The organism is Reyranella sp. CPCC 100927 (assembly GCF_007859315.1).
Classification (GTDB): Bacteria; Pseudomonadota; Alphaproteobacteria; order Reyranellales; family Reyranellaceae; genus Vineibacter.
The window spans coordinates 1-56,274 of the sequence record NZ_VOHA01000010.1 but is presented as its reverse complement, the minus strand read 5'-3'; the positions used below and the strand labels follow the sequence as shown (position 1 = coordinate 56,274).

The following is a 56,274-nucleotide window of genomic DNA, read 5'->3' as shown; positions in this document are numbered from 1 at the left end:
TCCAGACCGGCCGGCCGACGCGGGCGGCGGGATCGTGGCCCTTGTAGACGAAGCGTTCCAGCGCCAGCACGCCGCCGTGCAGGGCGCCCCACAGCACGAACTTCCAGGCCGCACCGTGCCAGATGCCGCCCAGCACCATGGTGAGGATCAGGTTGCGGTAGGTCTTGAATTCGCCGTGCCGGTTGCCGCCCAGCGGGATGTAGAGGTAGTCGCGCAGCCAGCTCGACAGCGACATGTGCCAGCGGCGCCAGAAATCCTGCAGCGATTCGGCACGGTAGGGCTGGTTGAAGTTGCGCTGGAAGCGGTAGCCCAGCAGGGCGGCGACGCCGATGGCAATGTCGCTGTAGGCACTGAAGTCGCAGTAGATCTGGATCGCGTAGCCGTAGACGGCGAACAGCAGATCGACGGCGCCGTAATTGGAGGGCGCCAGGAAAACCGGATCGACCAGCTGTACCGCCAGATAGTTGGCGACGATCGCCTTCTTCAGCACGCCCCAGACGATCAGCATCACACCCAGGCCGACAAAGACCCGGTTGGGATTGGGTGGCGTTTCAAGCTGCGGCAGGAAGCTGGCGGCGCGCACGATCGGGCCGGCCACCAGATGCGGGAAGAAGGAGATGAAGAACATCACGTCGACCAGCGGACGGCTGCGGTCGAGATGGCGGCGATGCAGGTCGACGATATAGGAGATGCCCTGGAAGGTGAAGAACGAGATGCCGATCGGCAGCACGATCTCGAGATAGGGCAGCTCGCGTTCCATCGAGAGCGAGCGCAGCAGGTCATCGAGCGACTCGATGAACCAGCCGTAGTACTTGAAGAAGCCCAGCAGCAGCAGGTTGGCCGTCACCGCCAGGCGGACGGTCCACAAGCCGGCGGAGGTGCCGCGCCAGCGGTCGATCAGCCGGCCGGCGCCGTAATTCAGCAGCACGCTGCCGAACAGCAGGAAGGCCAGCTTCCAGTTCCAGAAGGCGTAGAAGAAATAGCTGGCGGCGATGATCGCGAGCTTGTGCAGCAGGTGCTGGCGCAGCAGCGCCAGCCCCCAGGCCATGGGCCAGACCACCAGATAGAACAGCAGGAAGTTCAGCGTCGGGAAGATCATGCCGAAGCGCTCTGGCCTTCATTGCAAGGGCTAGCGATTGCGATAGCCGCGCATCAGGGTTTCGAACAGCGAGTCGGCCGACTGCCAATAGCCGTCCTGCCGCATGTGCACGCGGTCGCGATGGGCCAGCTCCTGGCGCGTCCATCGATCGGCGCCGCAGGTGCCGCCCTGGACCGACGACCAGTCCCAGAAGTAGACGTTCATCTGACGTGCCACCTGCTGCTGTGCGCGCCGCACGTAGTCGACGGCGGCCGGCGTATGCCAGCGGCAGAGCGCGCGATCGCCACCGGCCAGGCGATGGGAATAGTCGGCGGCTTCGGAGCGACTGAGCGGTGCGCACGGACGTTCGCCCTTGATGCGACCGCAATAGGACGGCAGGCGATTGGCATCGGGTGGGCCGACGATCACGATTGACGCCCCCGGTGCCGCCTGGCGCAGCGCCTGCACACGGCTGCGGAACTCGGCAGCGTAGTCCCCCAGCCGTTCCTGCGGGGCGAAGCCTTCGTTGGTGCCGAACGCGAGAATGATCAGGGCTGGGCGCAGATTGCGCATCTGCTCGGCCACGAAGTGGAAGTTCCAGCGGTCGAGCAGCTTGACCTGGGCGCCGCTGAAGCCGTGGCTGGTCAGCACGACGCCGGGACCGCGGCGGTAGACGGCCCAGTCGGCGATGTCCACGGTGCCGTTGCCGCGCGGCCGCAGTTCGACGTAGGCGGAACCGGGTGCATCGAAGCTGCGGCGATGCAGATCGTAGATGCTGCCCTTGGTGTCGATCACGCCGGCGCTGCGGCCGTCGATGAACACATCGAGCGCGCCACCGCCGGGCTGGCGCATGACCTCGACCTCGATCCGGTCGAAGACGCGGCCTTCGCTGGCGTTGAGGGTCATAGTGTCGGTCGGCGTGCGGCCGCGCACGACGAAACCTGACAGGCCATAGATGCCGGCATCGCCGTTGGCGCTGCTGTTGCTGCTCAGCACCTCCCATCGGCCGGACTGGCTGACCTCCACCTGATACGGGCGGTAGTAGGGAAAGGGCGAGCCGGGCGGCAGCATGCCACGACCGCCGTCGCCGAAGCGCTGCTGGAACAGCTCGCGCAGGCGGCCGCTGAAATGATCACTGGCAGTGTGAGAATCGCCGATCTGCACGATTGTCACACGGCCTGTGCGACGACCCTGCAGGTCGGCTAGCGCCTTGTGGAAATTGGCCAATTGGCCGGGATTGGGCGGGTTGGCGGCGACTTGCGGGTCGTTCGAGGCACCGTCTTCGGCGGCGGTCTGGCCGATGCACGCAGCCGTCACAAGGCCGAGGATGCCGGCGACCACGAGGGCGGCGGCGGAGCGGAGAGGGGGCATGGCAACTCTTGTGACTCGTTTCGTAGGCCGGGAGGGGGGACCCCCGGCAGCCCCATTATCGCGGCAGAAGACGGAATTTGGGAGAGGCTTCGCGTAGGAGGTTGAGGACGGATTCGGCGATCAGTTCGTAACCCGGCGGTGTGAAATGCACGCCATCGTTGTCGCGCATCAGCCGAACCTTGCCGTTGAGGTCCTTGAAATGGGCGGCATATGCACCTTCGGCATCGGCTGTCAGTGACCAGGTATCCACCGTGCGCACCCAGGGCCGATCGGCCGCCGCTTTCGTCACCAGTTCGTTGATCAGCCGTGCGTCGCGCGCCGCGGCCTCGTCGCGCATGATCGGCAACAGGATCCAGACCACCGGCACGTCGCGGGTCTTGAGGTAGTCCATGAAGGCGGCCGTGCGATCGCCGTAAAACGTGCGCCACGGCGGCGTGCCGAACAGCGCCTTGGACTTGCCGTCGACGAAGAAGCTGCGGCGGTCGTTGGCGCCAATCATCATGATCACGGCATCGGCCGGCGTCGGCGTGAACCCTTCATCGATCTGGCCCAGCAGGCCCTCGGTGGTGAAACCGGTCGAGTTTTTGGCGTTGCGCCGGATGACGTAGCGTTTGTCCCGTACCAGCTTGCGGTAGATCGCGCCCCAGATGCCGTCGGCCAGCGAATCGCCGGTGACCGCCACCGCCACCTTGTCCGGCACCGGTGGCGGCTCCGGCGCCGGCGGCTTGACGCGCGGCAGCAAGGTCGACGGGAACAGGGGAACGGCGGCGCGCGCCTGCAGGATATCGCCAGCCGGGATCGCCTGCTGCGCCCACGCTGCCATACTCGACCACAGATACAAGACAGCCAGCAGAAGGGGGATGCGGATCTTCATTGGAATTGGTTGCAGGACGACGTCACGCTACATGACATGTGTGAAAGAGTACTTCATTTTCCTGCGCTCTCAAGTAAAAACACGGGCTGTTTCTTTCCAATGTTCGTATTGTTCTTGCAGTTTCCGACGCGGTACGGTGCAGATCCGGTGCCAAGGGGACCCTATCGACGGCGGCCCCTGTCGTCGAGACGGGTGCGACATCAATGTTCACCGGCTATACGACCTGTGAATGACAAACGACCGTAACCCCCGAGGCAAGGCCGCGGCCAAGGTTCGCGCCGATGTGGCCCTGGTCGAGCGCGGCCTGGCCGAGACACGCGCCGCCGCGCAGCGACTGGTGATGGCCGGGCTGGTCTTCGCCGGCGAGCGGCGAATCGACAAGCCGGGCACGCCGGTCTCGGCCGATGTGTCCCTTGAGGTCCGCGGCCAGCCGCATCCCTACGTATCGCGTGGCGGACTGAAGCTGGCGCGCGGGCTGGCGGCGTTCACCATCCCGGTTGCCGGTCGCGTCGGGCTCGATGTCGGTGCCTCGACCGGTGGCTTCACCGACGTGCTGCTGCAGGGCGGTGCGACCAAGGTCTACGCGGTCGATGTCGGGCACGGGCAGCTCGCCTGGAAACTGCGCCAGGATCCGCGCGTGGTCGTCCTGGAGCGCACCAACATCCGCGACGTAACCGAAGCCGAGATCCCCGACAGGGTGGACCTGATCGTGAGTGACGTGAGCTTCATCGGATTGCGCACGGCCTTGCCGGCGGCCATGGCGCGGGCCGCACCCAGCGCGCATCTCGTGGCCCTGATCAAGCCGCAGTTCGAGGTCGGCAAGGGCCGCGTCGGCAAGGGCGGCATCGTGCGTGACCCTGATCTGCACGTCGAGGTCTGTGCCACCATCGGCGACTGGTTGGCGGTCCAGCCCGGCTGGCGCGTGCTGGGCATCACCGACAGCCCCATCGAGGGCGCTGATGGCAACCGCGAGTTCCTGATCGCGGGCCTCTTCGAGGGATGATGTCACCCCGCGGCCCTCAGCGCCACAGCGGCGGCAGGGGTGGCAGGCGCATGGCGTCGGCCCGCCAATAAAGACCGAGCGCGCCCAGCTGCTGCGTCAATGCCCGCGCGGTCGCGTTGGCACTGGTCGTCACGCGCGGCGGCTTGCCGCCGCTGAACACCAGGTCGAGCAGGCGTTCGAGCGGTTCCTTTTCGACCGGGTAGCGCCGGATGCGTACGTCGCGGTCGGCGTCGATGCCGGCCTTGGTTTTGGCCAGCGCAATGGCCCGGCTCAGGCCACCGATTTCGTCGATCAAGCCGGCGGCCTTGGCTTGTGCACCGGTGAAGACCCGGCCGCGCGCGGCGCCGTCGAGCCGGGTGGGGTCGAGCTTGCGTGCGGCGCTGACCTTGGCCGTGAAGTCGCTGTAGATGCGGTCGAGCTGGCGGTCCAGCAGTGCCTGCTGCTGCGGCGTGAAGGTATGCAGCGGCGAACTCATGGTCGCGTTCGGCCCCGTGGTCAGCGTCTCGACCTTGATCCCCAGCGTGTCGAGCAGGTCGGTCACGACAGGCTTGATCGAGAAGACGCCGATTGATCCGGTGATGCTGCCGGGCTGGGCGACGATGACGTCGGCAGGCAGGGCCGCGAAATAGCCGCCGGATGCGGCGACGTCTCCCACCGAGACGATCAACGGCCGGCCGCTGGCCTTGGCGCGCTCCAGGGCGCGGCGCAGCGTATCGGACGCGACATACGAGCCGCCCGGCGAATCGATACGCACGACCAGGGCCTTCACATCGCCATCGCGCGCGGCAGCCTCGATCAGCTGCACCGTCCGGTCGACGGCGAGGACGGAGTCGCCCTGCAACGGGCTATCGTCGGGATCGCCCGAAACGATGGTGCCGGTGGCGACGATCAGGGCGATCGTGTCGCCGGCCGGCGGTTCGCTCTTGTCGAGCGCGGCATAGTCCTCGATCGGGAAGACGTCGGCGCGTTCACCTGCCTGCAGCAGCACTTCCACCCGCGCCTCGTCGCGGTACAGGATCTTGTCCACCAGCTTGGCCTGCAGCGCCTCCTGGGCCGAGAGCGGCGCGCGGTCGATCAGGCTGCGAACGTCGGCGGCCGAGATATTCCGCGCCTTGGCGATATCGGCGCTCACCAGTTCGTGCAGCCCGTCAAGCAGCTGCTGCATGTTTTCACGGAACGGCGCCGACATGCCGGCCTGCGTGAAGCTGTCGGGGGCCGTCTTGTATTCCATGCGGCGGCCGCCTTCCGTCCGTACCCCGAGTTTGTCCAGCGCGCCTTTCAGGAACGGCACCTGCGCGGCCAGGCCGACGACACCGAAATCACCGCTGGGCTGCAGCCAGACCTTTTCGAACGCGGTGGCGAGATAGTAATTCTGCAAGCCACCGCGGCCTTCGTCGAAGCTCTCGGTGTGGGCGATGGCGAACTTGCCCGCGGCACGGAACGCGGCGATGGCATCGCGCAGTTCCTGTACCGAGGCGAACCCCGGCGAGTCATCGCCCAGGGTCGCGATCAGGCCGACAACACGGGGATCCTTGGCGGCGCGCTGCAACAGCGCGACGGTTTGCGACAAGGTTGGCTTTTGCGGCGCCAGCAGCGTGAGGTCAAGGCCGCCGCCGGTCGCAATCTCCTGGGGCAGCTGACGCCAGTCGACCTCCAGCACGATGCGCTCCGGCGGCGTCGGTCGTCCCTGGCCGGCCATGGAAAACACCAGCACAGCGCCGCCGACGCCCAGGAGCGTGAAAAAGCCGATCACGGCCAGCAGTCCAACCACGATTCGCCGCATACGCTATCTCCTTACTCTGCCCGTGAGCGCGGGCGTCCCGCCCGCGCTCACGGGAAACGTGTTCCAGTACCGATCGTTGCTGACATACCCCTAGCGCCGCTCGGCGCGTGGATCGAGCGCGTCCTGCAGCCCGTCCCCGAGGAAATTGAAGGCGATCACGGCAAGGAAGATCAGCAGGCCGGGCCATAGCGCCAGCAAGGGCACATTCCAGATGAAATCCTGGGCGCCGGTCAGCATGTTGCCCCAGCTCGCGTGCGGCGGCTGGATGCCCAGTCCGAGGAAACTGAGAACCGATTCGAACAGCACGATGTTGCCGACCGACAGCGTCGTTGCCACCACGATCGGCGAGGCGGCGTTGGGCAGAATATGCCGCAGCATCACGCGCAGAGGCGATGCACCCAGCGCCGTGGCGGCGCGCACGAAATCGCGCGCTTTCAGCGACAGCGTCTCCGCCCGTACCAGCCGTGCCACCGTCGTCCAGCCGGTCAGCGCCACGATGATGATGATGCGGTACAGCGACAGCTGGTCGGATTGCGCAAACGACTCGGACGCCCCCAGCTTGCGCACATCGATGGCTGCCAGCACGATCAGCAGCGGCAGCAGCGGCAGGGCGATGAAACTGTCGGTCAGCCGCATCAGAAGGGAATCGAGGCGGCCGCCGACGAAGCCCGCCAGCACGCCGACGACGGCACCGATGACAGCGGACAGCAGGGCGGCAACCAGCGCCACCAGCAAGGAGACGCGTCCACCGTCGAGCAGGCGTTGGAAGACATCGCGGCCGATATCGTCAGTGCCGAGCCAATAACGCGCCGATGGCGGCTCGAGGCGGGCGAGCAGATCGGTCGCATTGGGGTCGATGTCGCGCCAGCGCGCGATCCAGGGCCCCGCCAGCGCCAGCGCGGCCAGCGCCACCAGCAGGAACAGCGACACCAGTGCCAGGCGGTGGCTGCGGAAGCGGTGCCATGCCCGACCGGCGGGCGTGCGGACGCCGAGCGGATGACCGGTGTCGCGTGCGTCGGCGGTCATCTGTCACCCTGCAACCGCACGCGCGGGTCGAGCCAGGCGTAGCCGAGATCGGCCAGCAGGCTGCCGGCCAGGGTCGCGGCGGTGGCGATCAGCAGGCCGACCAGGGCGAGATTGTAGTCGTTGCCCATGATGGCATCGTAGATCGCCTTGCCCATGCCCGGCCGCCCGAACATGGTTTCGGTGATCAGGGCGCCGGAGAACAGGCCGCCGAACGACAGGGCGAGCACGGTGAATGTCGGCGCCAGTGCGCCGCGCAAGGCGTGCCGGCGCACCACGTCGCGTTCGGACAGGCCCTTGGCCCGGGCCGTGCGGATATGGTCCTGGCGCAGCACCTCGATCGTGGCGGCGCGCACGAAGCGGGTGTAGTGGCCGACATTGGTGAGCACGAGCACGGCCAGCGGCATCGCCAGATGGCGCACGCGATCGACCAGCCCCTCGCCGACGCCACTGGCCGGCAGCCAGCCCAGCAAAACCGAGAAGGCCATGATCAGCAACAACGCCAGCCAGAACGGCGGCACCGAAATGCCGGCGAAGCACAGCAGATTCACACCGTAGTCGATCGTCGAGCGCGGCCGGCGCGCGGCCAGCATGCCGACCGGCAGGGCGATCGCGGCGGAGATCAGCAGCGCCAGTCCCATCAGCAGCAGGGTGTCAGCCAGTCGCGGCAGCAGCACGTCGAGCACCGGGCGCGAAAAGGAGCGCGAGTAGCCGAGATCGCCACCCAGCGCCGACCCGAGCCAGCTCAGGTAGCGTGCCGCGATGGGCCGATCGAGGCCGTACAGCGCCCGCAGCCGCGCCGCGTCCTCGGTGGTCATCTTGGGGTCGCCGGCGATCATCAGATCGACGGGGTCGCCCGGCATCAGGCCGATGAGGACGAACACCACGGCGCTCATCAGCAGCAGCACAGCCAGCATTTCGGCAAGCCGGCCAACGAGATAGCGCGTCATGCCGGCACGATGGGCTGCCCGTCGGGACGGGACCGCCGACGTGTCGCGATTCGCTTGCGGAAATTGCGCAAAGTGCGCGAACCTCTATTTGCAGCGTTATCGATGTGATCGGCTGCTGCGAAATGCGGTTGCGGAAATTGCGCAATGTGCGTGATGGGGCGTGGTGACCGTCATAGCTGGCCTCCCGGAATCGCGCTGGCATGACGCCAACGGATGAAGCTTACCCTGTTGTTTTGGAAGACGCTGGCGCATGCGCACCAGCACGCGATGACTCTATGTCATTCTCGTTAAGAGAACAAGACTTTCCTTCGAGTACAGCCTTGTCCAGTTTTCACTGAAGACTAGAGTTTGCTGTTTTTACAGGTAGAATACTGATAATTTGGTACCTGGAGCCTATCGTGGCACTCAGCATTAAAGACCCCGAGACCGAGCGATTGGCCCGGACGCTGGCCGAACGAACCGGCGAGACGATCACCGTCGCAACGCGGCGTGCGCTGGAGGAGAAACTGCGTCGGTTGGGTACCGCTGCTCACAGGGCCGCGCTGCTGGAAGATCTGGCCGCCAGTCGGCGACGCTGGAGCCGTCTTTCCGTCCTCGATGGCCGCAGCGCCGACGACATTATCGGCTACGACGATCGTGGGTTGCCGGGCTGATGGTCATCGACACCTCGGCCATCGTGGCCATCGCTCTGGACGAGCCGGAAGCGCCGTCCTTTGAGCAGCGTATCGCCGACGATCCGATCCGCCTGATGTCGGCTGCGACGGTGCTGGAGGCTGCCATGGTGATCGAGACCCGCCTGGGCGAGGCCGGCGGCAGCGAACTGGACCTCTGGCTCTATAAAGTGGGCGTCGAGATTGTGCCGGTCGGCGCCGAGCACGCGGATCATGCGCGTCGTGCCTGGCGCCGCTTCGGCAAGGGGCGTCACCCGGCAGGGCTGAACCACGGTGATTGTTTTTCCTATGCCCTTGCGGCGCTGACGGGCGAGCCCTTGCTCTTCAAAGGCAGCGACTTCGCGCAGACCGATATCGTGGCGGCGTGAAAAAGCTTCGGCCTGTCGGCGAGCTGCCGGCTCGCTGCGGTGGGGGAACAGCGAGGATGATCGTGGTGCGCTCACGGTGAAGGCGCTGCCGCCAGCAGACGTTCCATGTCGCTCTGGATCTCGGAAATCAACGCCGCCAGTTCGGGTTGGTCGCCATACATGTCGAACTCGCGGGTCGCGATGAGACCCATCGAGAAGGGGCCGGGTCGCTCTTCGCGCGGCTGGTCCGTCAGATAAGCAACGCACCACCGCAGTTGCCGCGCGATGCTGCGCGCCGGCGGCCAGTCGTGGGCGGCCATGGGCTCGATCTGACGCAGCGCGTGCTGCACTTTTTCCAGCAGGGGAGCCTTCATGATCCGGTACGGCACATCCAACGACCAGGCGTCACCATGGCGCACGGGATGGCGTTCGCCAACCTGCCCAGGCCGTCACTGACGCGGCAGGGATTTTACCCCGTCATAGCTGTAATAGCGGGGTGGTGCCGTACCTCTCAGCTTACGGGTCGAGGTGCGATAGGCCACGCGCAACGTTTTAGCGTCCGCGACGCTGACCGGCGTGCCCGGCGGCAGGTCCCACATGCGCAATGCCACGGCATAGGCTTCGCGATGCATCGTGGCCTTGCGCTGCGTCAGCCACAAAGGTTCCGGGTCGGGTGGCCGTCCGGCAAGGCGATCGAGATAGATGCTGTAGAGGCAGCCGGCGACATAGGCCATGGCCTCGTCAGTGACGGCCAGCGGCCGGTGTTTGCGCCCAGCATACATCAACGTTCGGCCATGGGTGTCGCGCAAGGCATGGACCGCCTCGTGCACGATGGCAACCCGTTCGAAGAGATCGGGCCCCGCACCCCAATCGGCTCGCGAGAATGAGAACGCATCCTCCGCGGAGTAGCTGGCTGCCGCCTTGTCCGGCTGTGCTTCGACGATGACGTCGATGCGTCCATTTTCGACCAGCGTCGCCACACGTCGGAAGCCGGCACCATCGATGTGCAACCCGCCATACCAGTAGTCCATCCGCTGACATGCCGGTGACCGCAGGATGTCGGCAACCCGCCGACCCAACGCCAACTTCCACGACGGGCGGTTATCCATGGCGACGCCACCTTCATCAACGTGAGGTGACACCATAGGTCAGAAGACATCATGTCGCTATCGTAGCGAGAGCGCCCCAGAAGAAGGCCGCCTGCAATGTCATACTGTCCCGATGTTCACGCAGGCTGGTGGGAACAGCACCGTGATTTATTACAAGGCGAAGTATTTAGTTGTGGTTTCCATTTTGACTCACTTTTCACGCGCAATCGATTCTCGGTAGTGCTTGCGTATCGCTTGTGTCGTGGGGAGATATAATCAAGTAAATGACATTGGCATCGTCAGTTGGGGATTCCTTATCCAGTCTTCCAGTCGATACCGGCTCGCCAGCGTTGGCTCTTGCCGTGCGCGGCATGGGGCGTGCCGTCGACATCGGTCAGCTGGGACACCAGCTCGGCCGGCCTGACCGTCCGCTCAACGGTTCGGAGTTGCGACGGGCGGGTTCCGACCGGGGAATCTGATGCTCCGGAAACATCTTCGATCCGACAAACCTGCTTCAAACGGTGCTGCCTGGGGCTTCGATCGTTCCCTTCAAAACGCTCTGAGGCTGGGACCGTGGCAACAATCCGGAGCCGCGCGTCCAGGCAAGGAATCTTTCGCACATTGAAGACAGGCAAATTTTTCGAAAGGGAGTGGCTTGATGAACAGACTTGTGTGCGGGCTGCTGGTAGGGGCGCTGGCGCTCCTGGTGGGTGCGTGTGGAACGCCGTCGATCGACTACAGTCGCCCGAACGCCGGGATCAATTCGATCGCGATTCTCACGCCTGCGTCGCCCGATTCCACACGTGCCGTCGTCGCAAGAAGTCCCGGAGCATTTTTCGGGCTCGTGGGCGCCTTGATCGATGTCAGTGTATCCAATAGCCGCGGCGCAAAGCTGGACGCGATCTTTGCCAGCCAGGGTTTCGCCACCCTCGCCGGCATGCAAGACAACCTCGCCAAGGCAATCGAACGCAATGGATATTCGGTCAGCCTGGTCAATCAGCCGAGCACCCGGATGGGCTTCCTGGATAGTCCGCCCATCAACGTTTCAGACGCCGATGCATATCTCGATACCATTCTGCCGGTTCACGGCTATGCGACCGGAGGGATAGGAGGCGATGGATTGTGGCGTCCGAATATTTTCCTCAGGGTGCGACTCGTCCGGACACGTGACAACGCTGTTTTGATGCAGCGGGCGATCGCGGTCGATCGCCTTCCCGATGGAATCAGGCTCGAGCCGAATCCGGCCTACCAGTTCAGTGATTTCGAAGCGGCAGATCCTGCGGCGGTGACGCAGGGCATGCGCGACATCGTCGAACGTGCGGCTTCGACTGTGGCTGGGTTATTGCGTTAGGAAGCCGCCGCAGCTGGTCCTTCCAACAGCGGTGGAAGGGCCAGCTGCGGCGATGGGCCTGGTGCGCCTCTATCCCCGATAGTACCGCCGCGTGCGGCGTTCGGCTTCCTTGGCCGCTTCCTCCGGCGTTGCCTTGCCCGAGGCGACCGAGGCGCACATCTGCACCAGTACGTACTCGGCGGCCACCGCGCCGGCGGCCTGGGTGATCGGGCCCTGGAAGCCGCTCCAGTAGCGCGCATCCATGGACTGGCGGAACAGGGTGAGCTGCGGGTCGCTGTCCCACACCTTGCTGCTGTCGTAGGCCTTCAGCGGATGCGACCAGTAGCCGAGGCAACCCGACAGCCAGGGATCGTACTGCTCGGCCTCCATCATGAACTGAAGATAGGCCTTGGCCGCGTTGGGGAATTTCGAGTGCTTGAACACCATGGCGTTCAGCACCAGGGGCGACCACGGCGGCGATTGGGCGACGCCGCGCATGACCGGCGCGTGTACGGTATCGTCGGCGATCGGCCGGGTGGCGGGATCGTTCTTCAGCGCGAAGTAGAGCGACACGCCGTTGAACGTCAGCCACACTTCGTTGGCGGCATAGGCGCGGTTGTTGCTGGGATCGCCCCAGCTCATCGTGCCGGCGACGAACGTGGGAAAGAGTTCGGCCAGGTACTTCAGCGCCGCGATCGTCTCCTTGCTGTTGATCGTGACCTTGCCCGCCGCGTCGACAAGCGTGGCCCCGTGCGACCACAGCAGCCAGTTGGCGAAGCCGTTGCCGTCGCCGACCGCGTTGCCCAGCGCGAAGCCCGCCGGCCTGTTGATCTTCTTGAGCGCCTGGCACAGCTTCAGGAAGCCGGCATGGTCGTCGGGGACACTGTCGTAGCCGGCCTCCTTGAGCGCCGAGCGGCGGTAGACCGTGGGGCCGACGCCGCCGCCCATCGGCAGGCCGATCCAGTTGTTGCTGTTGGCCTTCTTGCCGTATTTCTCGCCCAGGAACTTCCAGCCGCCGTACTTGGCGCCGAGATACTCGGCCACGTCGGTAAGCTCGATCAGCTTGTCGGCATAGACATGCGGGTCCTCGCCGAAGCCGACCACGAGGTCCGGGCCGGCGCCGGTGTTGGCCGAAACAGCGGTCTGCTGACGGATGTCCTCCCAGCCCACGAGATCGACCTGCACGGCGACACCGGTCTCCTTGGTGAACTTCGCCGAATTGGCGCGAAAGATGGTCTCGTCGGGTTCGACGAAACGCTGCGGGCGCAGCATGCGCAGGCTGGCGCCTTTCTCCAGCGTCCGTTTCGGCTCGGCGGCCGGACTGGTCGGGATCTGCGCCGATGCGCTGCCGGTTGCCGCCAGAGCCGCAGCGCCGGCTCCCAATCGAAGACTGTTGCGACGCGTGATGATGTAGACCATGGGCGCTTCCTCCTTGTGTTGCTTTGGATGAATCGCTCTACGCCACCGGTTCGATGTCAGGGCCGGGCCGGGCGGGCGCGATGCCATCGTGGCACGCGCCTGCCATCGCTTTATCTCCGGCTATTCCTGCGTCAGACGAACACAACTGGCGGCCGCTACCGGCATCGACCGGGGCCTGTGGCTGGATGTGGGAAGAGTTTAGCACAGCACGGCGACGCGAGCCGCAGTCGACGGAACGACCACTGCGATCGAGGTGAAAGCCCCTCGCGTAAGCGCGCGCGTGGCCTGTCGGCCAGTTGCGAGTTCATCTCACTTGATGTGAGACAATCACAGGGCGTAATGTTGCTGAAAGTAAAATGAGAATCACGAAAGGGAGGTTTCTGCCGGCGCCGGCTGACAGGGGTATTCAACGCCCGCTGTCGGCGAGCAGGTGCTGGGCAGGCTGGCGGCGTACAGAACGCCAAGCGAGGGGGAATGCCGCTGTGGGGGAACCGGAGCGGACCCAAAGGGGAGCCCGCGCGAGAGCGGCGGGGCGGCCGCGGCAGGTCGCACGCTGAGCGCTTTCAGGCGGCCGGCCAGGGCGCGCGCGGTCTGCTTGTCGAGCGCAAGTACATCACCCTTCTGCGCGCAGACCTGCATCGGTCGACGGATCTCGTCATAGGCCTTGAGCTGGAGGAGGCGATCGCGCGTGTCGCGCCGGCGATGGAAGCCATGCGCGTCGCCGTTCACACGCATCGCGGCATCATTCATCGCGAACTCGGTGATGGCATCTTTGCCGTCTTTGGTGCGCCGGTTGCCGACGATATGCATGGCGTCATGGCCTGCCTCGCAGCGCTTGATCTCCTGCGACGCATTAAAGCCCTTGATGACGCCGGCATTGGTATTCGGATCGGCCTGCACGCCGGTCAGGTGGTTGCCGGACCGCGGCAAGTCGACTTCAGCAGCAGCTACGAGTTCGATGGGCTGCCGCTGATCGTGGCCGAGCGCCTGCAGACGATCGCTGAGCCCGGTCAAGCCCTGGCGTCTGCGGCGTGCCGCGCCGTGGCCGAAGGTTACGTCCGGTTTGGGCCGGCAATGCTGCGGCCGCTGAAGGGGTTCCCGCAGCCCGTGACGGTGCATGCCGTCGAGGGTGTCGGCGACCTGTCGAAGTGGCGAGTCAGTTCGGCACGCGTGCGTACCCGGTTCGTCGGCAGGGCCGCCGAAAGCGCCCAGATTCTGGCACTTGCGGAAGCGGCTGAGATCAAAGGGGCCGGTGGTTGTGCTGCCATTCTGGGCGAGGCCGGCGTCGGCAAGTCGCGCCTGGCCCACGAGTGCGTGGACACCCTGCGGGCTCGCGGCTGGCAGGTGATCGTCGCGGAGTGCAGCTCGATCTTGGGGCATACCCCGTTTGCTCTTGCGAAGGCGGTGCTCGCGGATATCGCGGCGGCGCTCGGTACGGAGGCGATGGCGGACGTGCAAAAGGTCCTTCCTGCGGCTCAGTCGGCGGCGATCGACGTGGTGGTGCGGGGTGTCGATGGGGCCAATGTGCCGGATTGGGCCAGCTTGACACCACGGCTGCGTGGCAGGGCGATCGTTGCGGCTGCGCGAGCCATCGTTTCTCACTGGGTCGGAGATCGCCCCACCATCATTCTCCTTGAAGATCTGCAGTGGGCGGACGAGGCAAGTGCTGCGACGGCCGAGGTCATCCTGGCGCTTACGCAGCAGCAGCGACTTGTGGTGCTGGCAACGGCCCGCACCGGCGGCCTGCCTGTATGGCTCGAGCGACGCGCGGCGCGGATCATGCCCTTGCGTGCGCTCGAGCGCGACGCGGGAATGGCGATGCTCGACCAAATGCTTGGTTCGACATCGCGGCTGGAGACGCTGAAGCAGCGAATCCTCGATCACACCGGCGGCATGCCGCTGTTCGTTCAGGAGGTTTGTCGAGATCTTGTCGAGACCGGCACGTTGCGTGGCCAATGGGGAGCGTTCGATCTTGCAGCCGACGCGGCCACTCTCGGCGTGCCGCTCACGCTGCAAGGCGTGATTGCGAGCCGTATCGATCGTTTGTCGCGGACGGAGAAACGGCTGCTACAGGCAGCCGCTGCGGTTGGCCCGCGTGTATCCGATCGGCTGCTGCAGTCGGTTGCAGCGTTGCACGAAAAAATATTCGGACAGGCATTGGCAGCGCTGCTGGCCGCAGCCCTGCTGGTACCGGCGCCTGCGGCCACCATGGCCGAGCAGGGAACTCACTTCTTCCCGCACGAACTCATCCGGCAGGTGGCATACGACGCCGTCGTCAGCAGCGAAAGGGATGCACTGCATGGCCGCATCCTCGCGGCTCTGGAAACGGCAACCGACGCAGAGATCAGTCTTGAGCATCTCGGCGCGCTTGCGCATCACGCCATGATGGCACGCCACTGGTCGCGCGCCGCCGACTACGCCACGGCGATCGCACGGCAGTGCTTCGGGCAGGCGGCGCTGCCGGATGCGATGCGTCATTACGAGTCTGCAATGAAGGCGGTGGATCGGCTGGACCCTTCGCCGGTGCGCGAGGCGCGCGCCATCGATCTGCGGCTCGAGGCGCGCCTGGCGCATGCCAATCACGGCAAGGTGACGCGCTGGCTGGATCTCGCCCGTGAGGCCGAGGCGCGTGCAGCGGCAATCGGCGATGACCTGCGCCGTGTGGCGGCGCTGGCGGTACGTGCGGCAGCCTTGAACTTCTGCGGCGCGCCCATGGAGGCGCTGGAGGTCGGTGCGCACGCGGCGGCCGAGGCTGCGCGCACAGGCAATCCCGGTTGGCTCGCCTATGCCGAGTACGGACTGGGTCAGGCCGGCTATATCGCCGGCCGTTACCGGGAGGCGGTGGACAATTTCAGCCGCGCGCAGCGTCGCTTTACGATGGACGGCGCCACACCGCCGATGGGCGGCAGTGCGGTGCAGGCTGGTCTTCTCTGTCACATGATGGCGTGCCTATGCTTCATTGCGCTCGGCGACGAGGCTGCTGCTGCTGCCGAACAGTGCGTTGCGGACGAGATGGCATCGCAGGAAGACCGCCCTCTGGCGGCCATTGCCGCAGCTTTCAGTCGCGGCGCCCTGTTGGTTCATCAAGGCCAAATACAGGACGGGGAGAAGGCGCTCGCGGATGCGCTGGTCCTTGCACGACGGCATGAGGTGAACCTTTTTGTGCCGATCATTGCCAGTCATCAAGGATTGGCGCTGTTGCTGTTGGGACGGGCGGAGGAGGCACAAGAGACACTCGATCTCGCTTGCACGGAGGCGGCGACATACGAGCATCGATCCGCCGGCCTGCGGGCCACGATCTATCGCGCCATGATTGACATGGCCAAGCCCGACGGACGGGCAAGTGCCCTCGAAGCCGTTCAAGTCGTATCGCGGATCGCACGACAACAGGGCTTCGACCCGCTCGAACTGGAGGCGCAGCTGGTCGAAGCAGCATTGCTCGGTGCAGCGGGCGACGAGGCCGGCCGTCTCCGAGGTGACGTAGTCGCGGAGGAAATAGGGCTGCGGCTCGGGGCAATGGGAACATTGTGCGACACGCGTCGGCACATTGCACAGTTGCTGAAGACGTAGCCCGAGGGAGCGCAACGAGTTTGACTAAACGGGGAGGCAAGCATGTCGAAAGAAGGCACGTTCGATTTCCGCCCAACGGCAGCACTGTACAATGACTATTCTGACAATTTTTCAGGCATCTATTTCGCTGCGGACAAAGTGGTCGGCTCCGTCGACCGGATCAAAGCAAGAGGTGCCCCTCGTCAATGGGGCCTCTATCAGAAGTATGCAGCGATCGATCCCGCGAACCCGAAGGAATGGGACAAAGGCGGTGACGAGAAAAAGGGTGCCAAGCGATACAAGAATTGGGAAGCTGCGGTCGCGGAAGCGCGCGAAGGACTGGCAAAAATGCCAGCCCCCGGCAAAGTCGGCCCTGATCCCGATCATCCGGCGATCCTTGCCGCTAACATGCTCGAGCACCTCGACAAAGCGGTAGAGATCGCGCTGTTCAACAAACGCCAGCGTGGCAAGAACGGCGATGCCGGGACGGGTATCGAGATACAGGTCGCCGTCATACCGCACAAAACTCCCGATCGCCGCCACCAGGTGATGACCGAGTGGGTCCCTTATGCTGAACCCATCGACGATGCCGAGCGCAGTCACAAACGGCTTCAGATCGTTATGGCCTGCCCAAATGGCGGCTGGATTGGCAATGCCATCTGGCACCACCCCGACCAGACGAAGTTCACGCACTATGTGGCCACCTACGTCGTGCCCGATGACCCCGTCAATTACGGACAAATCCTCTTCATATTTAATGGTCTCGAAAGCCTCCCGGATCCCGGCCAGCGGAGCATTCAACCGGGCATCCTGCAGCCTGTCCTGCAGTGGACACCATCTGAAGGGTGGGCGATTCGAAGCTGGTACGTTCCCGCAAACTACCGGCCGCCATTTGAGGCGATGCCTGCCAACGCCGAGTATCGCGCATTCACGGACCCTGGGAACCCGGCGTGGACTGAGGCGATCCCGGTTAGCCCGAAGGATCAACTGCAGAGCATTATCACCTGGGATATGGCCAGAAAGGAGTACGTAGCGAGATTCAGAGTAAGGGACCGGTATCTTGCTGAGCTTCGGGCGGCCGACATCCTTCCGTTGACTCATCCTGTGGCCGTGATCGAGGCCTACAGCCAGCACGGCCCTCAGTACGCCGTGCCTGCAGACGGGCTTGTCGGCATCGACATGGCCGGCATTGTGCTTCAACTCGAGGGTGCAACCGATCCAGCAAAGTCATACTGGGACATCGGGACAGATGACCCGGATCCGAATAACCCGGGCAACATCAAGTATGGAACGAACCGCCTGCAGCGCTACAAGATTACGCCGAAGTACAGCGCCGAGAGTTCCGAACTCAAATTCCGGGTGAAGAAGAACACTGCAGTCACGAGTTGATCCGGCCAAATACGAATCACTCTGCCCGATGGAACGCGGATTGCCGTGGATCACGATGTCGACGCTGCGGCTATAGGCACGACCTGAATCGTCATGTTCGGCGCAGCGTTCGGGCTTTCAATATCGAGCGCTGTGGTCCTCTGTCGGATTGAAATCACCCGCGCGCGAGTCGCTTCTCCAACCCGGCTTTCACGGTGGGCCAGTCCGTGTCGACGATGCTGAAATAGACCGAATCGCGCACATAGCCGTCGGCCATGATCATGTGGCGGCGGAAGATGCCTTCCTGGACGGCACCCAGTCGGGCGATGGCGTCGCGGCTGCGCTGGTTGCGGGCGTCGGTCTTGTACTCGACGCGATGCCACTTCAGCGTCTCGAAGACGTGGCGCATCAGCAGCAGCTTGCATTCGGGGTTGACGGCGCTGGCCCACACCGCGTGTGCATACCAGGTGCTGCCGATCTCCAGCCGCTTGTGGCGCGCCTCGATGCCCAGGTAGCGCGTGCTGCCCACGACGCTGTCGTCTCGCAGCAGGTGCACGATGAACGGCCGTTCGTGGCCGCCGCCGGCCTGGCGCAGCGCGTTGTCGAACCAGGGATCGAACGCCGGCCCCAGTGCCGAGGCCGTGAACGTCCATATCCGCGAATCCTGCGCCACCGGCCGCAGGGCCTCGCGATGCCTCTCTTCCAGAGGCGCGAGGCGGACGTGGCGGCCGGTCAGGGTGATGGGGTCGATGGACATGTCGAACGCCGGAACAGGTACGGGGACAATGCGTCGTCTATATCACGCGGGAATGCTCGCCGGCAGTACTGCCGGGACCCTCCCGCGGCTCCGCGGCACGGGCGGAGAGGGTTTCACTCCCAGCGCCAGTCCTCGACCCACAGGGTCGATACGTACTGGTGGCCCGTGGGTCTGACGCCCTTCAGGGCCTTGGGCAGCACGAAGACATCCGAGCGGAAGTAGAGCGGGATCACGGGCAGGTCCTCGGTGTAGATGCGCTGCATCTCGCCGAACAGCGCCTTGCGCTTGTCGACGTCGAGCTCGACCTCCATGGCATCGATCGTGCGGTCCATGTCGGTGCTCTTGTAGCCGCCACTGTTCTGGCCGCTCCAGCCGTTGGCTTCGCTGGGAATCTCCTGGGAATGCAGGGTCGTGCGCGGCACGCTCTGCGGCGTGGAAACCCAGGCATACATCGCCATGCCGCTGTAGCCGCGCTTTTGCACGGTTTCGCCAAAGAACACCCGCGGCGGCTCCACCTTGAGACGGACGTCAACGCCGATCTGCTTCCACTGGCTCTGCAGCACCTGCTGGATCTGCTCGCGGCTGCGGTTGCCCGCCGTCGTGGCGAGCTCAAACGACAGCTTCTCGCCTTTGGCGTTGTGCCGGATGCCGCCGCGGATGTCGGAGAAGCCGGCTTCGTCGAGCAGCTTGCGCGCGGCCGCGGCATCGTATGCGTAGTGTCGGGCACCTGGGCTGTACATCGGGTCGAGCGGGTTGACGTTGCTGTGCGCCACCGGCTGCTTGCCCTCGAACAGCCGGGTCGAGATCGCGTCGCGGTCGATGCTCTGCATCAGGGCCAGGCGCACCCGCCGGTCGGCCAGGATGGGATTGTCCATCCGGATGTCGATGTGCTCGTAGACCAGGCCGGGTTTGTAGACGACGTTGAAGCGGTCCTTGTGGCGCTTCTCGAAAGACAGGGCCTGATCGATCGTCAGCCCCAGTTCGCCGATCACATAGTCGATCGAGCCCGACAGCACGTTGGCTTCCAGCGCTGCCGTGTTCTCGATGATGCGAAACACGATGCGCTTGAAGTGGGGGGCCTTGCCGCTCCAGGCCGGGTTGCGCTCCAACTCCACCGACGCGCCGGGCACGGTCTTGGTGATGCGGTACGGGCCCAGCCACAGCGCCGGATTCGTTGTGTCGGTCTCGAACTTGGACTTGTTGCGATACTCGGCCGGGTTGGCCTCGAACACGGGCCGCTCGATGTGCGCCGGCAGGAGCCGGAAGTCGCCGGTGGCGTTGTAGTCGAACGTCACGCGATCGTGGTGGAAGGTGAAGGTGCGGTCGTCCTTGATGTCGAGCTTGCGGATACGGCGATAGCCCTCGGCCGCCGCGATGCCCGACTGCGGGTGCTTGCCGACCTCCATCGTGAAGGCGACATCCTTGGTCGTGACCGGCGTGCCGTCGCCCCATTTGAGGTCGGGCCGCAAGGTGTAGGTGACGGCGATCCCCTTCTTGCCCGGTTCGTACTCCTCGACCTTGGCGCCGCCGTTCTCGATGGTGGGCATTTCCGTGCACTGGAGGCAGACCAGTTTCCAGTCCGGATCCCAGGCCGTGATCGGCCGGTGGGTCATGCCACCGACCAGAGTCTTGGCCAGCATCGCGCCGATGTTGGGATTGAACGACGATGGGTACTGCGTCATGCCGATGACGAGTTCGTCCTTGGCGGCAGCGGGCCGTGCCAGGGCGGCGACACCCAGCGCCAGGATGGCGGCGATTCGGAAGATGACGGTCACACGAGCTCCCCGGCGCGATCAGGATTGTGCATCGTAGCGCCGGAATTGCTGGTGCCAAAACACGGAAACGTCAGGGGCAGGGCTCTTCCGCAGCGTCGCTGCGACGGAAGACGAAGGACGTTCTACCGCTCGCCGTTGGCCGTCATCGGCGGCCTGACCGTGCCGTGCACGGGGTTGCGGCCGCCATGCGCCGCCGACCAGCGGTCGGGCTCGGTCAGGAAGGCCCGGGTCTCGGACAGACCTTTTTCATCGAACAGCTTGTAGCGCTCGGCGGCATCGAGGACGTCCCACCAGGTGGCGAGCGCATGCAGCTTGACGCCCATGGCAGCCAGGATATCGACGCTTTGCTGAAAGATCCCGTAATGGAAGATGACGAACGTGTCGGTGACCTTGGCATCGGCCTTGCGCAGAGCGTCGATGAACATCACCTTGCTGCCGCCGTCGGTCGCCAGGTCTTCGACCAGCAGCACGCGCTCACCGGCTTTCAGTTCACCTTCGATCTGCGCCATGCGGCCGAAGCCCTTGGGTTGCTTGCGCACGTAGATCATCGGCTTCTTGGCGGTGGCGGCAATGAAAGCGGCGAAGGGAATGCCGGCCGTCTCGCCGCCGGCGACGACATCGATCTTCGACCAGCCGATCGCATCGCCGATTGCCTTGTGGGCATGCGCCATGATGCGGGCGCGCGCCTCGGGGAAGGAGATGATCTTGCGGCAGTCGATGTAGACGGGGCTGGCGCGGCCTGATGTGAAAATGAAAGGGTTCTCGGGCCGGCAGTGAACCGCCTTGATGTCCAGCAGTAATCGGGCAGTTTCGCGCGCGGCTGTGTTGGTGCCGCTCTTGGCGCTGGCTTGCGGTGCCGAACGCTTGGCTGCCGCCGGGCCCGTGGTGCGCGCCGGCTTGGCGGTTGGCTTGCCAGGGGCCGGTTTTTTCACCGAACCTGCTTTGCCTTTTGTCTTTGCTTTCGACGCCATCACGCTGTTCCCCGCCGTCTTCCCCCGGATCGGCGCACGTTATCTACCGTCCGGCGCGGATGGTAGCAAGTCGCGTGCCGCAACGAGGGTGGGACAGCAAGTGCATATTTGAATTTAAGTATTATAGATAATTCATTGAAATAAAATGAACTTTTAGATTCATTTAATCCTAAAATTAAGATGTCATTGAAGTGCCCGGTTTGCGCGCGACAGAAGCCGGAATGGCCTATGGGCTGGCATTCCGCGGATGCAGCCTCGACTATGGCCGGTGGCGGCTCGCAGGATGAGGACGGCGCGTGGACGATTTTCTTCTCAAGAAAGTGGACGACCTCCTCGCCACGCGCGTGCACCTGGGGGTGACTGGCTTACGCCGGGCGGGCAAGACCGTTTTCATCACGTCGCTGGTCCATAACTTGTTGCGTGCGGATGCAGTGGCCGCACGCAGCCCGTTGCGCAATTTTGAGCTCTTCGACGAGGGCCGATTGGTGGCCGCAGTGCTGCGCAACGACATCCATGCCACGGTGCCGCAGTTCCCCTACACCCAGGCGATTGATGCACTGACAGGGCAGAAGCCCGAGTGGCCGACGCCGACGGACGGCATCTCGCGCCTGCGCCTTGATATCAACTACCGGCGCGGCAGCGGGGTCGTCGGCACGGTCGCCCGCTGGCTCGGTCTCACCGACGCGACCCTGCAGCTCGATATCGTCGACTACCCCGGCGAATGGCTGGTCGACCTGCCCATGCTCGAGCAGAGTTTCGAGGCATGGTCGGCGGCCATGATCCGCCAGGCACAGGCGGGATCGCGCGGTGACCTGGCGCGCGACTGGCTGGCTTTTGTATCGGACCGGCGCCCCGACCAGCCGCACGATGAGGAGTGGGCGGGGCGCGCGGCGGCGCTTTATGCCGATTATCTGCAACGGTGTGCGGACAAGGGGCTCCGTTTCCTGCAGCCGGGACGGCTTCTGACGCCAGCCGAGTTGCGGGGCGCTCCGGTGCTCCGCTTCTGCCCGCTGCCCCAGCTCGCGACGGCGCCGGCCTCCGGCAGTCTGCAGGCGGCATTTGCCGGGAAATTTCGCGACTACCAGGACAACGTCATCCGCGCGTTCTATCGGCAGCACCTGGCGGGGATCGACCGCCAGATCGTGCTGGTCGATGTGCTGACCGCGCTCAATGACGGCGCCGAGGTGTTCGACGACATGAGCGTGGCGCTGGCGGCGATCCTGCAAAACTTCGATCATGGCAAGGCCGGGCCGATGCGCTGGCTGACCGGGCACAAGATCGACCGGGTGCTGTTCGCCGCCACCAAGGCCGACCATGTGGTGCGCGGCGATCGGCTCCATCTGGAGAACCTGACCCGACGCATGCTGAACGTGCTCGACGAAAGCAACCGCATCAAGGCGGCCGCGGGCATATCGGTGGGCGTGCTGGCCGCCGTGCGCTGTACCACCGATGTGGTTCGCCGCGACACCGGCCGCGAGGTGCTGCAGGGCGAGGCCCGCGCCGATGATGCCACGGCTGCCTTCGATCCCGGCGCGGTGCCGCTCGACTATCCGCCGCCCTGGAACGCCTTCAGGTATCGCTTCTGGGATTTCCAGCCACGCCCCGATCCTGGATGGCGGTACGGTGGCTTTCCGAACATCGGCTTGCCCGACGCGCTCAACTATCTGCTCGGGGACTATCTCGCATGAACACCCCTCGTGTCGTGACGGACGCACCCGGGCCGGTAGCACCCGATCTGATCGTCCCGATCGAAGACGCACCGGCATCAAGTCGGACGAGCGTGGTTCCCGGACGGGTCGATGCGCCGATCGAACCGGTGGACACGGCCGAGGTGGTGGTGGCCGCGCCGGCGCGCACGTCGTACTGGGGCGTGGCTGCCTGGTCGCTGGCTGCGATGGTCGCGGGATTTTCCGTCTACAGCCTGGTGGACGGTCTCGTCGACATCTGGCAGCGCGACTGGATCGGCGGCGCAGCCCTGGGCGCATTGTCGCTGGGATTTCTGGGCGCGCTCACGGCAGCCCTGCTGCATGAGTTCCGCGCGCTGCGCCGCCTGCAGGATGCGACGCGCCTGCGTGCGAAGCTGGAGGCGGCCTTGCGCCGCGATGCGCCCGGCGAGCTCATGTCGGCCCTGACGCCGGTGCTCACCATGGTGGCGTCGCGCCGTCCGGAACTCGTGCAGCAGTTTCATCACCGCATCGATGGTCAAAGCGACAGCGACGCCATCGTGCGGCAATTCCGCGCCGTCGTGCTGGCGCCGCTCGACCAGGAGGCGCGCCGTGCCATACGCCGCGAGATGCTGGTGACGCTGGGCGCTGCCGCGGCGAGTCCGCACCCGGCGCTGGATGCCGTCATCGTCGCCTGGCGCAGTGTGGCGATGGTTCGCCGCGTGGCGGAGATCTACGGCTTGCGCCCCAGCGGCCTTGCCACCACGCGCCTGGCGCGCGCGGCCGTGATCAGTACTGCCACGGCGATGGCCGCCGATCCGGCGGGCGACATGCTGGCAGAGGCGTTGGGCGGCGGTTTCGCCGACAAGATCGCGGGCAAGGTCGCGGAAGGGTCGATCGTCGGTTTGCGCGCATTGCGCTTCGGCATGCGCGCGATGGAGGTCTGTCGGCCGCTGTCGTTCGAGCCCGATGAACGCAAGAGCCTGCTGGGCACATTGATGAACGCATGAGGTCGACGCCCCCCTCTCCGCCCACGAAGTGGGGGGAGAGGGAGGGGCCCATCGCGTCAGCGATGGGAGGGTGAGGTGGGTGTTGAAGACGCACATGGTCTCGTTGGAAACATCGCATGTGTTCCGACCACCCACCTCACCCTCCCACGCTGCGCGTGGGCCCCTCCCTCTCCCCCCACTTCGTGGGCGGAGAGGGGAGTCATCGTGAACAAATGCCGATCATGTTGACGTAATCTTGCGAGCAGATGCTCGCACCCGTGTTCGATGGTGACGCGGGTGTTGCTCGTGATCGTCAGGTCGGAGTCATCCCATCGTCAGGGTCGGATCACACGCGCGGCGTATGCGCCGTGTCGGTGTGGCGCCATGTCCGGCGCAGCAAGGAGAGTCCTGGATGTGGACGATCGTTTGTGATTTCGACGGCACGATCGTGCCGTTCGATGTCACCGACCGCGTGCTGGATCAGTTCGCGGATCCGGCGTGGCAGTTCGTAGAGGAAGCATGGAAGCACGGTCGGATCAGCGCCCTGCGGTGCATGCGCCTGCAGGTGGCGATGATCCGGGCGACATCGGCGGATCTCGACGCCTTTCTCGACACGATCGATATCGACCCGCAGTTTCCCGCTTTCGTCGACGATTGCCGGCGTGCCGGCATGCCCATTGCGGTCGTGAGCGACGGCCTCGACTACGTCATCCAACGGATCCTGGCGCGCCACGGTATCGACGGCCTTGTGGTGATCGCCAACCAGCTGGTGCCCGGCGGTGATGGAACCTACACCATGGCGGTGCCGTATGCTGTCGCCGCGACCTGCAAGGCGCGCAGCGGGGTGTGCAAATGCAATCAGGCCGCGCGCCTGGCCGCCGGCCGTCACCGCACGCTGCTGATCGGTGATGGCCGCTCCGACTTCTGCCTGGGCGAGGCGGCCGACCTTGTGTTCGCGCGTGGCGCATTGCTCGCGAAGGCCCGCGAGCAGGGGTGGCCGGCGGTCGACGTTCCCGACTTCACGGCCGCGCGCCTCGCCTTCGCCAAACTGACCGGCCGCCTCGCCGAAGTGGCCTGACGACAGAATTTCAACGCGTGGAGAGTTTGATGAATGACGTAGCGCCGCTGCGCCAGTTCCTGGCGGGCGACGAGAGTGCTGTCGCGCCTCGGTCGCAACCGATCGACGATGAGGCCGCGTTGCTGGCGGACGAGGCCCTGTGGTGCTCGCATGGCGATACCGTGCACTATGTCGATCCGCCGAAGCTCTTCGAGCGTTGCCACGGATCGTTCATGTACGATGCCGCCGGCCGCACTTATCTCGATCTGCAGATGTGGTATTCGGCGGTCAACTTCGGCTACCGCAACGAGCGCTTGAACGAGGCCGTGCGCCGGCAGCTCGACGTGCTGCCGCAGGTGGCGTCTCAGTATCTGCATCGCGAGAAGATCGAACTGGCCAGGACGATCGCGGTCGGCGTGCAGGATCGCTTCGGCCTCAAAGGCCGCGTCCACTTCAACGTCGGCGGCGCGCAGGCGGTCGAGGACTCCTTGAAGATCGTGCGCAACGCGTCGGGCGGCAAGAGCCTGATGTTCGCCTTCGAGGGTGGCTATCATGGCCGTACGCTCGGCGCCTCGTCGATCACGTCGTCCTATCGTTATCGTCGCCGCTACGGCCACTTCGGTGATCGGGCGCAGTTCGTGCCGTTTCCCTATTGCTTCCGCTGCCCCTACGGCAAGCAGCGCCAGGATTGCGGTCTCTACTGCGTCGATCAGTTCACCCGCCTGTTCGATTCGGAATATTACGGCGTGTGGGATCCCAAGGTCGGCCAGGCCGAATACGCCGCCTTCTATATCGAACCGATCCAGGGCACCGGCGGCTATGTCGTGCCGCCGCCGGGTTACTTCGAGAAGCTGAAGGCGGTGCTGGAGGCGCGCAAGATCCTGCTGGTCGACGACGAGATCCAGATGGGCTTCTACCGCGCCGGCAGGCTGTGGGCGATCGAGAATTTCAACGTCAAGCCCGACATCATCGTCTTCGGCAAGGCGTTGACCAACGGCCTCAACCCGCTGTCCGGCCTGTGGGCGCGCGAGGCACTGATCGACCCGGCAACGTTCCCGGTCGGCTCGACCCACTCGACGTTCAATGCCAATCCGATGGGCACGGCAGTGGGGCTGGAGACGCTGCGCCTGTGCGACGAGAAGGACTATGAAACGCTGACCTTCGCCAAGGGCGCTTACTTCCTGGCCGGGCTGCGCGAGCTGAAGCGTAAGTACCCCGAGATCGGCGACGTCGATGGCATGGGCCTCGCGCTGCGCATGGAGATGTGCGGCGCCGACGGGTTCACACCAGACAAGGCACTGGTCGACCGGATGGTGGACGAGGGCATGAAGGGCGACCTGCAGGTCGGCGATCGCCGCTATGGCCTGGTTCTCGATATCGGCGGTTACTACAAGAACGTGGTGACGCTGGCGCCGAGCCTGGAGATCACGCGCGAGGAGATCGATCTTGCCATCGCGCTGCTCGATCAGGTCGTGGCCCGCGCGTTGCGTCGCTGATCGGCGATGCGCGTACAGGCGATCGATCTCGATGGCAGCCTTGCCGTCCAGCCGGCCGTGGTCGATGCCGCCCGCCGTGACGGCGGCTGGATCGCGGCCGGCGATCTGGGGCCGCGGCTGCGGCTATGGACCGACGAGTCGGCGATGCTGGGTTTCGAGCACCGGGTTCGCGATGCCTTGTGTGATGGCGGCCGCGGCTCTGCCGTTACATTCATCGGGTCGGGTGATTTCCATCACCTGACCGTACCGCTGATGGCGACGGCGGCGCGGCCGTTCACCGTGGTGCACTTCGACAATCACCCGGACTGGGTGCGCTTCGCGCCGCGCTGGCACTGCGGGTCGTGGGTGAACCGGGCCCTGGAACTGCCGCATGTCGTGCGGATCGTGACCATCGGCCCGTGCAGCGACGATCTCGATTGGCCGCAGTTCAAGGGCGCCAACCTGGCGGCGCTGCGCCGCGGTCGGCTGGAACTCTATCCATGGCGGCACGCGCCATCGCGCATCATCGGCACCTTCGATGATGGCCCGGGGCATCGCGTTGCCGGCGGCCGCATTGCGTGGCGCTGTGTCGGCGAGGATTGGAGCGCCTTCGTTGCCGAGCTGTGCACGCGCATTCCGACCGAGTCGATCTGGATCACCATCGACAAGGACGTGCTCTGCCAGCAGGACGCGACGACCAACTGGGATCAGGGCGCGATGCCCTTGTCGGCCCTCATGCTGGCGATCGAGGCGCTGGTCGACCGGCGGCGGGTGCTGGGCGTCGATGTGTGCGGCGAGTACGCGCCGATCCGCCATCGCAACCTGCGCAAGCGCTTCGAGTCATGGACCGACCAGCCGCGCGACGCGGGCTCGCGCGAGATCGCCGTGAACGCGCGTACCAACGCGGCGCTGTTGGCGTTGCTGTCGGCGGTTGCGGCATGAGCGGCCTGGCGATTGGCCTGTTCCTGGCCACTGTCGTGCTCGATGTAGTCGGCCAGCTCCTGTTCAAAGTCGGTCTCCTGCGCCTGCCGGTGCCGGCACCGCAGGGCCTGCCGTTCTTTTTGGCCATCGCCTTGTCGCCGGCGATCGCCGTCGGCGTGCTGGCCTATGCCTTGGAGGCTGTGCTGTGGTTGGCGGCGCTGCAGCACGCGCCGCTCAGCCTGCTCTTTCCGCTGGCCAGTCTCAGCTACTGCGGCGTCGCGCTGGCCGGCTGGCTGGTGCTGGGCGAGCGGGTGACACCACGGCGATGGCTCGGAACCGTCCTGATCACGCTGGGTGTCGCCGTCGTATCCTTCGGAGGCGTTTCGTGACGATCAGGTTGAGCGCCGCCGGCGAGGGCATCTACCTCAGGGGCGGCCCCGATGCGGTACTGCTGATCCATGGCCTGACGGGAACGCCGACCGAGATGCGCTTCGTGGCGCGGCGGCTCAACGCCGACGGGTTCACCGTGTGGGTGCCGCGCTTGCGTGGCCATTGCCGCAGCGAGGCCGAACTGGTTCGCACCGGATGGCGCGACTGGTACGACGGCGTCGAGGAGGCCCTGGTGCGGCTGCACGCCAGCGCACGGCGTGTGTTCGTCGGCGGATTGTCGATGGGCGCCCTGCTGTCGCTGCGCCTGGCGCTCAAGTGCCGCCATCTGGTGTCCGGCACGGCGCTCTACTCCACGACATTGTTCTACGACGGCTGGAGCATCCCGCGCTTGCGCTTCCTGTTGCCGCTGATCCTCAAATCGCCGTTCGCGCGCCGCTATCGTTTCGTGGAAGCATACCCGTTCGGCATCAAGGATGCGCGCCTGCGCGACATCATCGTCACGCGCATGTCGCGCGGCGACAGCGCCGCTGCCGGATTTTCCGCCACGCCCGGCGCCAGCTTGATCGAACTGCGGCAGTTGATCGCGCGCGTCAAGCGCGACCTGCCGCTGATCACCACGCCAACCCTGATCGTGCATGCCCGCGACGACGACATGACATCGCCGCGCAATGCCGACTATGTCGCCAGGCGACTGTCTGGCCCCGTGCGGCAGATCCTGCTCGACGATTGCTATCACATGATCACGATCGACCAGCAGCGCGAGGAGGTGGCGCAGCAGACGGCCGCCTTCTTCCGCTCCTTGCCGCTACCGCCTATCGCCGGCCGTCCGATCTTCGACCAGCCGCGCGGCGCGTAGCATGATCGAGACGCCCGCTGTTCGCACCGGCATCCATGCATGGCTGGGCTGGATCCTGTTGGTGGTCTTCGAGACCGCCTCGCAGGTGTTCCTCAAGGCTGGCAGCGATCATCTGCAGGGTGTGGGCGGCATCGGCCGGTGGCTGGTGGCCGCCGTGTCGTCGCCGCCGGTTGTTCTGGGTTTCCTGTGTTACTTCCTGTCGTTCCTGGCCTGGATGACGCTGCTGCGCGACAGCGACGTCAGCCGCGCGTTTCCGCTGACCGCGGTCGCGTATGTGACCGTACTGGCGGCGTCGGCCGTCTGGCTGGGTGAAACGGTCGGTCTGATCCGCTGCCTGGGCGTTGCGGTGATCGGCGCAGGCGTCGTGCTGCTGGCCAGCGAGGGCGCCGGCCGGGAGCACGGTACATGATCGCTGTCGTCCTCACCTCGATCGAAACGATCGGCGCCGCCGCGTGGAACGCCTTCCTGCCCGGCGAGACCGAGGGCTATGACTATCATCGCGCCGTCGAAATCGCGGGCATACCGGGCTTCGCGTTGCTGTGGATCGTGGTGCGCGACGGCGAACGCATGGTGGGTTTCGCGCCGGCGTTCGTGACGTCCTATCGTCTCGATGCCACCGTGCAGGGGTATTGGAAGCGCGTGACGGAAGCCGTCAGCCGTGTGCTGCCGTCGCTGCTGGTGTGCCATATGGCCTGCCTGGGATCACCGGCGGCCGAGTCGTGCATGGTCGGCCTCGCGCCGGGTCTCGATGCCGCCGACCGAGACGTCGTGCTGGCAATGATCCTGCGGGCGCTACGGCAGTTGTCGCGAGTGCACGGTGCCGGTCTGGTGGCTGTCAAGGACGTCCCTGAGAAGAATGCGGCGTTGAGGGCGGCGGTGGCGGCAGCGGGGTTCGCGCGCCTGCCGGGATTGCCCACGGCACGCCTGGACATCGTCCATGCGACGGTCGAGGCCTACCTTGCGTCGCTGAGCGCGGCCACGCGCAAGGACATGCGGCGAAAACTCAAGGCGGCCGCCGCGATCACCATCGAGCGGCGCGCGCAGATCGACGACGTGCTGCCGCGGGTGATGGCGCTCTACCACGGCACGCAGTCGCGCAGTGAACTGCGGTTCGAGACGCTGCCGCCCGGCTATTTCAGCGGCGTGCTGGCGGGATCAGGCGGGCAGGCCAGCTGCTTTCTCTATTGGCATGGTCAGGATCTGCTGGCGTTCAACCTGGTGCTGCATGACGGCCGACAGCTGGTCGACAAGTTCTTTTGCATGGACGCCGTCGAGGGTCGGCGCTTCAACCTGTACTTCCTGAGCTGGATGACGAACGTCCGCTTCTGCATCGAGCAGGGGATCGGGGCGCTGGTGGCCGGACAGGCCTGCTATGGGCCCAAGCTGCGGTTGGGCAGCAGCCTGGGAACGAACTGGCTCTTCTTCCGCCATCGCCACGGGCCGATCCACGCGGCGCTGCGCCTCGCCGCCGTTTTCCTTCGTGCCGATCGCCACGACCCTGTCCTGGCGCGCTTGCCGCTACTCAGCGACCGCCAGGCTCCGCGCTGATACGTCGGCTGCCTTTTTCTGTTCTGCCTTCAGGTAGGCATAGGGATCGTGCATCAGTGCATCGTCCGGCAAATGGCGCCAGAGCGGCCCGAGCTGTCGTTTGATTCGTGCATGGAGATAGGCGGGGAGCTCGCTTGTCTCGCCGTCGAAGAAACGCCGCATCGAGCGATCGTGAACCAACAGATCTCGGATGCGCGCCTGGTAACGCGTGCGTCCCGACGATATCGCGCGGACGAATCCGAACCAGCGTGGAATGATGCCGCGGTTGACGAGCAGTCGTCGCCACACACGGCGTCCGGTCAGGGCATAGCCGGTCAGATCGACGGCGTGCGTATAGAAGTCGACCCAGTCGTAGTTCTTGGGCCGGACGTTCATCGCATGATTGCTGTCGAGGAGATGGAACGGAAACGGCAGCACCCGGTGCTGTCGCTGAAATTCCAGATTGAGCGGTGCAGCACGACCGTACGCCGTCAGGAGTGAGAAAGCGGGGTAGGCGCCCGGTGCGAGATCGATGAAGCGCTTGGTCAGCTCGAACGGCGAGTCGCCTTCATCGCTGTCCAAGCCAAGGACGAAATTGGTCTGAACGAAGGGGACGTGGCGCAGGATCATGTTGATGTGACCGGCAACCTGGGTGACCTTCTCGAGGCCCGTCCTGGTGCCGGTCTTCGATTTGGCGCCATGCTCGTACCAGCTCTCGATACCGGGCAGCAGGCCGACGAAACCGTTGCGTGCCAGGCGCTTGACGTTGCCTTCCCCGAGAAGCGAGAGGCTCGTCTCTGCGACGTGACGCATGCGGCGCCCACGCGGCACGGCCCGCTCGATGGCCCCCATGTAGTCGTTGAAGCGGATACCGAAATTGGGATCATGCCAACCGATGAGCGGGTTCCTGAACTTGGTGAGCGCAAACCGCAGGTCTTCCGTGATCCGGTCCAGCGACAACGGGCGGTAGTCCACCGTCGAATCGATGCAGAAACTGCACGTGTATGGACAACCCACCGATCCGATCATGGGCACGACTTTCAGGATGCCAGCCTTGGACAGTGCGGCATCAACGAAGCGCCAGCGCTCGGCGAGCGTCGGAAAATCACTGAGCTGCCGCGTGGCCGACAGTGCAAGTCCTTCGCGATGCCGACTGCCCTGCGTAACAACGTCGAGAACGAGGTCGCGATCGGTGAAACCGAGCACATAGTCGAAATATCGGACCGCATCCTCCGGGTAGCAGCGTGCGTGCGGGCCACCGAGAACGGTCACCGTCCCGCGCTGGCGAAAGAAATTCGCGACCGCGTAGGCCGTCAGTGCCGAACGGGTAAACGCGTTGATGAACAACACATCAGCGTCGCCGATGGTCTCCGGCGTCAGGTCCTCAACACCCGTGTAGCAAATATAGGTGACGTGGTGGCCCGCCTGTTCGCACCAGGCCGCCACGACCTGGGGCATGACGCTCGCCAGGCCTGCATTGATCGCGCGCGCATACGCCTTGCGGGCCGGTCCCTTGGTGACCAGGTCAAGAACGATGACGCGCCTGGAGGTTGCTGGCAGCATGGAGCCTCCGGGAGTACGAAACGGTTCCAGTGGGAATTCGGAGTCGGTGAGCGTCGCGTTCAGTACGGTCGGACAATCCGCAATCGCGATCGATTTGCGGATTGCACCGGGAAGGCCGCCACGTCGTGGCCGGCACCGGGATCTGCCGATCATCGTCGGTCAGCCCGGCGCACGTTGGCCTCCCGTCCGCGTACATGCAAGCAGGAAAGGGCGTCTAACTGACGCCCAAGCGGAAAGCCTTCTGCAAGAACAGGCGGCTGCGCGTGTCGTCGTTGCCCAAGGGCCTGTGCGCCAGAGGGGCGCCTGCCATTGCGGCCCGAGCAGCCCTACGGCGGCAATACGTACTTCGACCTGATGGCAGGGACGCGGTCGGTGCCGCCATAGCAGACGATCAGCGCTTCGTGCGCCATGTTGCCCTTGCCGTCGGACCAATACTCGGTTGCGAGCCCCGGCCATCGCATCGTGGACAGGCGGGCGCGGACCGCATCGCCCGTCACGGCATCGACGCCCTTGGCTTTGACGATCTCGTCGACCATGACGCCCAGCATGCGCACGGCGTCGTACTCGGCAACGGCGAACGCATCGGGATCCGCCTGGTATTCGCGGCGATAGGCAGCGACGAACTTGCGCATGCGGTCGTTGTCGGTAGCGGCGCTGGGCATCGCCGCCGTCTCGGCGCACACGTCCTTCAGTTCGGCCGGTTCCAGCAGCGCCGCGGTCGCGGGCTGCGCCATCGCCGAGCCGGCGATGATGGGCAGCGACGGTGCCATGGTCCGCGCCTGGCGCACCGCGAGCGCCGTCGACTGCGAATGCAGGTGCAGCACCAGCGCGTCGGCCTGTGCCGCCTGGGCGCGCGCGATCATGGGCGCGAAGTCGTTGACGGTCGTCGCAACGCCTTCCTCGAGCACGGGCTTGATGCCGAGCTCGCCCAGCGTCCGTGCCAGCTGCTCGCGGCCCGACTGGCCGTAGGCCGTGGTCTGGTAGATCACCGCCGGCCGCCGGGCACCGGTCTTCTCGGCGATGTACTTGGCGTGCGCGACCTTCACCGTGCCGTCGCTGGGGAAGAAGCGGAAGAACCAGGGATTGCCCATCTCCGACAGGCGCGACGTGCCCGAGATCGCCAGTACCGGTACTTTTGCCTCGGCCGCCAGCGGCAGCACCGCCAGCATCTGGGTACCCAGAATCGGGCCCATCGCGGCGACCGGCGGCCGCACGCCGTCACGCACCGTGGTGTCGCGGAACGCGCGTTGCCAGGCGGTTGCGGCGCCTTCGGGGCTGCTGCCCGTGTCGATCACGTCGACAACGAATTTGACGCCGACGTCGCGCAAGGCCAACAGCGCGCCGTCGCGCTGGCTTTTGCCCTCCAGGGCAATGAAGCCGGTCAGGGGGACCAGCAGCGGCAGGCGGAAGGCGGGAGCCGCCTGCGCCCGTACCAGCGCGGGCAAACCCCAGCCGACGCCCAGGGCGGCGGCACCGAGCAGTCTGCGGCGCCGTAACCGTTGAACAGGCGTCGTTTCGCTACGCTGCATCGCTTCTCCCCCCGTCTCTCCCCGGCGTCAGGTCGCGCCGAGGTTATACCGCCGCGCCGCCGGCCCAGGGCGACATGACTTCGCTCATGCCGGTCACGGTACCCGTCATCGGGTCGCGCCGGATGCAGCTGGGGTTGGCGAAGTTCAAGGGATAGACCATGTTGGGCACTTGTTCGATCGGATGGCGCGCCGCGATCGCCCGTTGGATGTCGGGCGGCAGGTCCCAGTTCACGCGGATCGGGCCAGTGCCCGACACGTCGATGCGCGGCAGGTGGAAGGCGGTCTCGACGTCCAGCCCGCGATCGACCTGCATCATGATCAGCTGGGTGATGGCCGGCACGATGCGGCGGCCGCCCGACGCGCCGATGGTGAACCAGCCCTCGCCGTTCTTGGACACCACGGTCGCGCAGATATTGCACAGCGGCCGCTTGCCCGGCGCCACCGAGTTCGGCCGGCCCGGCTCGGGATCGAACCACATGATGCCGTTGTTCATCATGATGCCGGTCTGCGGCAGCATCACGCGCGAGCCGAACAGCGACAGCAGGGTCTGGGTCAGCGCCACCATGTTGCCCTCGGCGTCCACGACGTTGAAGTGCGTGGTGCAGGAGGGCGTGTGCGCGTCGCCCATCGTGCGCAGGCGTTCCTCGTAGGCGGTGTGCAGGGCCTCGGCGACGGCGACGAAGGCATCGGCATCCGGCGGCCCGTTGCCGATCGTGCGATCGCCGATCAGCTCGAACGTCCGCTTCATGGTCGGACCCGCCGTCAGGTAGGGCACCGTGTGGACGGTGGCGCCGTTGCGTTCGAAGGTCACCGGATCGACGATGCGGGCGTGATAGTTCGCCAGGTCGTCCAGGCTGATGGGCGAGCCGCCCGCATTGAGGTCGGCGACCAGCTTGCGGGCGATCTCGCCCTCGTAGTAGTCGCGCGGCCCGGCATCGCGCAGGCGTTTCAGGGTCTCTGCCAGCCGGCCCAGCTTCACGCGCGGCGGCGCGCCATCCCAGCCGACCACCGGCGGGAAACCGTTGGGCAGATAGGTCGCGCGCGAGGTCTCGTACTCGGCGAGGTAGGCGGCGCCGGTGGCGATCAGGAGCGTGGCGTACCAGTCGCAGGAAAGGCCACGCTCGGCGAGTTCGACGGCCGGCTCCATCACCTGGCGCCACGACTGGGTGCCGAAGCGCTGCAGGGCGGTGGCCATGCCGTCGACCTGCCCAGGCACCGCGATCGAATGGTAGCCCTTGATGTTGCGGTCCTCGACCACCGGCGCCCAGCCGAACAGGTCGCTGGGCGCCTGGCCCGCGATCACGGCGTAGGTCTTGGGGTCGAGCTTGCGGGCGGCGATGGGGCCATAGTCCACCACGTAGGCGCGGCGTTCCTTGGCGATCCACACCGCCATGTAGCCGATGCCGCCGATGCCGCTCATCCAGGGCTCGAGGCCGCCGATCGCCATGGCCGTGGTCACCGCGGCATCGATGGCGTTGCCGCCGCGCGCCAGCGCTCCGGCGCCAACCTCGGCCGCCAGCGTGTTCTGAGCCACGACGGCACCGCGGCCGTGGACCGCTTTCTTGGTCACCTGCTGGCGGCGATTGAAATTCTCGCTCATCGGGAATGACTTCCTGTGGGCTCGTGTTGACGTTACGACGGAGCACCCTGCCACAGAAAAGCCGTGTAAGATCATGATGTTGCGACATAGGGGGGATGTTCCGTTGGCATCCTCGGTACGATTCAACGTCGGGAGCGGCTTAAGAACCCGTGGCGTCGTTCGACGACATCGATTTGCCGGCGCTCCTGGCCGGCGGCAAGCGTGACTGGGACCGCTTCGTGGCCGCCGCCGCGCCGGTGATTCACGCCGTGGCCCGCCGCGTCGTGGCCGCCCATGGCGTGTCCGCCGACGAGGCGGTGGATGTCGCCCAGGACGTGTTCGTGCGGCTGTGCGCCGACGACAGGCGTCTGCTGCGCGCCTATGACCCCGCCCGCTCTTCCATGAGCACATGGCTTGCCGTCGTGGCGCGTTCCTGCGCTGTCGATCACCTGCGGCGTCGGCGCCAGGCGCACACACCGCTGGATGACGTGCCGGAAAGCGCCACGGCCATCGAGGATCGGCATGTCGAGCGGCTCAATATCCCGGCTGGCCTGCTGACCGAGCGGCAGGCCCTGATCCTGCATCTGTTGTATGACCGCGAGATGGATGTGGCCGAGGTGGCTGCGTTCCTGAAGGTTGATGCACAGACCGTGCGCAGCACGCACCACAAGGCCATGCTGCGCCTGCGGGAACATTTTCGGATTGAGGCATAAACGTGTCGGGATGGCGGGGATATTGCCGGCTCCGGCACCGTATGGGGAAGAGGAGGGGATCATGAGCGACAAGGATCCCGTAGGAACCGAGGCAGATGGAGCGCTGTGGGCGCGGTTGAAGACCGGCACCCCGGCGAACGACCCCGCACGCGTGGCGGCCATCACCGAGCAGGATCTGGCAGCCTGGCTGGACGGCCGGCTGTCGCCTGACGCGGCGGCGCGGGTCGAGGCTCGGCTCGCAGCCGATCCCGCGATGCTGAACCGGGCGCTGGACGCTGCCAGCGCCTTGCGCGAGGCGACGCCGCCGGCGTCCGAGCGCCTGGTCGCGCGAGCGCAAGCGCTGGTCGGGTTCGAGGTGGAGCGCTTGCCGCGGGCCGCGGGCGGGCTGTGGGCGTGGCTGGCCGGCTGGCGGCGGCCGATCGAGGTCGCGGTCGTCACCGGTGCTTTCCTGCTGGTCTGTATCACGGGCTTTTCGCTGGGCGGCGGCTTCCAGGAAGCCTTTGCCAATGATGGCGCCGAGATCACCGACTTCGTAACGGCGCCGCTGGCCGGTACCGACCTGGGCTTCCTGGTCGAGCAGGGGAGCCAACCATGATCCGCCGGAACCTGGCCTGGATCCTGTTCGGCCTGTCGTTGGTCCTGAACGTCTTCTTCATCGGCGGTTTCGTCTATGCCAAGCACTACGGGCCACCGTGGGCGCCAGGCCATGCGCCGTGGCAGCAGCGGGTCGATGCCAAGTGGGCCGAGGAACTGCGGCTGGACGACGCCCAGCAGCGCACGTTCCGTGAAGCCTTCCGGGCGATGCGCCAGCGCAATGCCGATCGGGTGCGCGAGCTGATGCAGGTGCGGGAGAAGCTGGCGGCCGAGCTCAGGAAGGAGCAGCCTGACTTCGCTGCCATCGATCCGCTGCTGGAACGCTCGGCCGCGCTGCGGGTCGACATGCAGCGGGACGGTATCCGTGCCGCCGAGCAGATCGCCGCGACGCTGCGGCCCGAGCAGCGGGCGAAGTTCCGCGAAGTGATGGCCGCCAAGGCGTTGGGCCCCGGCCGCCGTCACGGCATGCGCCGGCCGCCGCCGGACGAGCGGCAGCCGAAATAGTCCGCGCCTTTTGTGGGGAGGATGAGCATGCGTGGTGTCGCATCCCCATCGCTGGGTCGCCGATCGCTGCTGTCGGGCGTCGGGCGGACCATCGCTCTTGCCGGCGTCGGCGCGGTCGTGCCGGCCGTGTTCAGGCCCGCCTCGGCAATGGCCATGGGCGCCGACGAGGCACGCCATCTGCTGTCGCGTACCGGCTTCGGCCCGACACCGGCGGACATCGCCGACGTGCAGGGCTTGGATTATACGGCCGCCGTCGAGCGCCTGCTGGGCAAGTGGCGCCCAGAGGCGCTGACCGCGCCGCCGGGATGGATCAACCTGACCCCGCCCCAGGCGCGCGAGGAAATCGAGCGCTTCCGTGAACAGCGTGCCGAGAAAGGCAAGCCGAAGGCGGCGTCGGATCCGGCGCCTGCCGCCGCGCCGGGTGGCGGCGTGCCGGCGAAGCCCCTGGCCAATGCCAACCCCAGGCAGGAGCGGGCGCGCGAACTGCGCAACTGGTGGGTCGAGGAGATGCTGGTCACCGACCAGCCTTTCGTCGAGCGCATGGTGCTGTTCTGGCACAACCACTTCACCTCCAGCCTGCAGAAGGTGACCTTCACGCCCGCCGTCTACCGCCAGAACCTGCTGTTCCGCCGCCATGCGCTGGGTAATTTCGCCACCCTGCTGCGCGCCGTGGCGAAGGATCCGGCGATGCTGCTCTATCTCGACGGCGCACAGAACAAGGCCGGCCAGCCCAACGAGAACTTCGCGCGCGAACTGCTGGAGCTGTTCACCCTGGGCGAGGGCCACTACAGCGAAGCCGACATCAAGGCCGCGGCGCGCGCCTTCACCGGCTGGGGCATCGATCGCGAGACCGGTGCTTTTCAGGTTCACCCGGCGCTGCACGACAAGGGTGAGAAGACCTTCTTCGGCCGCACCGGCACGTTCACCGGCGATGACATCCTGTCGATGATCCTGGAGAAACCGGGAGTCGCCGAATGGATCACGGGCAAGCTGTGGCGCGAGTTCGTGTCGCTGAAGCCGGACGAGGGCGAGATCAAGCGGCTGGCGGCGGTCTTCCGCGAGGCGCGCTACGAGATGAAACCGCTGCTGCGCGCCTTGTTCCTGACGCCGGCGTTTCGCGACCAGGCCAATCGCGGCGGGCTGATCAAGTCGCCGATCGAACTGGTGGTCGGTACCGTCCGCCTGCTGGGGTTGCCGGTACCGGAAAAGACGCGACTGGTGCGGGCGCTGCAGTCGATCGGCCAGGTGCCGTTCGACCCGCCCAACGTCAAGGGCTGGCCCGGCGGCGAGGCCTGGATCACCACCAACACGCTGCTGATGCGCCAGCAGATCCTGCGTCGAATCGTGGAGGCGACCACGGTGGCACCGATGGGCGGCCCGATGACCATGGCGCCGGCCAAGCCCGGACGTCGCACCGATCGCCGCGAACAGACGGGCGGTCGCGAGGAAGTCATGATGGAACCGGAGCAGACGCCGGTCGAAGGCCGCAGCCTGCGCAGCGCCGGCAGCAGCGCGCGGCTGGGGCCGACACTGGCCGGGCTCGATGCCGAGACGCTGCAGCGGGCGCTGCTGCCGGTGCCGCCGCAGTTGCCGCTGGAGACGGGCATGGCGGCGGGTGATGTGGTCGCCCGCCTGCTGCTCGATCCCGGCTACCAACTCAAATAAGCAACGAGGCTCGCCATGTTGCGTCGCGACTTCCTGCAGGTGTCGGCCGGACTGGCCGTCGCCCTGGCGACTCCACAGGCGCTCGCCCAAGGCGGAACGTCGGCCGCCAAGGCGGCGCAGCGCACCGCCGAGCCCGGTTCGCCGCGGTGGGATCGCATCCTGGTGCTGGTCGAACTGAAAGGCGCCAATGACGGCCTCAACACCGTCATCCCCTTTGCCGATCCGCTGTACGCCAAGCTGCGTGGACCGCTGGCGATCGCGCGCGATCGCGTGGTGCCGCTCGACCAGCGAGTCGGTCTGCATCCGGCACTGAAGGGACTGATGGAGGGCTGGAAGGAGCGCGATCTCGCCGTCGTCCAGGGCGTCGGTTATCCCTATCCCAACCGCTCCCATTTCCGCTCGATCGAGATCTGGGACACGGCGTCGGCCGCCAGCCAGACCTTGAGCGAGGGCTGGTTGGCGCAAGCCTTCAACGGCGCGTCTCGGCCGGCGGGACGTGCCATCGATGCCGTCGTCGTCGACACCAACGCGCTGCCGGCAACGGGCGGCGATCTGCGCACGATCGTGATGCAGGATGCCGAGAGCTTCATCCAGCAGGCGCGCGCCATGCGCGACGGCGGGGCGCCGGCGGCCGCCAATCCGGCGCTGGCCCATGTCATGAAAGTCCGCGGCGAGATCCACGCCGCATCACTGGGTCTGGCCGAGCGCATGCGCGGCGCGCCGGCACCGGCGCATGCGTTCGCGACCGATCCGTTCAGCCACCAGCTGGCGCTGGCCACGCGCATCCTGCTGGCGAAGGTGCCGGTGGTCGCGATCAAGGTGGCGCTGGGCGGCTTCGATACGCACGCGCGCCAGCTCGAGACGCACGAGCGATTGCTGACGCAGCTCGGCGAGGGGCTGGCGATGTTCCGCCGCAACCTCATCGCCGCCGGCTTGTGGAAGGACGTGCTGGTGATGACCTATTCCGAGTTTGGCCGGCGGGTGAAACCCAATGCCAGCGCCGGCACCGACCACGGCACGGCAGCCCCGCACTTCATGATGGGCGGCCTCGTGAAGGGCGGCCTGCACGGCGCCTATCCGTCGCTGGCCGACCTCCAGGACGGCGACCTCAAGCACAGCGTCGATTTCCGCGACCTCTATGCCACGGTGGCGCGGCGCTGGTGGGGCCTCAACGACACGTTCGGCCGCCGCAACCCCACCATGGTCGACATCATTGCCTAGATCGGCGGCACATTAGCGCGTCGGTGCAGCGAGGCCTTCGAGCAGGGGCCGCACGTAGAGATCCGTCACGGCGTCGGCGGTGATGCCGGGGACCCATCGGTGCAGTTCGGCGGCGCCGTTGATCATCGGGTTGACCAACTGGCCGGCGATGAAGGGGTCGACCGGCCGGATCGAGCCGTCGGCGATGCCGTCGACGATGAAACTGGCGAAGCGATCCGACAGCCGGTTCATGCGGATGACCATCTGGATGCGGGTCGGCTCCGGCACCGCGTGCAGGGCGCTGGTGCGCAACAGGGGACCGTCCGCCGACATCTGGTGCTGGATCAGCGTACTCACCGCCGCGCAGAGCCGAGCCCAGCCGCTGTTGCCGACGGCCGCGGCGGCATTCTGTGCCTGCCGGATCACCGCGAACGTACGTTCGAAGCACTCGACGACCAGGTCGTCCTTGTTTTCGTTGTGATGGTAGAAGGAGCCCTTGGTGACGTTCAGCCGGGCGGAGATCATCTCGACCGAGGCGCCGCGATAGCCCTGCTCGTTGATGAGATCGGTGGCGGCGCGCAGGAAGGCTTCGCGCGAGATCTCGGTGGTGCTGGCGGCGGGCGCGGCCAGCGGCACCGAGAGAGCGGGCCACGGCGCATGCGATGCCGGCAGGCCGCGGGCCAGGATGTCGTTGATCCGCGCCGCGACCCGGTCGTAGTCCTCGGTCTCGTAGCGGTAGATCCACGCCGGCACCCAGAAGATCAGCGACAGGAACAGATGCGTGCGGGCGTTCGCCGCGCGCCGCTCGATCGGCGTCCGCTCGTCTGTCTGCAGCAGGGGCCGTGCCCGGCGGAACATGTTGGTGTAGGCGTCGAACACCATCTGTGTACCGGAATCGGACAGTGCCCGGATGTCATCGAAAACCACCAGCGGCGGGCGCTGCCCCGACTCGATATCCTTCAGCAGGTTGAAATAGAGCGTGACGCAGCGTTGCAGCCGTGCCGCCGGCGTCGCTTCCCGGGAGGCGGCGATGAACAACGCTTCGACGGCCTCGATCGCACGCAGATAGCAGGCGGCGGCGAGGTCCTCCTTCTTCTTGAAATAGTAGGTGACGCTGTTGGTGACGAGCCCGACGCTGTGCGCCACTTCGGCGAGGCTCACGCCCTTGAGGCCCCGCTGGTTGAACAGGCGGACTGCCGCTTCGACGATCGCGTCACGCTTGGCGGCGTACTTGCTCGTCTGGCGATGCGCTTTCACGGGTGAGGGGAGCGAGGCCGAAAGAGGTCTTGATTGCCGTGGCATTTGTCATCGCAAAGTCGGACTGCGGCCGACCATATCACGGTTCCGCAACGCCGCGCAGGCTTAGGAGCGGAAGGCCTGATCGGCCATCCAGACGCGCGGCGGCTGGCCGTCGACCAGCATCCGCGCCCGTTCGACGATGCCGGGATTGGCAGCCGGGTGGGTGAGAACCCAGAAGCGATCGTCCCGGATCGCCGCCAGGATGAGGTCGGCGACGGCCTCGGGCCGGATGCCGGCTTCCTGAACCTCGCTCGCGGCGTCGCGCCAGGCCGTCATCTGCTCGCGGTCGCTCCACGGGCGGTCATCCTGGGGACGGTTGCGCCACGAGAGGTGGATCCGGGTATCGACCATGCCGGGGCAGACCGCCGACACGCCGATCGGCGCGTTCTCCGCCCGCAGTTCGCTGTGCAGCGCCTCCGAGATCGAGGCCACAGCCGCCTTGGAGGCGCAGTAGGGGGCGTGCGTGCCGATCGGGAACATCGCTGCCAGCGACGCGATATTGACGATATGGCCCGGCTGGCCGCTGGCGCGCATCGACGGCAGGAAGGCCTTGATGCCGTGGATCACGCCCCACAGGTTGACGTCCAGGACCCAGCGCCAGTCGTCGATCGCCAGGTCCCATGTCGGGCCGAGGATCGAGACGCCGGCGTTGTTGCAAACCACGTGTGCCTGGCCGAACGTGTCGTGCACCTTGGCTGCGAGCGCCTGCATGTCGTCCCAGCGCGCGACGTCGGTGCGCACGCCGATGACGCGATGCCCGGCGGCGGTCAGCCGGCCGCAGGCGGAATCCAAGGCCTGCTGCTCGATGTCGGCCAGCACCAGGTGCATGCCTTCGCGGCCCAGGCGCTCGGCCAGCGCCAGGCCGATACCGCTGGCGCCACCGGTGATGACGGCGACGCGCTCCTTCAGGTCTCTCACGACTGCCTCCCGTCGGCCACGAGGTGCTTGTGGAACCATGCGACGGCGGCCTGCGACGATGGTTCATAGTAGGCGTCGTAGACGCCATAGTGCGTGCAGGGATAGGTGATGTAGTCCGCTGGCGCGTTTTGCCGGATCGTCTCGTAGACCAGCCGGCCGTGCTGGCTGCGGTCGACAAGTTCCTCGTGCTCGGCATCGATGATCAGCGACGGCACCCGCACGTTGGCTGCCGCCCGCACGGCGCGATGGCCCAGCATCTTGGCCACGTCGGGTGTGCCCTTCAGCCCGGGCACGGTGTCGACGCCCTGCGGCAGGGCAGGATCGAACTCGCCGCGCGCCTTTTTCTGCGCCCGGCTTCGGGCCAGCTGTTTGAAGTCGTCGCCCTGCGGATGATCATAGCCGCCGATCTGGGCCACGACACAGCGCACGCGATCTTCGATGCTGGTGAAATGGACGGCATGGCCGCCGCCGTAGCTGGTGCCCCAGATGGCCATGCGAGCGGTATCGACGACGTCTTCGCCGGCCAGGAACTCGAAGGCATTGCGGATGTCGAGCAGCTGATCGATCGGATCGACGATCTCGCGCACGACGCGGACGTCGAGGGTGTGCGTGCCGGCCGTCGTCAGCATCGGGCCGGTTGCCGGCGCGACGATGCGGCCATCCGATTCGCCCCAGCCGCGATAGTCGAACACCAGGCAGGCGAAGCCGTGCCGAGCGAAGCGGCGCGCGTAGACCGCCAGATGTGACTTGAGCCCACCCCAGCCGTGGCACAGCAGGATGGCCGGCAAGCGCCGGCCGTGCGGTTCGTCGGGCAGGAAGAGATCCGCCGCCAGGCGCGATCCCTCGCTCCAGATGATGACAGGCTTGTTCATTCAACACCTCGCATTGGTGCGGCGATGCGGTCCTGCCGCAGCCGTGAGCGGCGGCTCTTGCCCGCATCGTCACGCAGGGGCGTGTCGACGATCTCGATGCTGCGCGGCCGCTTGTGGTAGGCCAGCCGCGTCGCGAGATGGGCGTGCAGCGCCGCGCGATCCAGTCCCGGTCGCGCCTGGACGATGGCGTGGATGCGGGCGCCGAGATCCTCGTCGGGGAGGCCGATCACGGCGCTGGAAATGACCGACGGGTACGATTCCAGTGCCGCTTCGACTTCCGCCGGATAGACGTTGGCGCCACCGACCAGGATCATGTCGGTGCTGCGATCGGTGATGTAGAGATACCCCTCGGCGTCCATCCAGCCATAGTCGCCCAGCGACTCCCAGTCGCCGCACGCGCGGGCCTCGGCGCCGACATAGCGATAGGAGGGCGGTGTTCCCGCCGTGCGGCGCAGGTAGATCTCGCCGGTCTCGCCGTTGGGGACGGGATGGCCCTGATCGTCGAGCACACAGAGCTCGCCGTAGGCGGCGCGGCCCACCGATCCCCTGTGCTGCTGCCACGCGAGTCCATCGATCGTCGTTGCCGCTTGCGACTCGGTGCCGCCGTACAGCTCCCAGATGCGCCCGCCGCCCAGCCAGTCGATCCAGGCCTGCTTGAGCCACGGCGGGCAGGGCGCCGCCAGGTGCCAGACCGTGCGCAGCGACGACAGATCGAAGCGGTCGCGGACCGCATCGTCCAGCCGCCAGATCCGGTTCATCATGGTGGGGACCAGGTACAGCCACGTGGCTCGGTGCCGCTCGACCAGCTCCAGCGTCTGCAAGGCATCGAACTTCGGCATCAGCACCAGGTGACCGCCCGCCATCAGCCCGGCCATGGCCGAGGCGAAAGGCCCGTTGTGGTAGAGCGGCCCGGGCATCAGGTTCACGCCATCGGGCTCCAGCCGCCACAGCGCGATGCCGAAAGCGTCGACCACGCCGGGTTGCCCCGAGACGATCAGCTTCGGGCGGCCCGTGCTGCCGCCCGACGTCGGCGCTTTCCACGACGGCGAGATACGCTCCGGCAACGGGCTGTCGTCGGCGCAGTTTGCCAGCAGTGTCGCGACATCGACCACGGGATGGTCGATGTCGAGCGATGCCTCGGCAAAGATCGCAGCCGGTCTGGCCAGCGCCACGATCGCATCGAGTTCCGCCTTGGGCAGGCGGGCCGACACCGGCTGCGGCACCGCGCCGAGCTTCCAGGCCGCCATCGTCGCGACGATGAAATCAATGCCGTTCGGCAGGGCGATGGTGACGAAGGTGCCGTGGCGCACGCCATGGGCTTGCAGGGCGCGGGCAACGCGATTGGTGCGGCGTTCCAGCGCCAGCCACGAGAGTGTGTCGGATCCGCATGTGACGGCGCTTGCGGTCGGCCGCTCGTTCGACCAGCGCCGGAAGCATGCAGCCAGCGACATGGTGCCGTCGGGCAGGTGCGTCATGGGTGATTTTGAGTTTTTGGTCTGAAACAGATCAGCGACATTCAAGATACACAGCCGAGGTCATGTAGGAAACCTAATTTTCTAAAAATACAAAATATATAGATAAATTCGATATAAAATGCATACCATGATAACTTATATAGATTCATAGAATCATCGTCAGTCGTCGGATTTGCCCATTGTTAGAAGATTGGGTATGGTCGTGGAAAGAGTGGGTGGCGCTGGCGTGATCCACGGGAGGAAAAATATGACGGGCAACTGCAAACGCGTGCTCGGCGCGTGCGGGGTGGCGCTTTCCATCGGCGTGGCATCGCCGGCCGTGCAGGCGCAGGCTGGTGATCCGTCGATTCTCGATCAGGCATGGGCGATCTGGGATGGTGCGGACAAGCCTGTCCGGGGCGGCTATCTGCGTCTGGCCGCGCCGCAATACATCGGCAAGATGAATCCCAACCACTGGCCGGTGCTGGATTGGGTGTCGATGGGCTACGTCCATGACAAGCTCGTGGTCACCGACGGCAGCTACAACCCGACCGTGCCATGGCTGGCGCAGTCGCTGACCCAGGACGATCCGACGACGGTCATCATGAAACTGCGCGATGGCGTGACCTTTCATGACGGCTCGCGCTTCGATGCCTCAGCGCTGAAGTTCCAGATCGATTGGATCCGCAACCCCAAGAGCGCCGCCTGGAGTGCCGGCTGGCTGGCGCCGCTGGAGTCGGTGGAGGTCGTGGACGACCTGACATTGCGCTGGAAGTTCAAGCATCCGTGGCCGGGTTTCGCCGGCATCGTCGCCAACGTGCCGGGCTACGCGCTCTCGGCGAAGGCGCTGCGCGAGGATGCCGATGCGTACGACAGCCAGCCCAAGGGGACCGGCGCGTTCATGCTGGAGGAGGCCAGTCCCGGCAACTTCCTGAAGCTCAAGCGCAACCCGAACTGGTGGTTCGCCAAGGCTTCGGGGCGGCCTGACATGCCGTATTTCGACGGCATCCACGTCAGCGTCATCCCTGATCCGGCAGTGCGGCTGGCCAATCTGCGGGCCGGCAAGCTCGACATTCTGACGCTCGACAAGTCGCAGTATGCGGTGGTCAAGAACGATCCCAACCTTGTCGTCTATCGCCAGCCGATCAATCATGTCGTGGCGCTGCGGTTCAATACGACGAAAGGCGTGTTTCGCGACGCGCGCGTGCGTCAGGCGATCAGCCTTGCGATCGATCGCAAGGCGCTGATCGCGGGCACACAGTTCGGGCTGGGCCGTATCGCCAGTGCCCTCTACCCGGAGGATCACTGGGCCCACAATCCGGCCCTGAACCCGGTTCCCTACGACCCGGCCAAGGCCAAGCAGCTGTTGGCGGAAGCGGGCTTCGCCAATGGACTGACGATCCGGGGCTACTACAACGCCACCACGATGGGGCAGACCATTGCGGAGGCCATCAAGAACATGCTGGCCAAGGTCGGGGTGACGTGGCAGGTCGACCTGCTGGCGCCGGTGGCCATCGCGGCTCGCCTGAAGGAACGCGACTACGATCTGGGCGAGGGCGGCTGGCAGTTCATCTACGATCCCGACCTGGCGGCGACCGGCCTCTATCATCCCGACGGCGGTTTCAATTTCGGTCGCAGCGACAACAAGGCGATCGTGGCGCTGATCGAAGCGGCGCGCCGCGAGGTCGACCACAAGAAGCGTCAGCAGCTCTACTGGGATATCGAGAAAGCGCTCTACGACGACTACCAGGATGCCTGGTTGTGGTGGGAGGAGGTCGTGACCGCCCATCGCAAATCGATCAAAGGCTGGAACCAGGAGCGGATGACGAAATACAAGGAAGTGCACTTCTGGTCACATCCGCTGTGGTTCAAGGACGGTCGGCCCTGATGCCGGCCCGCATCGTCGTTCGCGCCGGCGGCTGAACGATGGGCCGCTACATCATCGTCAGGCTTTGTCACGCGGCGATCGTTCTCGCTGTCGTGACCGTCCTGGTGTTCGTGATCGCCCGCCTGATCCCGGGTGATGCGATCATGGCCGCCATGGCCGGCAGCGTCGACATGTCCGACGCCAGTGTCGTGAAGACGGTGCGTGCCACGTACGGCCTGGACGAGCCGCTGCCCCTGCAGTTCCTGACCTGGCTGGAGCGCTTCGTCACCGGCGACTGGGGCACGTCGCTGGGCACCGGCGAGCCGGTGCTGAACATGTTCCTGAGCCGCTTGCCGGTGACGCTCGAGTTGTTCGCCGGCGCCACCCTGTGGTCGCTGGCGATCGGGTTGCCGGTCGGCCTGATCGGCGCCCTGAAGCGCAACTCCGGTACCGATGTGGTGCTGACGGCGGGCGCGCTGCTGGGCGTGTCGCTTCCCAGCTACTGGGAAGCGATCGTACTGATCTATCTGTTCGCCGTGCTGCTGCCCATCCTGCCGCCGTCGGGTTACGTGCCCTTCGCCGAAGATCCGTTGCTGAATATCACATCGATGATCCTGCCCAGCTTCGTGCTGGGTACCCATTCGGCGGGCCTGCTGGCCCGCTATGTGCGCGGCAGCCTGCTGGAGGTGCTGGGACAGGACTTCATCCGCACGGCGCGCGCCAAGGGCCTGCGCGAGCGCAGCGTCGTCATCTGGCATGCGCTCAAGCCGGCCATGATTCCGATCGTGACGATCATCGGCCTGTCATGGGGCGGCATGCTGGCCGGCGCCTTCTTCGTCGAGGTGATCTTCGCCCTGCCGGGCCTGGGACGCATGAGCGTCGATGCCATCTTCCAGAAGGACTTTCCCGTCATCCAGGCGACCCTGATTGCCGTCTCGGTGAACGTGCTGCTCGTCAACGTGCTGGTCGACATCCTCTATGGCTACCTCGATCCGCGGGTGAGGATCCGATGAGCGAGGTGGTCGGCGCCACCCCGGCACGGCCCGCGGCCGGCCGTTCGCCACTGATGTCCCTGGTGCTCGCCGTGGGCCGGCACCGGCTGGCGTCGGTCGGCCTGGTCGTGGTGGCCCTGCTGAGCCTGGTGGCGCTGCTGGCGCCACTGCTGGCGCCCTACAGTCCCTACGAGCAGGATCTCTACAACGTGCTGTCCGGCCCATCGCCGGCCCATTGGCTGGGTACCGACAATGTCGGGCGGGACCTGCTGTCGCGCCTGATCTACGGTACGCGCATTTCGCTGTTCGTCGGTATCGTCGGCACGCTTCTGTCGGCTGCGGTCGGGGTCACCGTCGGCCTGATCGCCGGCGCCAGGGGCGGGCTGGTCGATGCCATCATCATGCGCATTACCGATGCTTTTCTCTGCTTCCCGCCGCTGATCTTCATCCTGGCGATGTCGGCGGCGTTGGGACCGGGCATCCACAATGTGATCCTGTCGTTCGCGCTCTTTGGTTGGACGGGTTTCGCGCGCATCATCCGTGGCCAGGTGCTGCTGGTGCGCGAACTGCCCTATGTCGAGGCAGCCCGATCGATCGGCATGTCGCCGCTGCGCATCATGTGGCGGCACATCCTGCCCAATACGCTGGCGCCGATCATCGTGGCGGTCTCCATCAGCATCGGCCTCGCCATCCTGGTCGAAAGCGGCGTGTCGTTCCTCGGTCTGGGCGTGCAACCGCCGACCGCGAGCTGGGGCAAGGAACTGCGGGTGGGTTTCACCTACATCGAGACCGTGCCGCTGTTTTCCATTGTGCCGGGATTGCTGATCGCGCTGGCAGTGATCGCCTTCAATTTCATCGGCGACGGTCTGCGCGACGCGCTCGATCCGCGGCTGCGCGGCGCCATGGGGCGGTCATGACGGCCCGGCTGCAGGTGCGCGACCTGGTGGTCGAGTACCGCACCCGCGACGGCGTGGTGAGGGCGGTGAACGGCATCTCGTTCGACCTGCACCGTGGCGAGATTCTGGCATTGGTCGGCGAGAGCGGCTGCGGCAAGAGCGCGACGGCACTGGCCATGCTGCGCCTGATCCCGGATCCGCCGGGACGGATCGTCGGCGGCGAGGTGCTGTTCGACGGGTTGGACCTGCTCAAGGCCGACGATGCGCAGATCCGCGCCGTGCGCGGCAATCGCATTGCCATGATCTTCCAGGAGCCGATGACCAGCCTCAACCCGGTACACACCATCGGCGACCAGGTCGGTGAGCCATTGCGCCTGCATCGGCGGCTGACGCGCCCGGCGGCGATCGCCCGAAGCATCGCACTGCTGGGTACCGTCAACATCCCGCATGCCGAGGCCCGGATCGGCGACTACCCGCATCAGTTCAGCGGCGGCATGCGCCAACGCGCGATGATGGCCATGGGCATGGCCTGCGTGCCGGACATCATCGTCGCCGACGAGCCGACGACGGCGCTCGATGTCACGGTGCAGGCGCAGTTGCTCGACCTGCTGAAGCATCAGGTCGATACGCACGGCACGTCGATCCTGCTGATCACCCACAATCTTGGTGTCGTTGCCCGCTATGCCGATCGGGTGAACGTGATCTACGCCGGACGCGTGGTCGAGGCGGCGAGCGCCGACGCGCTCTACGCGCGGCCGACTCATCCCTATACGATCGGATTGCTGCGCTCGGTGCCGCGCCTGGACCAGCCGGCGACTGAAACGCTGGCACCGATCGAGGGACAGCCGCCGGACCCGCTGGATCTGCCGGCCGGCTGCCCGTTCCATCCGCGTTGTCCGCTCGCCACGGCGCAGTGCCGCCGCGAGCCACCACCACTGCGCGCCGTCGGCGATGCCCATCATGTCGCCTGCTGGGTGGCGGCCCATGGCTGAGCCCGACGACAACGCGCTGGTGGAGGCGCGCAACCTGCGGGTCGAGTTCCCGGTCTTGTCCGGCCTGTTGCGGCGCAAGCAGGTTGCCAGCGTAAGGGCCGTGGACGATGTCAATCTTGCGGTCCGGCGTGGCGAAGCGCTGGGCCTGGTCGGCGAGAGCGGTTGTGGCAAGTCGACCCTGGGCCGGGCCATCCTGCATCTGATCCGGCCAACGGCGGGAACTGTCCTGTTCGACGGTCATGCGCTGGACACTTTATCCGAGGTGGCAATGCGCCGGCACCGCCGGCGCATGCAGATGATCTTTCAGGATCCCTACAGCTCGCTCAATCCGCGTATGACGGTCGGCGAGGCGGTGGCGGAGCCGATGCTGGTGCATGGCCTGAGCGACGAGGGCGACAGCCAGGAGAAGGTCGCGGATCTGTTCCGCACCGTCGGTCTCGACCCGCGCATGATGACGCGCTATCCGCACGAGTTCAGCGGCGGGCAGCGCCAGCGGATCGGTATCGCCCGCGCGCTGGCGTCGGAGCCGGATTTCATCGTCTGCGACGAGCCGGTGTCGGCGCTGGATGTGTCGATCCAGGCCCAGATCATCAATCTTCTCGAGAGGCTGCGGGGCGCGCTGGGCCTGACCTACTTGTTCGTGGCGCATGACCTCGCGATCGTGCGCCATCTCAGCGACCGGGTGGCGGTGATGTATCTCGGCCAGATCGTCGAGATCGCACCGAAAGATGAAATCTACGCCCGGCCATTGCATCCCTATACCCAGGCATTGCTCTCGGCGGCGCCGATTCCCGATCGCGCTGTCGAGGCCCGACGTCAGCGCACGCTCCTGCAGGGCGAGATCCCAAGCCCCCTGAACCCGCCGACCGGTTGCCGCCTGCACCCACGGTGTCCCAAGGCGCACGCGACCTGCCGCGCGGTCGAACCGAAACTGCGCCAATTGGACGGTCAGCGCTGGGTTGCCTGCCATCTGTACGATGACGCGCCGACGACGGGCGGCGGTTGACGCCACAAGCTGCATCGTGCTGGGCTGCCGCGGGTGGCAGCTGATAACGGGAGCGCCGCATGCAGAGCGGGAGCAGGCCGCTGACGGTCGCCGATCGTACACGCGACCCGGCGTTGCTCATCGTCGATATGCAGAACGATTTCGTTCGTGTCGGCGCGCCGCTGGAGGTGCCGGCTGCGCGCGATACCATCGCAGCGCACCGCAGGCTGATTGCGGCGTTTCGCGCCGCCCATCGGCCGGTGATCTACACCAAGTTCATCTCCCGTACCGAGGAGACGTTGCTGTGGAACTGGTCGCCGCAATGCAGGCCGCCAGTGAAGACGTGCTGGAAGGACCACCAAAGGCGCTACGGCGACACCGATCGGCTTCTGGAGTGCACCGAGATCATCGACGAACTGCGCCCCGCGGCCGGCGATCTCGTGATCGAAAAATATGGCTATGGCGCTTTCCATGACACGGGCCTTGCCGGCCAACTCGGTGCGCTGGGCATCCGCTCTCTGGTGGTCACCGGCACGGTGACGCAGATCTGTGTCGAGGAAACCGCGCGCGAGGCGTTCCACCACGGTTTTCCGACCACGCTGGTGGCCGATGCCGTATCGTCATTCGATGCCGATCTGCATGCCGCGACGCTGCGGAACTTCGCCATGAAGTTTGGCTGGGTGGAAGACTGTGATGCCGTCGTGAAGCAGCTCGCTGCGCTCGGGCATCAGGAGGTGGCCAGAGCCTGACTTGACGAACCCGCGCCGGATCATCATGGTTCCGCGATAAGAAATTCCGTTACGGAAATGTGGGCGACCCCACACGTGGTCCGCCCCAGGGGAGGCTCGCCATGCATCGCCGTCTGCTGTTGGTTGCTGCGTCTTCGCTTGCCATCGCCGGGTCGCCGGTCGCCTTCGCCCAGGGCACGATCAAGGTCGGGTTTCCGATCATCCTGTCGGGCGCCGGCGCATTGTTCGGCGAGCCGGCGCTCAAGGGCGCCCAGATGTATGTCGATGAGGTGAATGCCAAGGGCGGCGTGCTGGGCCGCAAGATCCAGCTGATCCCACGCGACACCAAGGGCAATGCCGACGAGGCGGTCCGCGTGGCGCGCGACCTCATCCTACGCGACGACGTGCAGTTCATCGTCGGCACGTTGACCTCGGCGGAGGGGCCGGCGGTTTCCACGATCGCCAAGGAGAACAAGATCGTCTTCATCGCGCCGATCCCAAAGACCGATCAGCTGACGGCGCCCGCCAACCTGCATCCCTATGTCTTCCGGTCGGCCTCCAACACGACGATCGAAGGCCGCACGGCCGCCGAGATCGTGGCGAAATGGCCGGTGACGCGCGTCGCGACGATCGCGCCCGACTATGCTTTCGGACAGGACGTGACCAAGAGCTTTGTCGAGCACCTCAAGAAGATCAAGCCGGGCATCGAGGTGGTCGACCAGCAATGGCCCAAGCTGGGTGAGGCGGATTACACGCCCTTCATCAACGCCCAGATGGGCAAGAAACCGGACGCGGTCTTCTCGGCGGTGTGGGGCGGCCATTTCGTGACCTTCGCCAAACAGGCCAAGCCGCTGGGCTATTTCCAGGCCATCAAGAACAACTTCATCGCCATCGGCGAGGGCGGCTCGATCGAAACGGCCAGGGCGCTGGGCGCCGACTATCCGGTCGGGATCTGGGCCAACAGCTATGACGTCTTCGACTGGCCCGACGCGCCGGCGGCGCACAAGGACTACATCGAGCGCGTGAAGAAATACACGAAAGAGGAAACGCCGTCGTCGTGGCCGGTCACCGGTTACCTCGCGATGCAGTTCCTGGTCGAGGCGATCGCCAAGGCCGGCAGCGTCGAGTCAGACAAGGTCTCGGCGGCCCTGAAGGGACTGACGATTGATTCGCCTTTGGGCAAGATGACCATGCGGGCCAAGGACCAGCAGGCCAACCACGGCCAGTTCTGGGGCCGCACCAAGCTGGATGCCAAGTATCCCTTCGCGGTGATCGAGAACGTCACGCGCATCGATCCCGCGCCGTTCATGGATTGATACTGCGTGGATGCACCCGTCGTTCCTCGTGTCGCGGGGATTGACGGGTACAGCACCTCACATCTTGACAAAGAGCGGATAGCAGAAGGGGGCCCATGCCGGAGCCTGCATTCCTGTTCGGCCAGTTCCTGGGTGGGCTCACGGCCGGGATGTTTCTGTTCACGATCGCCGCCGGCCTGTCGCTGATCTTCGGCGTGCTGCGGGTGCTGAACTTCGCCCACGGCTCATTCTACATGTTCGGTGCCTACCTGTCCTGGCAGGTCATGAACTGGGTCGGGCCAGGCACCGAGTACTTCTGGCTCGCGGCCCTGGCGGCGGCATCGGCCGTGGCCGTGCTGGGTGTTGCCATCGAGTACCTGCTGCTGCGCCATCTCTACAAGCGCGAGGAGCTCTATCAACTCCTCTTCACCTATGCGCTGGTCCTGATCCTGGCCGACTGCGCCAAGATCATCTGGGGCACCGGGCAGCTCTCGGTGTCGCGCCCGCCCAGCCTGTCAGGCTCGATGCAAATCTTCGGCACGACCGTGCCGCACTACAATCTGTTCATCATGCTGCTGGGTCCGGCCATCGCCCTGGGCCTGTGGCTGCTGATGCATCGCACCCGGGTCGGCCGCCTGATCCGCGCCGCGGTCATGGACCGCGAGATGCTGGGCGCGCTCGGCGCCAATGTGGGCTCGCTCTACACCGTCATGTTTGCCGTCGGCGCCTTCCTGGCCGGCCTTGGCGGTGCCCTGGTGACGCCGGTCAAGAGCATCGTGCCGGGCATGGATGTCGAGGTGATCGTCGAGGTTTTCATCGTCGTCGTGATCGGCGGCCTGGGATCGCTGTGGGGAACGTTCCTGGGTGCCCTGGTGTTCGGGCAGGTGCTGGCGTTCGGCATCCTCATCGTACCGCGGTTCTCGATCTTTGCCGTGTTTGCCCTGATGGCGATCATCCTGATCGTGCGCCCCTGGGGCCTGCTCGGAAAGCCGCTATCGAGATGAGCCGCCGCATTCCCTGGGTCCTGGTCGTGGTCCTGATCGCCATGTGGATTCCATGGCTGGGGTCGCGGTTCTACACCTTCATCGCCACGGATATCGCCATCCTGGCGCTGTTCGCGCTCAGCCTGAACCTGCTGCTGGGCTACACCGGCCTGGTGTCGTTCGGGCACGCCGCCTATTTCGGCATCGGCGCCTATGTCTGCGCGATCCTGATGAAGTCGTACGGCGTGCCGTTCCTGCTGAGCTTTCCGGCGGCTGGCCTCGCGGCGGCGTTCTTCGCGCTGGTCTTCGGTTTCTTCTGCGTACGCCTGACAAAGATCTACTTCGCCATGCTGACGCTGGCCTTCGCCCAGATCGTGTGGGCGATCTGCTTCAAGTGGAACGGCGTCACCGGCGGCGAGCAGGGGCTGCCCAACGTGCCCTATCCCGAGCTCGCGTGGATGGCGTCGATCCCCGGCCTCGGTGGCCTGCGCGCCGGCGATCACTTCTACCTGGCGGTCCTGGTGCTGGTGGCGGTCGCGGTGGCGGCGTTGCACCGCATCGTCTCCTCGCCCTATGGGCGCATGCTGACGGTGATTCGCGAGAATCCGGAACGGGCCGAGTTCATCGGCATCAACGTGAGGCTCTACCAGCTGTCGGCGTTCGCCGCGGCCGGCTTCTTTGCCGGCCTGGCCGGTGCCCTGTTCGGCATCTTCAATCGCGGCGTCTTTCCTGACTTCGCCTATTGGACCAAGTCGGCCGAAGTCCTGATCATGACCATCCTGGGCGGCATGGGCCATTTCTGGGGGCCGGCGGTGGGCGCGATGGTGCTGACGCTGCTGAACCAGGAAATCACGTCGTATACGCAATACTGGCCCATGATCCTGGGTACGATCCTGATCGTGCTGCTGTTCGGCTTCCGCGGCGGGATTGTCGGTGCGCTCGTGTCGCTCGCCCGCCGGCTGCGGAGGCGCTGAGATGCTGGAGGTTCAGGACCTGCACAAGCGCTTCGGCGGTTTTGCCGCCATTTCGGGCGTGAGCTTCACCCTGGCCAAGGGTGTCGTCATGGCGATCATCGGTCCCAACGGCGCCGGCAAGTCGACGTTGTTCAACCTGATCACCGGCCATGTCGAGCCCAGCGCCGGCCGCGTGCTGCTGGCCGGTCAGGACATCACCGGCGCGCCGCCGCACGCGATCTGCCGCCGTGGGGTCGGCCGCTCGTTTCAGCGCACCAACATCTTTCCCAACCTGACCGTCTTCGAGTGCGTGCAGGCGGCCCTGCTGGCCCATCACGGCCAGGGGCGCAATTTCTGGCAGCGCTCCGAGCGCCTGTACCGAACCGAGACGGAAGCGTTGCTGGCATCGCTGGGCCTGGCCGACAAGGCCGACAGCCTGGCGGGTGAACTCTCGCACGGTAATCAGAAGCAGATCGAGCTGGGCATCGCGCTCGCGAGCGACCCCGACATCCTGCTGCTCGACGAACCGACCGCCGGCATGTCGGCGGTGGAGACGCACGAAACGATCGCGCTGATCGCCCGCATCGCACGCGAGCGCGGTCTGACCCTGCTGTTCACCGAGCATGACATGGACGTGGTGTTCTCGATCGCCGAACGCATTGCCGTGCTGCACCAGGGGCAGTTGATCGCGGAGGGCAGCCCGCAGGACGTTCGCACCGATCCGGAGGTGCGTCGTGTCTATCTGGGAGAGCGCTCATGAGCGCGCTGCTGGAACTGCACGACATCCATACCGCCTATGGCTTGTCGCGCGTGCTGTTCGGCATATCGCTGGAGGTCGCCAGCGGCGAGTGCGTTTGCCTGCTGGGCCGCAACGGCGTCGGCAAGACCACCACCATGCGCTCGATCATGGGCCTGACGCGGCCCAGCACCGGGCGCGTTCTGTGGAAGACGCGCGACATCGCCGGCTGGGCGCCGCATCGGATCGCCCGGGCCGGTATCGGCTTCGTGCCGGAGGACCGCCGCGTCTTCGCCGAGCTGACGGTGTGGGAAAACCTCGACGTCGCCGAGAAGGCGTCGGGACGTACCGGCGCATGGACCATACCGCGTGTCTACGAGATCTTTCCCAAGCTTCGTGAACTGGCCGACCGTCAGGCCGGCTTCCTGTCGGGCGGCGAGCAGCAGATGCTGACCATCGGCCGTACGCTGATGTGCAATCCGGAACTGCTGCTGCTGGACGAGCCGTCCGAAGGACTGGCGCCGATTGTCGTCGACCGCCTGCTGGAGCAGGTCGACGAACTGAAGCGCCAGGGATTGACGATTCTCCTGGCGGAACAGGGTGTCGATTTTTCGCTGCGGCTGGCTGACCGGGTGTACGTGCTGGAGAAGGGCGCCGTGCGGCATTCCGGGCCGGCCGCGGAACTGCGGGAGGACAGCAGCCTGCGTCAGCGTCTGTTGGCGCTGTGAGCGTGTTCAGGGAGTCAGATATGAGTATCGAGAGTCGCGATCCACGCTTTGCATCCGTGGTGGGCGAAGATGTTCTGCTGGAGGAAATCGGCAGCGGCTTCCTGTTCACCGAGGGACCGCTCTGGCACCCCGGCGGCGCTTATCTACTGTTCAGCGACATCCCGGGCGATCACATCCGGCGCTGGCGCCAGGCCGACGGCGTGCAGACGTTCCGCCAGCCCAGCAATATGTCGAACGGACTCGCCTGGGACCGGCAGGGGCGTCTGCTGGCCTGCGAGCATGCCACCAGCCGGGTGACACGCACCGAGAGCGACGGCAGCATCACGGTTCTCGCCAGCCACTACGACGGCAAGACTCTGAACAGCCCCAACGACATCGTGGCCAAGAGCGACGGTGCGATCTACTTCACCGATCCCACCTATGGCCGCATGAAATATTTCGGCCGCGAGCGCGCTTGCGAACTGACGTTCCAGGGAGTCTACCGGGTCGATGCCGAGGGCAAGGTGACCTTGCTGGCCGACGATTTCGCGCAGCCCAATGGGCTCTGCTTCTCGCGCGACGAGAGCCGCCTGTTCGTCAACGACACCAGCCGGCAGCACATTCGCGTCTTCGATGTCCGCGCCGACGGTACGCTGGCTGACGGGCGGGTGTGGGCGAACACCACGGGGACGGGGCCCGGCGCGCCCGATGGCATGAAGATCGACAGTGCCGGCAATCTCTATTGTTGCGGCCCCGGCGGCATCCACGTCTTCGCGCCAGATGCCACGGCACTGGGAGTCATCCGGGCGCCGCAGCCGGCCGCGAACTTCTGCTTTGGTGGTGACGACCGGCGAAGCCTGTTCATCACCGCGGGCACATCCCTCTACCGCACCCGCGTCAAGATACCCGGCCACATCTGAATTCCCTCCCCCACGTAGTGGGGGAGGTGGCCGAAGGTCTTCAGCCGCAACATGGGTAACAGTTTGTGCTCACCACATGGGTAACAGTTTTCTC

Annotated in this window: 51 protein-coding genes and 1 pseudogene (1 of these 52 only partly in view); 33 read left to right on the top strand and 19 right to left on the bottom strand. The window is 65.8% G+C overall.

Annotated elements, in window-relative coordinates:
* The 3 genes in view from FQU96_RS24415 to FQU96_RS24405 are tightly spaced (at most 55 nt apart) and all read right to left on the bottom strand, a layout consistent with a single transcriptional unit that may run on beyond the window.
* Positions 1-1,099: the 5' portion of an MBOAT family protein gene (locus tag FQU96_RS24415; RefSeq protein WP_146543972.1), read on the bottom strand. The gene continues 329 nt to the left of window position 1, outside the view; only the first 1,099 of its 1,428 coding nucleotides appear in the window; the start codon lies at positions 1,097-1,099; its stop codon lies off the left edge, out of view.
* A gap of 30 nt (positions 1,100-1,129) precedes the next feature.
* The gene (locus FQU96_RS24410) at positions 1,130-2,449 is read right to left on the bottom strand and encodes a GDSL-type esterase/lipase family protein (RefSeq protein WP_146543971.1); all 1,320 of its coding nucleotides are present in this window, start codon (positions 2,447-2,449) and stop codon (positions 1,130-1,132) included.
* 55 nt (positions 2,450-2,504) lie between these two features.
* Positions 2,505-3,272 carry a DUF459 domain-containing protein gene (locus FQU96_RS24405; RefSeq protein WP_178130684.1) on the bottom strand — a complete coding sequence of 256 codons (768 nt, stop codon included), beginning with the start codon at positions 3,270-3,272 and terminating at the stop codon, positions 2,505-2,507.
* A gap of 280 nt (positions 3,273-3,552) precedes the next feature.
* Between FQU96_RS24405 and FQU96_RS24400 the strand changes: the two genes are divergently transcribed.
* Positions 3,553-4,326, top strand: a complete 774-nt coding sequence (locus FQU96_RS24400; RefSeq protein WP_146543969.1) for a TlyA family RNA methyltransferase — start codon at positions 3,553-3,555, stop codon at positions 4,324-4,326.
* A gap of 16 nt (positions 4,327-4,342) precedes the next feature.
* Here FQU96_RS24400 and sppA read toward each other — a convergent pair whose 3' ends face one another.
* The 3 genes from sppA to FQU96_RS24385 all read right to left on the bottom strand — a co-directional run bounded on the left by sppA (position 4,343) and on the right by FQU96_RS24385 (position 8,082).
* Positions 4,343-6,109, bottom strand: a complete 1,767-nt coding sequence (gene sppA, locus FQU96_RS24395) for a signal peptide peptidase SppA (RefSeq protein ID WP_146543968.1) — start codon at positions 6,107-6,109, stop codon at positions 4,343-4,345.
* A gap of 90 nt (positions 6,110-6,199) precedes the next feature.
* On the bottom strand, positions 6,200-7,135 hold the full coding sequence (locus tag FQU96_RS24390) for an ABC transporter permease (RefSeq protein ID WP_146543967.1): 936 nt from the start codon (positions 7,133-7,135) through the stop codon (positions 6,200-6,202).
* Positions 7,132-8,082, bottom strand: a complete 951-nt coding sequence (locus FQU96_RS24385) for an ABC transporter permease (RefSeq protein WP_146543966.1) — start codon at positions 8,080-8,082, stop codon at positions 7,132-7,134. Before FQU96_RS24385 ends, FQU96_RS24390 begins: the two co-directional genes overlap by 4 nt.
* A gap of 398 nt (positions 8,083-8,480) precedes the next feature.
* Here FQU96_RS24385 and FQU96_RS24380 point away from each other — a divergent pair, with 398 nt between their 5' ends.
* Complete coding sequence (locus tag FQU96_RS24380) at positions 8,481-8,735, top strand: type II toxin-antitoxin system VapB family antitoxin (RefSeq protein ID WP_146543965.1); 255 nt, start codon at positions 8,481-8,483, stop codon at positions 8,733-8,735.
* Positions 8,735-9,121, top strand: a complete 387-nt coding sequence (locus tag FQU96_RS24375; RefSeq protein ID WP_146543964.1) for a type II toxin-antitoxin system VapC family toxin — start codon at positions 8,735-8,737, stop codon at positions 9,119-9,121. The genes FQU96_RS24380 and FQU96_RS24375 overlap by 1 nt, the downstream gene beginning before the upstream one ends.
* A 71-nt stretch (positions 9,122-9,192) precedes the next feature.
* Here the strand turns inward: FQU96_RS24375 and FQU96_RS24370 are convergent, their stop codons facing one another.
* Together FQU96_RS24370 and FQU96_RS24365 are read right to left on the bottom strand one after the other, a co-directional pair.
* Positions 9,193-9,474, bottom strand: a complete 282-nt coding sequence (locus FQU96_RS24370; protein ID WP_146543963.1) for a hypothetical protein — start codon at positions 9,472-9,474, stop codon at positions 9,193-9,195.
* 75 nt (positions 9,475-9,549) lie between these two features.
* Positions 9,550-10,209, bottom strand: coding sequence for a hypothetical protein (locus tag FQU96_RS24365; RefSeq protein WP_146543962.1), 660 nt, complete (start codon positions 10,207-10,209; stop codon positions 9,550-9,552).
* Positions 10,210-10,846: 637 nt separating this feature from the next.
* Here FQU96_RS24365 and FQU96_RS24360 point away from each other — a divergent pair.
* Complete coding sequence (locus tag FQU96_RS24360; RefSeq protein ID WP_146543961.1) at positions 10,847-11,539, top strand: hypothetical protein; 693 nt, start codon at positions 10,847-10,849, stop codon at positions 11,537-11,539.
* Positions 11,540-11,608: 69 nt separating this feature from the next.
* Here FQU96_RS24360 and FQU96_RS24355 read toward each other — a convergent pair whose 3' ends face one another.
* Positions 11,609-12,937 carry an ABC transporter substrate-binding protein gene (locus FQU96_RS24355; RefSeq protein ID WP_146543960.1) on the bottom strand — a complete coding sequence of 443 codons (1,329 nt, stop codon included), beginning with the start codon at positions 12,935-12,937 and terminating at the stop codon, positions 11,609-11,611.
* A gap of 474 nt (positions 12,938-13,411) precedes the next feature.
* Here FQU96_RS24355 and FQU96_RS43175 point away from each other — a divergent pair.
* The 3 genes and pseudogenes from FQU96_RS43175 to FQU96_RS24345 all read left to right on the top strand — a co-directional run.
* A pseudogene (locus FQU96_RS43175) lies at positions 13,412-13,927 on the top strand (adenylate/guanylate cyclase domain-containing protein); the annotation flags it as partial.
* Positions 13,928-13,978: 51 nt separating this feature from the next.
* Positions 13,979-16,507 (top strand): AAA family ATPase, encoded by a 2,529-nt coding sequence (locus FQU96_RS24350; RefSeq protein WP_255468491.1) that lies wholly within the window; start codon positions 13,979-13,981, stop codon positions 16,505-16,507.
* A 42-nt stretch (positions 16,508-16,549) separates the two neighbouring features.
* A complete protein-coding gene (locus FQU96_RS24345; RefSeq protein WP_146543958.1) occupies positions 16,550-17,875 on the top strand; it encodes a hypothetical protein in 1,326 nt (441 codons plus the stop codon).
* A 154-nt stretch (positions 17,876-18,029) separates the two neighbouring features.
* Here the strand turns inward: FQU96_RS24345 and FQU96_RS24340 are convergent, their stop codons facing one another.
* The 3 genes from FQU96_RS24340 to FQU96_RS24330 form a co-directional block, all read right to left on the bottom strand.
* A complete protein-coding gene (locus tag FQU96_RS24340; RefSeq protein WP_146543957.1) occupies positions 18,030-18,611 on the bottom strand; it encodes a GNAT family N-acetyltransferase in 582 nt (193 codons plus the stop codon).
* Between the two features lie 113 nt (positions 18,612-18,724).
* Positions 18,725-20,386, bottom strand: coding sequence for a peptide ABC transporter substrate-binding protein (locus FQU96_RS24335; protein WP_218574848.1), 1,662 nt, complete (start codon positions 20,384-20,386; stop codon positions 18,725-18,727).
* Positions 20,387-20,508: 122 nt separating this feature from the next.
* The gene (locus FQU96_RS24330; protein ID WP_255468490.1) at positions 20,509-21,318 is read right to left on the bottom strand and encodes an orotate phosphoribosyltransferase; all 810 of its coding nucleotides are present in this window, start codon (positions 21,316-21,318) and stop codon (positions 20,509-20,511) included.
* A 335-nt stretch (positions 21,319-21,653) separates the two neighbouring features.
* On the opposite strand from FQU96_RS24330, the gene FQU96_RS24325 reads away from it, so the two are divergent.
* From FQU96_RS24325 to FQU96_RS24285, 9 genes are all read left to right on the top strand, one after another.
* On the top strand, positions 21,654-23,045 hold the full coding sequence (locus FQU96_RS24325) for a YcjX family protein (protein WP_146543955.1): 1,392 nt from the start codon (positions 21,654-21,656) through the stop codon (positions 23,043-23,045).
* Positions 23,042-24,031, top strand: a complete 990-nt coding sequence (locus FQU96_RS24320; RefSeq protein ID WP_178130683.1) for a DUF697 domain-containing protein — start codon at positions 23,042-23,044, stop codon at positions 24,029-24,031. Before FQU96_RS24325 ends, FQU96_RS24320 begins: the two co-directional genes overlap by 4 nt.
* Positions 24,032-24,422: 391 nt before the next feature.
* Positions 24,423-25,088 carry an MtnX-like HAD-IB family phosphatase gene (locus FQU96_RS24315; protein ID WP_178130682.1) on the top strand — a complete coding sequence of 222 codons (666 nt, stop codon included), beginning with the start codon at positions 24,423-24,425 and terminating at the stop codon, positions 25,086-25,088.
* Between the two features lie 29 nt (positions 25,089-25,117).
* Positions 25,118-26,563, top strand: coding sequence for an aspartate aminotransferase family protein (locus tag FQU96_RS24310; protein WP_146543952.1), 1,446 nt, complete (start codon positions 25,118-25,120; stop codon positions 26,561-26,563).
* A gap of 6 nt (positions 26,564-26,569) precedes the next feature.
* A complete protein-coding gene (locus FQU96_RS24305) occupies positions 26,570-27,484 on the top strand; it encodes an arginase (RefSeq protein WP_146543951.1) in 915 nt (304 codons plus the stop codon).
* The gene (locus tag FQU96_RS24300; protein ID WP_146543950.1) at positions 27,481-27,852 is read left to right on the top strand and encodes an EamA family transporter; all 372 of its coding nucleotides are present in this window, start codon (positions 27,481-27,483) and stop codon (positions 27,850-27,852) included. The genes FQU96_RS24305 and FQU96_RS24300 overlap by 4 nt, the downstream gene beginning before the upstream one ends.
* Positions 27,849-28,709, top strand: coding sequence for a carboxylesterase (locus FQU96_RS24295; protein ID WP_218574847.1), 861 nt, complete (start codon positions 27,849-27,851; stop codon positions 28,707-28,709). Before FQU96_RS24300 ends, FQU96_RS24295 begins: the two co-directional genes overlap by 4 nt.
* Before the next feature lies 1 nt (position 28,710).
* Positions 28,711-29,118, top strand: coding sequence for an EamA family transporter (locus FQU96_RS24290; RefSeq protein WP_146543948.1), 408 nt, complete (start codon positions 28,711-28,713; stop codon positions 29,116-29,118).
* A complete protein-coding gene (locus FQU96_RS24285) occupies positions 29,115-30,257 on the top strand; it encodes a GNAT family N-acetyltransferase (protein WP_146543947.1) in 1,143 nt (380 codons plus the stop codon). Before FQU96_RS24290 ends, FQU96_RS24285 begins: the two co-directional genes overlap by 4 nt.
* On the opposite strand, the gene FQU96_RS24280 is transcribed toward FQU96_RS24285, so the two are convergent.
* The 3 genes from FQU96_RS24280 to FQU96_RS24270 all read right to left on the bottom strand — a co-directional run bounded on the left by FQU96_RS24280 (position 30,228) and on the right by FQU96_RS24270 (position 34,928).
* Entirely contained in the window at positions 30,228-31,952 is a 1,725-nt protein-coding gene (locus FQU96_RS24280) for a radical SAM protein (protein ID WP_218574846.1), read from the bottom strand. The two genes, FQU96_RS24285 and FQU96_RS24280, sit on opposite strands and share 30 nt — an antisense overlap.
* Before the next feature lie 173 nt (positions 31,953-32,125).
* Positions 32,126-33,328, bottom strand: coding sequence for an ABC transporter substrate-binding protein (locus FQU96_RS24275; RefSeq protein ID WP_146543946.1), 1,203 nt, complete (start codon positions 33,326-33,328; stop codon positions 32,126-32,128).
* Between the two features lie 43 nt (positions 33,329-33,371).
* The gene (locus FQU96_RS24270; RefSeq protein WP_178130681.1) at positions 33,372-34,928 is read right to left on the bottom strand and encodes a gamma-glutamyltransferase family protein; all 1,557 of its coding nucleotides are present in this window, start codon (positions 34,926-34,928) and stop codon (positions 33,372-33,374) included.
* A gap of 149 nt (positions 34,929-35,077) precedes the next feature.
* Between FQU96_RS24270 and FQU96_RS24265 the strand changes: the two genes are divergently transcribed.
* The 5 genes from FQU96_RS24265 to FQU96_RS24245 all read left to right on the top strand — a co-directional run bounded on the left by FQU96_RS24265 (position 35,078) and on the right by FQU96_RS24245 (position 39,604).
* Complete coding sequence (locus tag FQU96_RS24265) at positions 35,078-35,620, top strand: RNA polymerase sigma factor (protein ID WP_146543944.1); 543 nt, start codon at positions 35,078-35,080, stop codon at positions 35,618-35,620.
* A 61-nt stretch (positions 35,621-35,681) separates the two neighbouring features.
* Complete coding sequence (locus FQU96_RS24260) at positions 35,682-36,215, top strand: anti-sigma factor (RefSeq protein ID WP_146543943.1); 534 nt, start codon at positions 35,682-35,684, stop codon at positions 36,213-36,215.
* Positions 36,212-36,718: a Spy/CpxP family protein refolding chaperone gene (locus FQU96_RS24255; RefSeq protein ID WP_146543942.1), complete on the top strand. Its 507-nt coding sequence runs from the start codon at positions 36,212-36,214 to the stop codon at positions 36,716-36,718. Before FQU96_RS24260 ends, FQU96_RS24255 begins: the two co-directional genes overlap by 4 nt.
* Positions 36,719-36,745: 27 nt before the next feature.
* On the top strand, positions 36,746-38,383 hold the full coding sequence (locus FQU96_RS24250) for a DUF1800 family protein (protein WP_178130680.1): 1,638 nt from the start codon (positions 36,746-36,748) through the stop codon (positions 38,381-38,383).
* A 15-nt stretch (positions 38,384-38,398) separates the two neighbouring features.
* A complete protein-coding gene (locus tag FQU96_RS24245; protein WP_146543940.1) occupies positions 38,399-39,604 on the top strand; it encodes a DUF1501 domain-containing protein in 1,206 nt (401 codons plus the stop codon).
* Between the two features lie 12 nt (positions 39,605-39,616).
* Here the strand turns inward: FQU96_RS24245 and FQU96_RS24240 are convergent, their stop codons facing one another.
* The 4 genes from FQU96_RS24240 to FQU96_RS24225 form a co-directional block, all read right to left on the bottom strand.
* Positions 39,617-40,840, bottom strand: coding sequence for a TetR/AcrR family transcriptional regulator (locus tag FQU96_RS24240; protein ID WP_255468486.1), 1,224 nt, complete (start codon positions 40,838-40,840; stop codon positions 39,617-39,619).
* 105 nt (positions 40,841-40,945) lie between these two features.
* Positions 40,946-41,800 carry an SDR family NAD(P)-dependent oxidoreductase gene (locus FQU96_RS24235; protein ID WP_178130679.1) on the bottom strand — a complete coding sequence of 285 codons (855 nt, stop codon included), beginning with the start codon at positions 41,798-41,800 and terminating at the stop codon, positions 40,946-40,948.
* Positions 41,797-42,672, bottom strand: coding sequence for an alpha/beta hydrolase (locus tag FQU96_RS24230; protein WP_146543937.1), 876 nt, complete (start codon positions 42,670-42,672; stop codon positions 41,797-41,799). The genes FQU96_RS24235 and FQU96_RS24230 overlap by 4 nt, the downstream gene beginning before the upstream one ends.
* Entirely contained in the window at positions 42,669-44,147 is a 1,479-nt protein-coding gene (locus FQU96_RS24225; protein ID WP_255468485.1) for an AMP-binding protein, read from the bottom strand. Before FQU96_RS24225 ends, FQU96_RS24230 begins: the two co-directional genes overlap by 4 nt.
* Before the next feature lie 247 nt (positions 44,148-44,394).
* Between FQU96_RS24225 and FQU96_RS24220 the strand changes: the two genes are divergently transcribed.
* From FQU96_RS24220 to FQU96_RS24165, 12 genes are all read left to right on the top strand, one after another.
* Positions 44,395-46,014: an ABC transporter substrate-binding protein gene (locus FQU96_RS24220; RefSeq protein WP_178130678.1), complete on the top strand. Its 1,620-nt coding sequence runs from the start codon at positions 44,395-44,397 to the stop codon at positions 46,012-46,014.
* A 38-nt stretch (positions 46,015-46,052) separates the two neighbouring features.
* Positions 46,053-47,006 carry an ABC transporter permease gene (locus FQU96_RS24215; protein ID WP_146543935.1) on the top strand — a complete coding sequence of 318 codons (954 nt, stop codon included), beginning with the start codon at positions 46,053-46,055 and terminating at the stop codon, positions 47,004-47,006.
* Positions 47,003-47,902: an ABC transporter permease gene (locus FQU96_RS24210; protein WP_146543934.1), complete on the top strand. Its 900-nt coding sequence runs from the start codon at positions 47,003-47,005 to the stop codon at positions 47,900-47,902. Before FQU96_RS24215 ends, FQU96_RS24210 begins: the two co-directional genes overlap by 4 nt.
* Positions 47,899-48,873 carry an ABC transporter ATP-binding protein gene (locus tag FQU96_RS24205; protein WP_146543933.1) on the top strand — a complete coding sequence of 325 codons (975 nt, stop codon included), beginning with the start codon at positions 47,899-47,901 and terminating at the stop codon, positions 48,871-48,873. The genes FQU96_RS24210 and FQU96_RS24205 overlap by 4 nt, the downstream gene beginning before the upstream one ends.
* Positions 48,866-49,879: an ABC transporter ATP-binding protein gene (locus FQU96_RS24200; protein WP_146543932.1), complete on the top strand. Its 1,014-nt coding sequence runs from the start codon at positions 48,866-48,868 to the stop codon at positions 49,877-49,879. The genes FQU96_RS24205 and FQU96_RS24200 overlap by 8 nt, the downstream gene beginning before the upstream one ends.
* Before the next feature lie 59 nt (positions 49,880-49,938).
* Entirely contained in the window at positions 49,939-50,607 is a 669-nt protein-coding gene (locus FQU96_RS24195; protein WP_146543931.1) for a cysteine hydrolase family protein, read from the top strand.
* Between the two features lie 101 nt (positions 50,608-50,708).
* Positions 50,709-51,902 (top strand): ABC transporter substrate-binding protein, encoded by a 1,194-nt coding sequence (locus FQU96_RS24190; RefSeq protein WP_146543930.1) that lies wholly within the window; start codon positions 50,709-50,711, stop codon positions 51,900-51,902.
* A 95-nt stretch (positions 51,903-51,997) separates the two neighbouring features.
* Positions 51,998-52,885, top strand: coding sequence for a branched-chain amino acid ABC transporter permease (locus tag FQU96_RS24185; RefSeq protein WP_146543929.1), 888 nt, complete (start codon positions 51,998-52,000; stop codon positions 52,883-52,885).
* Positions 52,882-53,838: a branched-chain amino acid ABC transporter permease gene (locus FQU96_RS24180; RefSeq protein ID WP_146543928.1), complete on the top strand. Its 957-nt coding sequence runs from the start codon at positions 52,882-52,884 to the stop codon at positions 53,836-53,838. The genes FQU96_RS24185 and FQU96_RS24180 overlap by 4 nt, the downstream gene beginning before the upstream one ends.
* Position 53,839: 1 nt before the next feature.
* A complete protein-coding gene (locus FQU96_RS24175) occupies positions 53,840-54,577 on the top strand; it encodes an ABC transporter ATP-binding protein (protein ID WP_146543927.1) in 738 nt (245 codons plus the stop codon).
* Entirely contained in the window at positions 54,574-55,281 is a 708-nt protein-coding gene (locus tag FQU96_RS24170) for an ABC transporter ATP-binding protein (RefSeq protein ID WP_146543926.1), read from the top strand. The genes FQU96_RS24175 and FQU96_RS24170 overlap by 4 nt, the downstream gene beginning before the upstream one ends.
* A gap of 20 nt (positions 55,282-55,301) precedes the next feature.
* Positions 55,302-56,180 carry an SMP-30/gluconolactonase/LRE family protein gene (locus tag FQU96_RS24165; RefSeq protein WP_146543925.1) on the top strand — a complete coding sequence of 293 codons (879 nt, stop codon included), beginning with the start codon at positions 55,302-55,304 and terminating at the stop codon, positions 56,178-56,180.
* Positions 56,181-56,274: the final 94 nt, after the last annotated feature.

Coding starts and splice junctions, on each gene's coding strand:
- FQU96_RS24320 (WP_178130683.1), top strand. CDS start 23,042: ATGAACACCCCTCGTGTCGTGACGGACGCACCCGGGCCGGTAGCACCC.
- FQU96_RS24195 (WP_146543931.1), top strand. CDS start 49,939: ATGCAGAGCGGGAGCAGGCCGCTGACGGTCGCCGATCGTACACGCGAC.
- FQU96_RS24230 (WP_146543937.1), bottom strand. CDS start 42,672: ATGAACAAGCCTGTCATCATCTGGAGCGAGGGATCGCGCCTGGCGGCG.
- FQU96_RS24385 (WP_146543966.1), bottom strand. CDS start 8,082: ATGACGCGCTATCTCGTTGGCCGGCTTGCCGAAATGCTGGCTGTGCTG.
- FQU96_RS24245 (WP_146543940.1), top strand. CDS start 38,399: ATGTTGCGTCGCGACTTCCTGCAGGTGTCGGCCGGACTGGCCGTCGCC.
- FQU96_RS24220 (WP_178130678.1), top strand. CDS start 44,395: ATGACGGGCAACTGCAAACGCGTGCTCGGCGCGTGCGGGGTGGCGCTT.
- FQU96_RS24300 (WP_146543950.1), top strand. CDS start 27,481: ATGAGCGGCCTGGCGATTGGCCTGTTCCTGGCCACTGTCGTGCTCGAT.
- FQU96_RS24250 (WP_178130680.1), top strand. CDS start 36,746: ATGCGTGGTGTCGCATCCCCATCGCTGGGTCGCCGATCGCTGCTGTCG.
- FQU96_RS24390 (WP_146543967.1), bottom strand. CDS start 7,135: ATGACCGCCGACGCACGCGACACCGGTCATCCGCTCGGCGTCCGCACG.
- FQU96_RS24310 (WP_146543952.1), top strand. CDS start 25,118: ATGAATGACGTAGCGCCGCTGCGCCAGTTCCTGGCGGGCGACGAGAGT.
- FQU96_RS24200 (WP_146543932.1), top strand. CDS start 48,866: ATGGCTGAGCCCGACGACAACGCGCTGGTGGAGGCGCGCAACCTGCGG.
- FQU96_RS24345 (WP_146543958.1), top strand. CDS start 16,550: ATGTCGAAAGAAGGCACGTTCGATTTCCGCCCAACGGCAGCACTGTAC.
- FQU96_RS24285 (WP_146543947.1), top strand. CDS start 29,115: ATGATCGCTGTCGTCCTCACCTCGATCGAAACGATCGGCGCCGCCGCG.
- FQU96_RS24175 (WP_146543927.1), top strand. CDS start 53,840: ATGCTGGAGGTTCAGGACCTGCACAAGCGCTTCGGCGGTTTTGCCGCC.
- FQU96_RS24170 (WP_146543926.1), top strand. CDS start 54,574: ATGAGCGCGCTGCTGGAACTGCACGACATCCATACCGCCTATGGCTTG.
- FQU96_RS24190 (WP_146543930.1), top strand. CDS start 50,709: ATGCATCGCCGTCTGCTGTTGGTTGCTGCGTCTTCGCTTGCCATCGCC.
- FQU96_RS24275 (WP_146543946.1), bottom strand. CDS start 33,328: ATGCAGCGTAGCGAAACGACGCCTGTTCAACGGTTACGGCGCCGCAGA.
- FQU96_RS24205 (WP_146543933.1), top strand. CDS start 47,899: ATGACGGCCCGGCTGCAGGTGCGCGACCTGGTGGTCGAGTACCGCACC.
- FQU96_RS24215 (WP_146543935.1), top strand. CDS start 46,053: ATGGGCCGCTACATCATCGTCAGGCTTTGTCACGCGGCGATCGTTCTC.
- FQU96_RS24180 (WP_146543928.1), top strand. CDS start 52,882: ATGAGCCGCCGCATTCCCTGGGTCCTGGTCGTGGTCCTGATCGCCATG.
- FQU96_RS24355 (WP_146543960.1), bottom strand. CDS start 12,937: ATGGTCTACATCATCACGCGTCGCAACAGTCTTCGATTGGGAGCCGGC.
- sppA (WP_146543968.1), bottom strand. CDS start 6,109: ATGCGGCGAATCGTGGTTGGACTGCTGGCCGTGATCGGCTTTTTCACG.
- FQU96_RS24400 (WP_146543969.1), top strand. CDS start 3,553: ATGACAAACGACCGTAACCCCCGAGGCAAGGCCGCGGCCAAGGTTCGC.
- FQU96_RS24290 (WP_146543948.1), top strand. CDS start 28,711: ATGATCGAGACGCCCGCTGTTCGCACCGGCATCCATGCATGGCTGGGC.
- FQU96_RS24315 (WP_178130682.1), top strand. CDS start 24,423: ATGTGGACGATCGTTTGTGATTTCGACGGCACGATCGTGCCGTTCGAT.
- FQU96_RS24365 (WP_146543962.1), bottom strand. CDS start 10,209: ATGGATAACCGCCCGTCGTGGAAGTTGGCGTTGGGTCGGCGGGTTGCC.
- FQU96_RS24165 (WP_146543925.1), top strand. CDS start 55,302: ATGAGTATCGAGAGTCGCGATCCACGCTTTGCATCCGTGGTGGGCGAA.
- FQU96_RS24255 (WP_146543942.1), top strand. CDS start 36,212: ATGATCCGCCGGAACCTGGCCTGGATCCTGTTCGGCCTGTCGTTGGTC.
- FQU96_RS24405 (WP_178130684.1), bottom strand. CDS start 3,272: ATGGCAGCGTGGGCGCAGCAGGCGATCCCGGCTGGCGATATCCTGCAG.
- FQU96_RS24280 (WP_218574846.1), bottom strand. CDS start 31,952: ATGATCGGCAGATCCCGGTGCCGGCCACGACGTGGCGGCCTTCCCGGT.
- FQU96_RS24340 (WP_146543957.1), bottom strand. CDS start 18,611: ATGTCCATCGACCCCATCACCCTGACCGGCCGCCACGTCCGCCTCGCG.
- FQU96_RS24360 (WP_146543961.1), top strand. CDS start 10,847: ATGAACAGACTTGTGTGCGGGCTGCTGGTAGGGGCGCTGGCGCTCCTG.
- FQU96_RS24210 (WP_146543934.1), top strand. CDS start 47,003: ATGAGCGAGGTGGTCGGCGCCACCCCGGCACGGCCCGCGGCCGGCCGT.
- FQU96_RS24260 (WP_146543943.1), top strand. CDS start 35,682: ATGAGCGACAAGGATCCCGTAGGAACCGAGGCAGATGGAGCGCTGTGG.
- FQU96_RS24185 (WP_146543929.1), top strand. CDS start 51,998: ATGCCGGAGCCTGCATTCCTGTTCGGCCAGTTCCTGGGTGGGCTCACG.
- FQU96_RS24270 (WP_178130681.1), bottom strand. CDS start 34,928: ATGAGCGAGAATTTCAATCGCCGCCAGCAGGTGACCAAGAAAGCGGTC.
- FQU96_RS24410 (WP_146543971.1), bottom strand. CDS start 2,449: ATGCCCCCTCTCCGCTCCGCCGCCGCCCTCGTGGTCGCCGGCATCCTC.
- FQU96_RS24370 (WP_146543963.1), bottom strand. CDS start 9,474: ATGAAGGCTCCCCTGCTGGAAAAAGTGCAGCACGCGCTGCGTCAGATC.
- FQU96_RS24225 (WP_255468485.1), bottom strand. CDS start 44,147: ATGACGCACCTGCCCGACGGCACCATGTCGCTGGCTGCATGCTTCCGG.
- FQU96_RS24305 (WP_146543951.1), top strand. CDS start 26,570: ATGCGCGTACAGGCGATCGATCTCGATGGCAGCCTTGCCGTCCAGCCG.
- FQU96_RS24375 (WP_146543964.1), top strand. CDS start 8,735: ATGGTCATCGACACCTCGGCCATCGTGGCCATCGCTCTGGACGAGCCG.